Source organism: Homoserinimonas sp. OAct 916 (assembly GCF_003260275.1).
Taxonomy (GTDB): Bacteria; Actinomycetota; Actinomycetes; order Actinomycetales; family Microbacteriaceae; genus OACT-916.
On record NZ_QJHB01000014.1, the window covers coordinates 1 to 57,671 of the forward strand.

At 64.6% G+C, this 57,671-nt stretch carries 47 protein-coding genes and 1 pseudogene (1 of these 48 running past the window's edge); 23 read left to right on the plus strand and 25 right to left on the minus strand.

Going from position 1 to position 57,671, the window contains the following annotated elements:
- A pseudogene (locus DL891_RS15095) lies at positions 1-1,273 on the minus strand (hypothetical protein); the annotation flags it as partial.
- Positions 1,274-1,514: 241 nt separating this feature from the next.
- Here DL891_RS15095 and DL891_RS15100 point away from each other — a divergent pair.
- A complete protein-coding gene (locus DL891_RS15100) occupies positions 1,515-2,222 on the plus strand; it encodes a CDP-alcohol phosphatidyltransferase family protein (protein WP_111721290.1) in 708 nt (235 codons plus the stop codon).
- A gap of 32 nt (positions 2,223-2,254) precedes the next feature.
- Here the strand turns inward: DL891_RS15100 and DL891_RS15105 are convergent, their stop codons facing one another.
- The 3 genes from DL891_RS15105 to DL891_RS15115 are packed head-to-tail and all read right to left on the minus strand — an operon-like array spanning position 2,255 to position 5,512.
- Positions 2,255-3,196, minus strand: coding sequence for an NAD-dependent epimerase/dehydratase family protein (locus DL891_RS15105; RefSeq protein ID WP_157962544.1), 942 nt, complete (start codon positions 3,194-3,196; stop codon positions 2,255-2,257).
- Positions 3,189-4,181: an NAD(P)-dependent oxidoreductase gene (locus DL891_RS15110; protein ID WP_111721292.1), complete on the minus strand. Its 993-nt coding sequence runs from the start codon at positions 4,179-4,181 to the stop codon at positions 3,189-3,191. Before DL891_RS15110 ends, DL891_RS15105 begins: the two co-directional genes overlap by 8 nt.
- On the minus strand, positions 4,178-5,512 hold the full coding sequence (locus DL891_RS15115) for a nucleotide sugar dehydrogenase (protein WP_111721293.1): 1,335 nt from the start codon (positions 5,510-5,512) through the stop codon (positions 4,178-4,180). The genes DL891_RS15110 and DL891_RS15115 overlap by 4 nt, the downstream gene beginning before the upstream one ends.
- Before the next feature lie 322 nt (positions 5,513-5,834).
- On the opposite strand from DL891_RS15115, the gene DL891_RS15120 reads away from it, so the two are divergent.
- On the plus strand, positions 5,835-7,043 hold the full coding sequence (locus tag DL891_RS15120) for a glycosyltransferase family 4 protein (protein ID WP_198668944.1): 1,209 nt from the start codon (positions 5,835-5,837) through the stop codon (positions 7,041-7,043).
- Position 7,044: 1 nt separating this feature from the next.
- Here DL891_RS15120 and DL891_RS15125 read toward each other — a convergent pair whose 3' ends face one another.
- Both DL891_RS15125 and DL891_RS15130 read right to left on the minus strand, forming a co-directional pair.
- Positions 7,045-7,749, minus strand: coding sequence for a DapH/DapD/GlmU-related protein (locus tag DL891_RS15125; RefSeq protein ID WP_111721294.1), 705 nt, complete (start codon positions 7,747-7,749; stop codon positions 7,045-7,047).
- Positions 7,746-8,987, minus strand: a complete 1,242-nt coding sequence (locus tag DL891_RS15130; protein WP_157962545.1) for a lipopolysaccharide biosynthesis protein — start codon at positions 8,985-8,987, stop codon at positions 7,746-7,748. The genes DL891_RS15125 and DL891_RS15130 overlap by 4 nt, the downstream gene beginning before the upstream one ends.
- Positions 8,988-9,178: 191 nt before the next feature.
- Between DL891_RS15130 and DL891_RS15135 the strand changes: the two genes are divergently transcribed.
- Together DL891_RS15135 and DL891_RS15140 are read left to right on the plus strand one after the other, a co-directional pair.
- Positions 9,179-9,802 (plus strand): putative colanic acid biosynthesis acetyltransferase, encoded by a 624-nt coding sequence (locus DL891_RS15135; protein ID WP_111721296.1) that lies wholly within the window; start codon positions 9,179-9,181, stop codon positions 9,800-9,802.
- Positions 9,803-10,906 (plus strand): glycosyltransferase, encoded by a 1,104-nt coding sequence (locus tag DL891_RS15140; protein WP_111721297.1) that lies wholly within the window; start codon positions 9,803-9,805, stop codon positions 10,904-10,906.
- Here the strand turns inward: DL891_RS15140 and DL891_RS15145 are convergent.
- Together DL891_RS15145 and DL891_RS15150 are read right to left on the minus strand one after the other, a co-directional pair.
- Entirely contained in the window at positions 10,842-12,401 is a 1,560-nt protein-coding gene (locus DL891_RS15145; RefSeq protein WP_111721298.1) for a hypothetical protein, read from the minus strand. The two genes, DL891_RS15140 and DL891_RS15145, sit on opposite strands and share 65 nt — an antisense overlap.
- A gap of 3 nt (positions 12,402-12,404) precedes the next feature.
- A complete protein-coding gene (locus DL891_RS15150; protein WP_157962546.1) occupies positions 12,405-13,076 on the minus strand; it encodes an SGNH/GDSL hydrolase family protein in 672 nt (223 codons plus the stop codon).
- Between the two features lie 160 nt (positions 13,077-13,236).
- Between DL891_RS15150 and DL891_RS15155 the strand changes: the two genes are divergently transcribed.
- Positions 13,237-14,649, plus strand: coding sequence for a polysaccharide biosynthesis tyrosine autokinase (locus DL891_RS15155; RefSeq protein ID WP_111721300.1), 1,413 nt, complete (start codon positions 13,237-13,239; stop codon positions 14,647-14,649).
- Positions 14,650-14,692: 43 nt separating this feature from the next.
- Positions 14,693-15,343, plus strand: a complete 651-nt coding sequence (locus DL891_RS15160; protein WP_157962547.1) for a hypothetical protein — start codon at positions 14,693-14,695, stop codon at positions 15,341-15,343.
- Here the strand turns inward: DL891_RS15160 and DL891_RS15165 are convergent.
- Both DL891_RS15165 and DL891_RS15170 read right to left on the minus strand, forming a co-directional pair.
- Positions 15,316-16,638 (minus strand): glycoside hydrolase family 71 protein, encoded by a 1,323-nt coding sequence (locus DL891_RS15165; protein ID WP_157962548.1) that lies wholly within the window; start codon positions 16,636-16,638, stop codon positions 15,316-15,318. The two genes, DL891_RS15160 and DL891_RS15165, sit on opposite strands and share 28 nt — an antisense overlap.
- Before the next feature lie 288 nt (positions 16,639-16,926).
- The gene (locus DL891_RS15170) at positions 16,927-19,317 is read right to left on the minus strand and encodes an endo-1,3-alpha-glucanase family glycosylhydrolase (protein WP_111721303.1); all 2,391 of its coding nucleotides are present in this window, start codon (positions 19,315-19,317) and stop codon (positions 16,927-16,929) included.
- 638 nt (positions 19,318-19,955) lie between these two features.
- On the opposite strand from DL891_RS15170, the gene DL891_RS15175 reads away from it, so the two are divergent.
- Both DL891_RS15175 and DL891_RS15180 read left to right on the plus strand, forming a co-directional pair.
- Positions 19,956-20,402, plus strand: a complete 447-nt coding sequence (locus DL891_RS15175; RefSeq protein ID WP_111721304.1) for an adenylyltransferase/cytidyltransferase family protein — start codon at positions 19,956-19,958, stop codon at positions 20,400-20,402.
- A gap of 39 nt (positions 20,403-20,441) precedes the next feature.
- Positions 20,442-21,503: an LCP family protein gene (locus DL891_RS15180; protein WP_111721305.1), complete on the plus strand. Its 1,062-nt coding sequence runs from the start codon at positions 20,442-20,444 to the stop codon at positions 21,501-21,503.
- Here the strand turns inward: DL891_RS15180 and DL891_RS15185 are convergent.
- The 3 genes from DL891_RS15185 to DL891_RS15195 all read right to left on the minus strand — a co-directional run bounded on the left by DL891_RS15185 (position 21,475) and on the right by DL891_RS15195 (position 23,877).
- Positions 21,475-22,422, minus strand: coding sequence for an amidohydrolase family protein (locus DL891_RS15185; protein ID WP_111721306.1), 948 nt, complete (start codon positions 22,420-22,422; stop codon positions 21,475-21,477). The genes DL891_RS15180 and DL891_RS15185 overlap by 29 nt on opposite strands.
- 223 nt (positions 22,423-22,645) lie before the next feature.
- Positions 22,646-23,500 carry a tryptophan 2,3-dioxygenase gene (locus DL891_RS15190; protein WP_111721307.1) on the minus strand — a complete coding sequence of 285 codons (855 nt, stop codon included), beginning with the start codon at positions 23,498-23,500 and terminating at the stop codon, positions 22,646-22,648.
- A gap of 2 nt (positions 23,501-23,502) precedes the next feature.
- A complete protein-coding gene (locus DL891_RS15195; RefSeq protein ID WP_198668945.1) occupies positions 23,503-23,877 on the minus strand; it encodes a DUF3467 domain-containing protein in 375 nt (124 codons plus the stop codon).
- A 112-nt stretch (positions 23,878-23,989) separates the two neighbouring features.
- On the opposite strand from DL891_RS15195, the gene DL891_RS15200 reads away from it, so the two are divergent.
- Both DL891_RS15200 and DL891_RS15205 read left to right on the plus strand, forming a co-directional pair.
- Positions 23,990-24,256, plus strand: a complete 267-nt coding sequence (locus tag DL891_RS15200; protein WP_157962549.1) for a hypothetical protein — start codon at positions 23,990-23,992, stop codon at positions 24,254-24,256.
- Positions 24,256-24,675 carry a type II toxin-antitoxin system VapC family toxin gene (locus DL891_RS15205; protein ID WP_111721309.1) on the plus strand — a complete coding sequence of 140 codons (420 nt, stop codon included), beginning with the start codon at positions 24,256-24,258 and terminating at the stop codon, positions 24,673-24,675. The genes DL891_RS15200 and DL891_RS15205 overlap by 1 nt, the downstream gene beginning before the upstream one ends.
- Before the next feature lie 13 nt (positions 24,676-24,688).
- On the opposite strand, the gene DL891_RS17710 is transcribed toward DL891_RS15205, so the two are convergent.
- Together DL891_RS17710 and DL891_RS15210 are read right to left on the minus strand one after the other, a co-directional pair.
- Positions 24,689-24,814, minus strand: a complete 126-nt coding sequence (locus tag DL891_RS17710; protein WP_255563106.1) for a hypothetical protein — start codon at positions 24,812-24,814, stop codon at positions 24,689-24,691.
- A gap of 133 nt (positions 24,815-24,947) precedes the next feature.
- Positions 24,948-25,589, minus strand: a complete 642-nt coding sequence (locus DL891_RS15210) for a YitT family protein (RefSeq protein WP_198668946.1) — start codon at positions 25,587-25,589, stop codon at positions 24,948-24,950.
- A 295-nt stretch (positions 25,590-25,884) separates the two neighbouring features.
- On the opposite strand from DL891_RS15210, the gene DL891_RS15215 reads away from it, so the two are divergent.
- Positions 25,885-29,232, plus strand: a complete 3,348-nt coding sequence (locus DL891_RS15215; protein WP_111721310.1) for an efflux RND transporter permease subunit — start codon at positions 25,885-25,887, stop codon at positions 29,230-29,232.
- Between the two features lie 17 nt (positions 29,233-29,249).
- On the opposite strand, the gene hutI is transcribed toward DL891_RS15215, so the two are convergent.
- The 3 genes from hutI to hutH (DL891_RS15230) all read right to left on the minus strand — a co-directional run bounded on the left by hutI (position 29,250) and on the right by hutH (DL891_RS15230) (position 33,878).
- Positions 29,250-30,434: an imidazolonepropionase gene (gene hutI, locus DL891_RS15220; RefSeq protein ID WP_111721311.1), complete on the minus strand. Its 1,185-nt coding sequence runs from the start codon at positions 30,432-30,434 to the stop codon at positions 29,250-29,252.
- Positions 30,434-32,095 (minus strand): urocanate hydratase, encoded by a 1,662-nt coding sequence (gene hutU / locus DL891_RS15225; protein ID WP_111721352.1) that lies wholly within the window; start codon positions 32,093-32,095, stop codon positions 30,434-30,436. The genes hutI and hutU overlap by 1 nt, the downstream gene beginning before the upstream one ends.
- Positions 32,096-32,306: 211 nt before the next feature.
- Entirely contained in the window at positions 32,307-33,878 is a 1,572-nt protein-coding gene (hutH, locus tag DL891_RS15230; RefSeq protein WP_111721312.1) for a histidine ammonia-lyase, read from the minus strand.
- Between the two features lie 137 nt (positions 33,879-34,015).
- On the opposite strand from hutH (DL891_RS15230), the gene DL891_RS15235 reads away from it, so the two are divergent.
- On the plus strand, positions 34,016-34,834 hold the full coding sequence (locus DL891_RS15235; protein WP_111721313.1) for an IclR family transcriptional regulator: 819 nt from the start codon (positions 34,016-34,018) through the stop codon (positions 34,832-34,834).
- On the opposite strand, the gene DL891_RS15240 is transcribed toward DL891_RS15235, so the two are convergent.
- On the minus strand, positions 34,774-36,789 hold the full coding sequence (locus DL891_RS15240; protein WP_111721314.1) for an MDR family MFS transporter: 2,016 nt from the start codon (positions 36,787-36,789) through the stop codon (positions 34,774-34,776). The two genes, DL891_RS15235 and DL891_RS15240, sit on opposite strands and share 61 nt — an antisense overlap.
- 172 nt (positions 36,790-36,961) lie before the next feature.
- Here DL891_RS15240 and DL891_RS15245 point away from each other — a divergent pair, with 172 nt between their 5' ends.
- On the plus strand, positions 36,962-38,143 hold the full coding sequence (locus DL891_RS15245) for an acyl-CoA dehydrogenase (RefSeq protein ID WP_111721315.1): 1,182 nt from the start codon (positions 36,962-36,964) through the stop codon (positions 38,141-38,143).
- Between the two features lie 40 nt (positions 38,144-38,183).
- Here the strand turns inward: DL891_RS15245 and DL891_RS15250 are convergent, their stop codons facing one another.
- Positions 38,184-39,386: a cysteine desulfurase-like protein gene (locus DL891_RS15250; RefSeq protein ID WP_111721316.1), complete on the minus strand. Its 1,203-nt coding sequence runs from the start codon at positions 39,384-39,386 to the stop codon at positions 38,184-38,186.
- A gap of 182 nt (positions 39,387-39,568) precedes the next feature.
- Here DL891_RS15250 and DL891_RS15255 point away from each other — a divergent pair, with 182 nt between their 5' ends.
- Together DL891_RS15255 and DL891_RS15260 are read left to right on the plus strand one after the other, a co-directional pair.
- Positions 39,569-40,147 (plus strand): dienelactone hydrolase family protein, encoded by a 579-nt coding sequence (locus tag DL891_RS15255; RefSeq protein ID WP_111721317.1) that lies wholly within the window; start codon positions 39,569-39,571, stop codon positions 40,145-40,147.
- Positions 40,148-40,237: 90 nt separating this feature from the next.
- Positions 40,238-40,711 (plus strand): NUDIX hydrolase, encoded by a 474-nt coding sequence (locus DL891_RS15260; protein WP_111721318.1) that lies wholly within the window; start codon positions 40,238-40,240, stop codon positions 40,709-40,711.
- A 122-nt stretch (positions 40,712-40,833) separates the two neighbouring features.
- Here the strand turns inward: DL891_RS15260 and DL891_RS15265 are convergent, their stop codons facing one another.
- Complete coding sequence (locus tag DL891_RS15265) at positions 40,834-42,087, minus strand: cytochrome P450 (RefSeq protein ID WP_111721319.1); 1,254 nt, start codon at positions 42,085-42,087, stop codon at positions 40,834-40,836.
- A gap of 131 nt (positions 42,088-42,218) precedes the next feature.
- On the opposite strand from DL891_RS15265, the gene DL891_RS15270 reads away from it, so the two are divergent.
- From DL891_RS15270 to DL891_RS15285, 4 genes are all read left to right on the plus strand, one after another.
- Complete coding sequence (locus DL891_RS15270; RefSeq protein WP_111721320.1) at positions 42,219-43,100, plus strand: IclR family transcriptional regulator; 882 nt, start codon at positions 42,219-42,221, stop codon at positions 43,098-43,100.
- A gap of 19 nt (positions 43,101-43,119) precedes the next feature.
- The gene (hutH, locus tag DL891_RS15275; RefSeq protein ID WP_111721321.1) at positions 43,120-44,823 is read left to right on the plus strand and encodes a histidine ammonia-lyase; all 1,704 of its coding nucleotides are present in this window, start codon (positions 43,120-43,122) and stop codon (positions 44,821-44,823) included.
- The gene (locus tag DL891_RS15280) at positions 44,820-45,785 is read left to right on the plus strand and encodes a PDR/VanB family oxidoreductase (protein WP_111721322.1); all 966 of its coding nucleotides are present in this window, start codon (positions 44,820-44,822) and stop codon (positions 45,783-45,785) included. The genes hutH (DL891_RS15275) and DL891_RS15280 overlap by 4 nt, the downstream gene beginning before the upstream one ends.
- Positions 45,786-46,336: 551 nt before the next feature.
- Entirely contained in the window at positions 46,337-48,853 is a 2,517-nt protein-coding gene (locus tag DL891_RS15285; RefSeq protein WP_111721323.1) for a DEAD/DEAH box helicase, read from the plus strand.
- Positions 48,854-49,542: 689 nt separating this feature from the next.
- Here DL891_RS15285 and DL891_RS15290 read toward each other — a convergent pair.
- From DL891_RS15290 to DL891_RS15300, 3 genes are all read right to left on the minus strand, one after another.
- Positions 49,543-50,193: a copper resistance CopC family protein gene (locus DL891_RS15290; RefSeq protein ID WP_232819212.1), complete on the minus strand. Its 651-nt coding sequence runs from the start codon at positions 50,191-50,193 to the stop codon at positions 49,543-49,545.
- Positions 50,190-51,083, minus strand: coding sequence for a YcnI family protein (locus tag DL891_RS15295; protein WP_232819213.1), 894 nt, complete (start codon positions 51,081-51,083; stop codon positions 50,190-50,192). Before DL891_RS15295 ends, DL891_RS15290 begins: the two co-directional genes overlap by 4 nt.
- Positions 51,084-51,267: 184 nt before the next feature.
- Positions 51,268-51,912 carry a hypothetical protein gene (locus DL891_RS15300; protein ID WP_111721325.1) on the minus strand — a complete coding sequence of 215 codons (645 nt, stop codon included), beginning with the start codon at positions 51,910-51,912 and terminating at the stop codon, positions 51,268-51,270.
- Positions 51,913-52,140: 228 nt separating this feature from the next.
- Here DL891_RS15300 and recQ point away from each other — a divergent pair, with 228 nt between their 5' ends.
- On the plus strand, positions 52,141-53,958 hold the full coding sequence (recQ, locus tag DL891_RS15305) for a DNA helicase RecQ (RefSeq protein ID WP_111721326.1): 1,818 nt from the start codon (positions 52,141-52,143) through the stop codon (positions 53,956-53,958).
- Between the two features lie 4 nt (positions 53,959-53,962).
- On the opposite strand, the gene DL891_RS15310 is transcribed toward recQ, so the two are convergent.
- Positions 53,963-54,481, minus strand: coding sequence for a DUF1697 domain-containing protein (locus DL891_RS15310; RefSeq protein WP_111721328.1), 519 nt, complete (start codon positions 54,479-54,481; stop codon positions 53,963-53,965).
- A 141-nt stretch (positions 54,482-54,622) separates the two neighbouring features.
- Here DL891_RS15310 and DL891_RS15315 point away from each other — a divergent pair, with 141 nt between their 5' ends.
- The 3 genes in view from DL891_RS15315 to DL891_RS15325 are tightly spaced (at most 7 nt apart) and all read left to right on the plus strand, a layout consistent with a single transcriptional unit that may run on beyond the window.
- Positions 54,623-55,477, plus strand: coding sequence for an ABC transporter ATP-binding protein (locus DL891_RS15315; protein ID WP_111721330.1), 855 nt, complete (start codon positions 54,623-54,625; stop codon positions 55,475-55,477).
- The gene (locus tag DL891_RS15320) at positions 55,459-57,030 is read left to right on the plus strand and encodes a transporter (protein WP_111721332.1); all 1,572 of its coding nucleotides are present in this window, start codon (positions 55,459-55,461) and stop codon (positions 57,028-57,030) included. Before DL891_RS15315 ends, DL891_RS15320 begins: the two co-directional genes overlap by 19 nt.
- Before the next feature lie 7 nt (positions 57,031-57,037).
- On the plus strand, positions 57,038-57,671 hold the 5' portion of the coding sequence (locus DL891_RS15325; protein ID WP_198668947.1) for a DMT family transporter. It continues 254 nt past the right edge of the window; 634 of the gene's 888 nt are visible here — the first part of the coding sequence; its start codon is at positions 57,038-57,040; the stop codon falls past the right edge of the window.

Here is a 57,671-nt window from a genome sequence, read left to right on the forward strand (position 1 = left end):
TCGACATGGCCTCGGCCGCCGGCAGAACCGTGGGCGGCAACCCGGTGTCGTCGGGTCCGAAGCGGGTCAGGCTCTGCTGCGACTTGCCATTCACAAGCGTGTACTCGCCACCAACCCACAGATAGTCCTTGCCCGTCGTCCTGCCGGTGGAGACGACGAGGGCACGCGGTCCGATGTGCTCGCCGACCCCGTCATTGAGCGTGGGGAACCAACCATACATCTGCGAATCTGCAGGATTATTGGCCGAGAGGTAAATCCGCTTGCCGTCTGGGAACTCGTTCTGTGAGTTGCAGTCGTGGTGATGGTGTGCCTCGTACAGTGTTCCTTTGTAAGGCAGGATCACCTGGGTCGCCCCGAGACAGTTGTCCCGCCACACCTGGTCCAGGGTGTTCCAGTCCACCTTGAAGCTGCCGTCGAACACCCCGCCGCCCGTGCCCTCATTGCCCACATAGAATGCCGATTGATCAGTGGAAATCACCTTCGTGATGGAAGTTCTCGTGATGAACCCGAGCGGGTAGTTTCTGATGTTGTTACCTGTGACGGCGTCAACAACGGCAATGGAGTGCGAGTCCTGGCCGTTGACATAGAAGAAATCGCCACCGATGGCCACTTTCGTCCGGTCGGGCGAGGCCTGGACCGCCCAACCGGTCGCGTCCGCATCGGCAACCCACGGAAGCAGGTCGCCCGTTGTCGCATTGACCGCGGCAAAACGCTGCCGCTGCTGCCCGTCCACCGACGTGAACGAGCCGGACATGTAGACCGTGTTCTCCGTGACGGACAGTCCGTAGACAAACGACGAGATGTTCTTGGGCCTGAACGGCTTCACCGTGCAGGTCACCGGGTCGATGGCTGCGGCCCTCAGCGCCACGACGCCATTGACGTGGCTGAAATTGCCCCCGATGTAAACGGTGTTGCCGTCTGGTGACGTGACGGCCGTGCGGATTGTGGGGGTTCCCCCGACCATGGCCAGCGACATCTGGCACGAGGAGGGCGCCCCCGTGTCGGCGTCGAGGATCACCAGCCCGTTCAGGTTGAGCGGGGTGCCTGAACCGCCGTTCGGCGGCAGGACCTGCGAGAAGGTGCCACCGGCGACCACCTTGCCATGGGCCTGACCGAGCGCCCAGACGGTGCCGTTGGTGCGCCACGTGGGAAGGTCATCGGCACTGAAATGCACCCCCTCCGAGATAGCCGAAGCGGCTTGCACTGTCGGGACGGCGAGGACGAGGCCGGAAACCATTGCTGCGGTCGCCAAAACCACCATTGTTTTGCGCATGCGATCTATCTCTCGGGTATGCAGCCTCTCCAAAGTGAGGAGAACAACGACTGCGAGCGAAATGCGGTCATCGACCACGGCTTGGCAGCGCAGAACGGGAATTCCGGACTACCAAATACTATGGATCAGAACGAACGATACTGAGTTGCCCGCCCGCGCACAAGCCCCCCGAAAGAGTTACAAGAAATTCTCAACTATCGTTGATGATGGAGCGACCACGGGCTGAGATGGGGAAGCGCAGATGAGTGTATTCACGCAGGCATTGAAGGATCTGGAGTCGTCACAGAAGCCGCAACGCGGCGTCTCCCTGTATTCACGCTACGTGAACCGCCCGCTCGGCAGATTTCTGGCCGCCGCATGCCACACAGTCGGGATGTCGCCCAATCAGGTGACCGCGGCTTCAGCCATAGTAACTCTGCTCGGGTTGGCCCTTTTGGTGACTGGGCCGCCCTCCGTGGCACGTTCTGCCGGTGTTGTGCTCCTGCTTGTGCTCGGGTTCGCCCTGGACTCCGCCGACGGCCAAGTGGCACGCCTCACGAAGAGCGGATCACCGGCCGGCGAATGGCTCGATCACGTGGTGGATGCCGGTAAACACGTTTCGGTGCACGCCTGCGTGTTGGTGGCGCTGTTCCTGTATGTCGACACCTCGCCGTGGTGGTACCTGGCACCTCTGCTGTTCCAAGTGGTCGCAACGGTGATCTTCGCCGGCGGCCTCCTCGTCGACCTGCTCAAAAGGGCCCAGCCCACAGTTGCATCACCGGAACCCCGCCCGCCATCAATTGTTCGGGCCATCGCGTTGCTGCCAGCCGATTACGGCATCCTCGCAGTGAGCTTCCTGCTCTTTGCCTGGCCGCCTGTCTACCTACCTGTTTACACTTTGCTGCTCGTGGCGAATATCGGGATCATGATTCTCCTCCTGCGCAAGTGGTTCCACGAATTGCGCGGGTGACCGGAAACCTGTTCGCTCTGTGAGTGCGCGCATCACTGCTTCTGGGACCGGATGAACCAGCTCACTGTTTCCGGAATCCCTTCGCTCAATGGCACCGCAGCTTCAAAACCGAGACCGTCTCGGGCACGCGTCACGTCCAGATACCGCCTCGGCTGACCCTCGGGCTTTGAGTGGTCCCAGCTGACCTCCCCGGTATAGCCGACCGCGTCCTGCACATGCTGCGCGATCTGCGCCACTGAAGTTTCGACGCCGGTACCGATATTCATGGGTTGCGGGCCGACGTCGGCAGTGCAGGCGAGGACTATCGCGCGTGCAGCATCCGTCACGTGCAAGAACTCACGCGTGGCGCGCCCAGTCCCCCAGTTGGTCACCGCGGAGCCCTCGCCGTTTGCCGACACGTAACGTTTGATGAGCGCCGGAATCACGTGACTCGAGTCATCGTCGAAGTTGTCCTCGGGCCCATAGAGGTTTGCCAGCATCAGCACTACGCTGCTGAAACCGTACTGGGCTTGATAGGTGGCGCACGCCTCGTGCAACAACCGCTTGGCCATTCCGTACGGCCCTGTCGCCCCAACGGGCGCCCCCAGCCACACGTCGTCCTCGCTCAGCGGCAGCGGCGCGTCCCGAGGATACGCGCACGTGGTGGAGACAAGCACGAACCGATCGACGCCGTGCAGGCGAGCCTCTTCGAGGACCATGAGCCCCATCAGCGCATTGGCATACAGGAAGTAGCCGGGGTTGGCCACGTTTGCGCCGATCCCTCCCACCGCCGCCGCCGCATGGACCACGATCGACGGATTCACCTCGCAAAACATCCGACGAACCTCACTCTGCTCCGTCAAATCGTAGTCACCACTGCCGATCGCAACCACTATTGCACCGGCGGCCTCGAGTTGCTGGCACACGTGCCGACCCAGGAAACCGCGCCCACCGGTCACAAGAACGGTGCGACCGGACAGACCGGGTTCAGTCACGATGCGCCACTTCGGCGATATTGCTGCCGAGGAAGTCGTCTGCGTACCACTTCGCAGTCTGGCCGACGCCATCCTCCAGGCTCACGCCGGGCTCGAAGCCGAGGCCGCGCAATTTGGTTATGTCTGGGCACCGCCGAGAAGTTCCACCAGGGGGCTTCACCCCCGGAACCAGAGTCACTGTGACTCCCAGGCTCTCGCCGATCAGCCGTACAAGGTCCGCGATCTTGACCTCATGATCGGTACCAACGTGATAGATCTCGCCACTGGCGCCTCGGTCTCCGGCAATCAGTGCTCCGCGCGATCCATCGGAGATGAAACAGAACGAGCGGGTGTCGGAACCATCGCCCTGAATGGGAAGGTCAACCGCTCGGAGTTTCAAACCATCGCTCATTTCCACGATGCGTCGAGTTATCTCCGGGATGACGTGTTCCACGCCCATGTCAGGGCCATAGAAATTGTGCGGCCTGAAGATCACTGTTTCCAGACCTCGTTTGGCCGCTAGATGAAGCGTCAGCAATTCGCTCGTGATCTTGCCTCCGCCGTAGCTGAACCGAGGGTTGGTGACGTCAGGAATCTTCAACATCTCGGACTCGTCCGTGGGCACCTTCGACGGTTCCACATATGTTTCGCTGGTCGAAGCGAGGACGTACCGACGAACCCCTTCAGAAAGCGCGGCGTCGATCGTGTTCAAAGCACCTTTGATGCCGACCTCAAGCACCTCATCCGGTCGCTCATAGAAGAACCGGGTTCCGTTGATGTAGGCCAGGTGCCAGACCACCTCGCAGCCCCTCGTGGCGGCGCGAACCTGGTCAGCATCGCGAACATCACCTTGGATGAACTCGATTCCGTCGCCCAGACCGGCCAGCCTCCGTGCGTGACCGCGCGAATTGTTGTCAAATGCCACAACATGGTGGCCCTGCTGCACAAGGTCAGCGCACAGGGCGGCGCCGACGAATCCGCTTCCGCCGGTCACCAGAACCTTCATTTCGCGATCTCCTCGGTCAGTCGGCCGGCCTGGTAGAAGATCTGGTCGACCTCGCCCACATTCCAGAGATCCGCGACCCACGTATCCGGAGATCTTTTGCCCAGTGAGATCAAAGCCTCGCGGTATCCGTCGTGGTTGGTGGCCACGAAGACGATGTCGACATCATCGAGCGCGTCGTCGACGCTCCAATTACGAGGGGATCCGACACTCGGTTCCGGAATCGGGTCGGGAACATGGCGTTCAGAGATTCGGATCTCCAACGGCAACTGCCGATGAATATATCGCCAGAGCTTGGGCGCAAGACTGTCGCGCAGGTCATCGGTGCCCGCCTTGAAAGTGAACCCGAGCACTGCAACCCGCTTGTCATGCAACGACGTTCTCTTCAACAGGTTCTCAACCAGGAACGCCGGCATGAACTCGTTCAGCTTCCACGCGGACAAGAGCATGTCCGGGTAGGCGCTCCACTCATTGATCATGCCGAAGTCTTTTCGCAGACAGGTCCCGGCGGTGAATCCGGGAGACGCCAGAAAAGAACGTGGGTACTTGTAGTTCGCAAGTCGTTGCGCCTCATAAATATTGGCACCGAAGTCGTCAGCAATCATGGTGAATTGATTGGCGAGCGCAAAATGAACGTAGCGAAGGATGTTGTTGAAGAGCTTTACGAGTTCTGCCGTAACGAAGTCGGTCGGCAGAACCTCCTCGGTCAATCGCCCAAACAGCGCCATAGCCCGCATTCCGCTCTCGTCGTCGGTGAAGCCGACGATCTGCGGCAGGCTGTGCAACTCTTTGTACGCCTTCCCCTCGGCGATTCGTTCCGGGCAGAAGGCCAGATACAGATCGACTCCGATACGGAACTCGGTGTGGCGCTCGAGCCATTTGCGCACGAACTCGGTCGTCCCCGGCGCCACGGTGCTACGCAGACACACCAGTTGGCCGGCGCGCAGATGCGGGGCTATCTGCCCCAGCACCCGTTCGATCTGAGAAAGGTCGGTTTCGATGTGATTGTGCAATGGGGTCCCCACAGTGATGATCACCGCGGAGGACCGAGAGACTGTTGAGGGATCGCCCAGCACCTGGAAGTCGCGCCTGGCAACCAACTCGTCGTATCCCGGTTCAGAGAATGGCATCCGGCCCTGATTCACCTCTTCGCGCAACTGCTCGTCAACGTCAATGCCGACTGATCGGAGGCCAGCGCCGAGAAAGGACAGTCCCAGAGGAAGGCCGACCCGTCCTGTCCCGATGATGCACACGTCGAAGTCGAACGCCTTCTTCAGGGGTCTGGCTTCGATCGACTCCGGGTTGGCTTGGACAAAATCAGTTTCAATCGACATCGGGAAAAGTCTCCTCCTGCTGCGATCCCTGCCGGTCGGGTACTGACAAGGACTGGACGCCCCTGAGCCCGTTCAGGCCACCAAAATGAGCATTCTCGCAGTTCGCCCCACAGTCTATAAGCATGAATGAGCTCTGAATCAGACCATTTTTGGGGGATGGGTCTTTCTCCCCGAGGGTTGTAGACTCCGGTGGGACCGCCGAGATCGAGCGTTGAATACGGCCTTTCCAGGACATGACAAACGGTCACGGGGGGTTTGTGCGCCCGCCTGGGTCCACTCCCGCCTGGCGCGGAATCACGGAGCGACCGAGAGCGAGACCAGAGTGAAGATCACTTTCATCGGCATCAACTATGCCCCAGAACCCACGGGGATTGCCCCCTATACCGCCGGAATGGCGGAGGGGTTGGTGCGCACTGGCGACCATGTACGAGTGATCACTGGGTTTCCCCACTACCCCCAGTGGCGTATCAGTCCGGGGTACTCGGGATCATCTATCACGGAGAACCTGGCTGGAGTCCGCATTCGGCGGGTTCGCCATTATGTTCCGGCACGGCCCGGACTCGCGAATCGCCTGCTCATGGAACTCGTTTTCGGAATGCGCGCCATCGTGTCCCGCTGGGGACGCGCAGATGTCGTGGTGATGGTGAGCCCGGCTTTGTTCTCGACTGCTTTGGCCGCGCTCAAAGCACGAATTCTCCGCGTCCGAGGGTTCATCTGGGTGCAGGACATCTACAGTCTCGGTGTGTCCGAGTCAGGAACCGGCGGCAAAGCTGCTGGGCGTATCTTACGCCTGATCGAAGGCACCACTCTGCGCTCGGCATCTGGCGTCATTGTGATCCATGAACGATTCAAGCGATACCTCGTCGATGAACTCGGGATCGATGCGAGCAAGGTTCACGTGGTACGCAACTGGTCACACATCTCGGACCCGAACGGAGAAAATCGCTCAGAGGTGCGCGACTCGCACGGCTGGACGCCACACGAGACTGTAGTGCTGCATGCGGGCAACATGGGAGCGAAGCAGGGTCTGGAAAATGTGGTGCATGCGTCTCGGCTGGCCGCGGAAGTTGAATCCCCCATTCGCTTTGTCCTGCTCGGTGACGGTAATCGACGACGCGCGCTACAGGACATGGGAGCGAACTCCCGGCTTCAATTCATCGATCCCCTGCCTGACGGCGAGTTCGAGGAGACGCTCGCGGCCGCCGACATCCTGTTGGTGAACGAGCGGCCGGGCCTCACCGAAATGTGTGTGCCGAGCAAATTGACTTCCTACTTCAATACGGGGCTGCCGGTCATCGTGGCCACGGACAGGTCGAGCATCACCGCTGAAGAGTTGGAAAGGGCGGCAGCCGGGGTAAGGGTGGATGCGGCGCAACCACAAGACCTTCTGGATGCGGCCACAGCGCTTGCCCGTAATAGCGATTTGAGCCGTTCCTACGGACAAGCCGGTCGATTGTTCAAGGAACAATACCTGTCAGAAGATGAAGCGGTGAATACATTCCGCTCGATCATCAAACCCGCGGATGACTGAGTCAGAACGCGTCTTCCACAGTCTCACCTGTTGCCGGGATGTACACGCGGCGAGTACCGGTCACGGAGCGCGTGAACCACGACCCTTCCGTCGGCCCCCGATGCGTTGCTGGCACTCCTGCCCATAGCCCGGGGGCACGCACCTCGCGGCTTCGTGTCAGAACCGAACCAGCTCCGAGAACCGAATCCGCCGGCATTTCGGCGCCTCCCAGGAGAATACAGCTGGTGCCGAGAAAGCTGCGTTCCCCGATAGTGACCGGATATGCCGCCTGGGCGTCACGACGAAGGTCGATACTATGGGTCAAAATCGTCGTGGAGTGGCCGGCCACACTTGCGTATTCACCCACATGAACCGATCCAGAGCAGTCGAGCCGGTGCCGACTCGTCACGTATGAGTGCGCACCGAGAGTCAACCTTGCACCGCCCTGGTAGAGCCGGGCGAAAACCTGGTTTGCGGTGATCGTGTTGAAGCGTCCGATGGTCGCATCAGTTCCCAATGAGACCTCGTGAAGGTTCTTTATCGCGTTCCAACCGCCGATTCGACTTCCTGGCCCCATCGAGAACATATTGACGTTGATCACGAGACAGCTTCGTGCGATTGCGGTCGGATGAATGCGGTGCCCGACCCGGCGTAACAGCCAGTTCTTGACCTTGCTCGAAGGCAACAACCACAGCAGGGATTGGGCCCCAACTCTCAGCCTGTTCATGATTCCTCCACTTGCATCGTTGAAGATCCGGCATCTTCGCGAGTGAAGAGTCCGCTTCGCGCTAGCGAAATGATCTCGATCCCGAGCCGAACAGTCAATCCCGAGATGATCCCCGCCAATGCGCCTTCGGCACCCCAGAGCACAGCTCCCAGTGCCACCAGGGGCAGTCCCACAATGAGACCCGTGACGGTGGCGCGGGCTGCCACGTCGAGCCGACCGAGTGCAGAGAGGCACGCCTTGCTCACGGTGGACTCGATCACGACCATGCCGGTGATGGCCGACATGAGCGCCAATGCCAACGGGCTCGGATGGATTTGTCCGCTGCCCAGCCATCCGATCAGCTCCGGCGCGACAATGAACATTCCGACACTCAGAATCACGCCGAACACGACGGAGAAGGAGATCGCCTGTCGAACGCGCACCGGCAATCGTCCGCGAGGTGCTCGGGGAACCCAACCCTGGATCACTGCGGTGAGCGGGCTGAGGCCCACATTGACCTGACGTTGCACCTTGTCGAGCACTGCGTAGATCGGTTGCACTCCGGGCGCGAAAATTGTCACAATGGCAATCGGGGCGGCCCCGTAGGTTGCGGTCGTGATACTCGTTGCCAGGCCGTTCCGCTGTGCCCAGAAGACTGCAGAAATCGGTCGGCGGCGAACCGCCCGGAGCGCGTGCATCCGCCACGGTCTGACGATCCAACAGAAACTCACGACAAATGCGGCGAGCATTCCGGCCAGCTGCCATAAAACCCCGATCAGTGCGCTCGAGCCCGCGAGCATGAAAACAATTCCCACAGCGGTTCCGGTAACCCGCGGGAGGGTTTCACACAGGAGAAGCGCGAATGGTCGGGCACGCCCGACAAAGAACCAACTCGATGTGAGACCGATGCTCGCCGTCGAGAGCGCGCCGACCCCGGCGAAGAGAGCAAGATCTCGACCGATGAGCCACGCCAATCCGAAAGCCACCCCAGCGATCGGCAGACAGAGGATGAGCTTGCAGATGACCGACTCGACATACTCGCGGAGCCTTCCTTCTGCGTCAGCTCTGGCGATCACCGCTGGCCCGGACAATTCCCAGCCGTAAGCGATACCTACCGCCGCGATACTACCGATCGCTTGACCGGCGGCAATCATTCCCCATGCAGCCGGTCCGCTGGCTGCCACCATCGCCGGAATCGTCGCAAGCGATGCGACCGCCAGAAAGAGCATCGAAAGCCCGAATCCGAAGACTTTGCCCAAGCCTGCACCTGCACGCCGGAGCGGGATTCGGCGAAGTACTCGTGGAACGCTCAGCATCGATACCATCCGCTTCTGGGTGACGGTGCTGCCGACATGGCGTTCATGCGAACAACCTAGCATTCGCGGGCACGAACTCGACGGGGCTGCCCATTCGCTCACGACCCAGAGCGCGAATGCGTACACTGACGTGTATGGGAGTCCCCGGTCCTGAAGCCACGCCCGCACCTGAGACGACCGCTTCTGCCCAACTGCCGCTAGACAAACCGTTCCTGCGTCGCGATCTGACGGGATTTAGCGGAGCTGGGTATGACCGCGGCCGAAACGCGTTGTGGCAGGTCGCCTGGCAGTTGATCTCCGGGCTCGTCGTCGTTCGATGGTGGTGTCCACCCGGGGTGAGGGCAACCATCCTGCGATTCTTCGGCGCCGAGATCGGCAAGAATGTGGTGATCCGACAGCGGGTTCGAATCCATTGGCCGTGGAAGCTCCGTATTGGCGACGGGACATGGATTGGTGACGGAGCGTGGATTCTCAACCTGGAGCCGGTCACGATCGGCAGTGACGTCTGCATCTCCCAGGAGGTGCTGCTCTGCACAGGAAGCCATGATCGTCACTCGCCCACTTTTGAATTCGACAATGGGCCGATAATCGTCGAGGATGGCGCGTGGATCGCCGCTCGGGCCACCGTATTGCGTGGCTCCACCGTCGGTCACGACAGTGTGATCGGAGCGTGCACGCTGGTGGCTGGAATCATTCCCCCGGGAACAGTGATGCACGCCCCCCGTCCGAGTTCCAGGCCGCCGCGAACGGAGCGGTGAGTGCGCATCCTTTCGATCGTGACCCTGGTCAGTCCCTTGGGGGAATATGGTGGGCCGGTGCGTGTGGCCGTCAATCAGGCCATCGAGCTTCGCCGGCTCGGCCACGAAGTGTTGCTCGCCGGCTCCGCCCGTGGATACGAAGCTGGGCGACCAACCGAGCTCGAAGGAGTTCCGGCAGCACTGTATCCGGCGCGAACGCTGCTGCCGGGCATCGGTTTCGCCGGCTTGGCCGCACCCGGACTTCATCGACGACTCGCTCGGCTCACGCGCAACGTCGATGTGGTGCATATCCACGCCGCTCGCGACCTCGTCACATTGCCGGCTGCTGATTGGGTGCGCCGCAGAGGAATCCCCTACGTGGTGCAGACACACGGGATGATCACCCCGACGGAAAGGATGCTGGCTCGCCCCCTGGACGCGTGGCTCACTCGGCGTGTCCTCCGTGACGCGAAGAGGATCTTCTACCTGACTGAACGAGAAAAGAATGAATTGCCCCAGGTCGGCGGTTCGGCGCTGAAGCTTGAACAACTCGGCAACGGAGTGCCCGTCCCCCGGGTGTACCCAACCCCACCGGGGGTCGAGGTCCTGTATTTGGCCCGACTTGCGGAGCGAAAGAGACCGATTGAGTTCGTCGAGATGGCGAAACGTGTTGGTCCTGAGTTTCCCGACGTGCGCTTTCGACTTGTCGGCCCCGACGAAGGCCAGGGTTCACGAGTCGCCGAAGCGATCCGCGACTCCGACGGAGTCGATATCGAGTGGGAGGGCGCGATCAGTCCCGATGCCGCGGTGGAGCGAATTTCCCGTGCGACGATCTACGTTCTGCCCTCGGTGGACGAGCCATTCCCGATGTCAGTACTGGAAGCCATGTCATTGGGCGTCCCCGTGGTGATAACAGACAGCTGTGGTCTGGCGCCCTTGGTCGACGACGAGAAGTGCGGCGTTGTTGTGGACGATTCGCTCAGCTCCCTCGTCGCCGCCGTGACCTCACTGCTCCGCGACCCTGATCGTGCCCGAGAATTGGGCGCCACCGGAGCACGGGTCACTCGTCAGCGTCTTGGGATGACGGCCGTTGGCCATCAGCTGGAGCGGGCCTATTCGCGCTGATCGGGTCAGGCGGGGCAATCGGTCGGGCCCGCTGCCTGACAATCAGCAGGCAGAAGATGGTCACGGCAACGGCACCCGTCGCCTGCAGTAGTGAGCCTCGCAAAAGGATAGTCATGTAGACGGGGAAGATCGCCCCGACGATTGCCCAGTGCCCAGCCCGCTGGATCGCGGGCAGCAGTTTGGAGTCCATGACCCGCAGAAAGTACCCCACCAGAATGAACCCCAGGGCAAGGACGATCGGGCCGCCATTCACCAGGAACTCTGCCCAGAGCGGCGCCGAAAGATTGTCAAAAGAGTATCCACGGTACTGTGCCAGAAGAATGCCGGTGTCCACGGGCTTGTCGGGCCAGATCCCTCGCGGCACCCAGAACAGGATGACGCCCAGTGCCTGGCGCCCCGGCTCGACCAGGCCATCAAGCACGTAGGAATAGGCATTCGCGATCTGCCAGAACGCGTCATAGTCAGGGTTGCCCTTGTACTCACCGAAGAAGCTGTCTCGGCCCAATTGGACTGTGGTTCCTCGAAATGCGTCAGCGATCGGAAAAAGGAATACGAAAGCGACGACGACGGCCGCAAGCGTTATTCGAACCCTTCCAGGCGAGACGACCGCCCCGGCGTAGACGACCAGGGCGAAGAGCACGGTGCCTAGGCTGTAACGCGCACTGCTCAGCGGGTTCACCACAATCAACAACAGAGCCGTCGCCGCCATCATCAGCACGAGATACCATCGTGAGACAGAACGGCTGGCCTTCTTGCGCAATTGTGACAGGGACCCGATGCCGACAAGCAGCGGGTAGATGGCGAGGGAATAGATCACGGATCTGGTGGCGGGGTCTGGCCAGAGAGCCGCTCGCGTTGCCTGGGCCAGCTCACGGGAGCCGAAGAGTGCGCTGAAGCCCATTCGAGAGACGAAGAAGGCGCTTGCCGCCACTCCCGCGACGATCAGGAGCGTGGTTCTTACTGCACTGACCGCCGTGACGGGATCGGAGTGCTTCGGTTGGGCCGCGGCGGGGAACCGTTCGGCCTGGGCGGGTCGACGACGACGACGTTCACGGGCTATCGCCAAGATCCGCCCGATCTCGTAGCAGATCACTCCGACCCACACCAGCACGGCTGTCGACAGATCAAGGGCCTCATCGATACCGGGAGTTGTTCGCGAGATCAGCCCGCTGCGCAGCTGCACAGTCGGAGCCAGACCCATGAATATATAAGTGAAGAGCCAGAAGAAAAAGTCGAAGAGGAGCGCCCGCCCAGAGACGATCGCTACAGACAACCGCACTCCCGCCCACGCCGTGAGGGCGAGCGTCAACAGCCACGCACTGCTGCGGCCGACGTCTTCCACCTGCGCAACCAGCATTGCAGGCACCACAGCAGCCAGAAGTACGGCAATGGCCAGAACTCCGAGCAGTTGAGGAACACGACCTGTCGGGGTGTCTGCCGCACGCGCCGCATCGCCCCGGGGGATCCGAGGCGGCCGGCTTCCGATGGCCGTCACGACCTACTTCAGGTTCTCGGTGACCCGCGCGGCGATCGCCAGGTGTCCCTCGTCGCCGACATGGGCGCCGTCAGTGAGGAACATGCTCTTGGACAGGACCGGCGGATCAAGCAGGCTGATGTACGTCGCCTTCACTGCGGCGGCGGCCTTTCGCACTTCACTGTCGATAGCGGTGATGTCGTCGCCCGCAACGGGAGCGCTCGGACCGACGGCGATGATCTTCACGTTCGGGAGTTCCTGTCGAATCGTTCGGAAGGTGGATTCGATCGCCGATCGAACGTCATTCAGATCCATTCCCACATCGTTCTGGCCGCCGGCGACGACCACGATGTCCGGGTTGTTTCTGACGACTGCGGCGACGACATCTTGGTAATTGGGGCAGAAGGCCTTACCGCAACCCGCCTCCTTCGCCGTGCGCAGATATCCGGTACCTCCGTTGGCCAGGTTTATCTCTTCCCAATCCTCTTCCGCAGAGACGACTGAGGTCCATCGCTTGCTCTGCTCGGATGCCCCGACCCCCGCGGAATAGGAGTCCCCGACGAAGACGGCCAGCGGGCGCGTCGTGGCTGGACGGATGGTGGGCCAGGCCTGCTCCGGCTGGGCGGACTGAGGCGACGAGGCGAGGGCGAATGCCGCGATCGCCACGCTGGAGGCTGCAAGAAGTCCAAGTCCCACGTACTTCCACGCACTGGATCTCGAAATTCTCCGATAGAATGCCATCTGAATATGATGACACACCGGGAAGCGCCGCTGGCGGTTCGTGGGTTGCATGGGCGCAACAACGATCCGTGACCTGCCCAGTGACCGGTGATGACATGAGTCAAGGGGGCAGGCGATGGAGCAACGCCAGTTCTGGGCGCTCCTCCATCGTCGATGGATGACCGTCGTCGCGTTCGGTCTGCTGGGTGTTCTGATCGGCTCCGCCTACGTACTGACTGCGACCCCGGAGTACACCGCTGATGCAGAGCTGTTCGTTTCGGCCGTCGGCGCGGACAACACCAGTGATCTTGTTCAGGGAAGCAACTTCTCCCAACAGCAGGCCCGAAACTATGCCGTGGTGGCGACCCGGGAAATCGTCCTCGACCCGGTGATCGAGGCTTTGGGGCTGGAGACCACCTCGAAAGCACTTGCGCGCCGAGTTTCCGCATCTGTTCCGCTCAACACCTCGCTCATCTCGATCTCCGTCACCGACACCTCCCCCGCCAGGGCAGCAGCAACGGCCAACGCCATCGCGACCAGCCTGACCAATACGATTCCCGACCTCGTTTCCAAGCGCAGCGACGGCTCCTCTCCGGTACGGCTGGGAACAATTCAGACCGCAACGCCACCGACCATCCCGACTGCCCCGAAGCCGAGAATGGTGATCGCGCTCGCGCTCATCCTCGGGTTGGCATTCGGAGTCGGATTCATAGTGGTCCGAGAGATGGTCGGGGCGAAGGTGCGAACACCCGACCAGATCAAACAGCTCATGGGACTGACCGTCCTCGGCTCCGTTGCGTTCGATCGTGCGACGCCGAATCGCCCGCTGATCTCTCACTCCAGCGGCCCGTCGGTGCGAGCTGAAGAGTTTCGCGAGATACGCACGAACCTACGTTTTCTGCACGCGGGACAGTCCCACAAAGTTTTTGTCGTGACGTCGTCGATTCCGGGCGAAGGCAAAAGCACCACGTCAGCCAATCTTGCGGCGGCTCTTGCAGCGACGGGAACATCGGTGTGTCTGGTGGAGGCCGACCTTCGCAAGCCCAGCCTGGGCACCTATCTTGACCTTGAGGGCGGTATCGGCCTTACCACGGTGCTCGCAAAGGATGCATCACTCGATGACTGCCTGCAACCGTGGGGGCCTGACAACCTTCGGGTTCTGCTCAGCGGCCAGATTCCGCCCAACCCGAGCGAGTTACTGGGCTCACCGCAGTTGAAGAAACTCTTCAACACACTTCGCAATCGCTTCGACGTGCTCATAATCGACTGTCCGCCGCTGATCCCCGTGACTGACGCGGCGATCGTCGCCAGCATTTTTGGCGGCGCCATTCTCGTCGTCGGCTGTGGAAAGGTCGAGTTGCGAGAACTCAGGCGTTCGGTGGATGCCCTATCCGTCAGCGGTTCCCCGGTGCTCGGTGTTATCGCGAATATGGCACCGGTCACCATGAAGGGGCGGTACCAGAGGATCTATGCGCAGGCCGACGAAGGCCGAAGAGGACCGAAGCGGCCAAGCAAGAAATCACTCGCCAAAGAAGGGGCCACCCGATAGAATCACTGAAAGTCTGGCTCGACACCCGATAGGAGGCAGACCTTTGGTATTTGACGCTCTCCCTGAGCCTTCTGATGACGCGTGCGTGCTTTTCGTGTGCACCGGCAACATCTGTCGTTCGCCGTATGCCGAATACTCGCTGCGAGAGAACCTCCGCCTCAAGCATGCCTCGGGAATCCGCGTTTTGTCGGCCGGAACCAGGGCAGTCGTCGACCGAGGCGCCGCGGAAGACGTCCTCGCACTACTCGCAGAGCACGGCATCAACGGTGCGGACTTTCGAGCACAGGCGCTGAATCCCGACATGATCGAAACTGCCGATCTGGTTCTCACCGCGTCCGCGAATCATCGCTCAGCTGTCGTGCAGATGGTGCCACGAGCTCATTCGCGAACCTTCACGATTCGGCAGTTCGCGCGTCTCGCCCTGGTGGCCCAGCCTGCAACATCCGACGACGATTCTCCGCGTACTCGAGTGCAAGAACTTGTCCGTGCGTGCGCGGCGGTTCGCGGCGTTGCGGGGCCTTCCATCGGCTCGGCCGATGACGTCGAGGACCCATGGGGCGGTCCTGCTGCCGGCTATCGCCGCATGGCGGAGACTCTACGTGACCCGTTGCGGACGATCACCACTGCACTCGTCACGGTCGGGCAGGCCACCACCCTGAGCCCAAGTCACCGGGCCACACCGTCGACTGCATAGTACTGAAGGTCCTGCACTTTGGGGGTGGCGACAATCGCGTAGGGCGAATCGAGTTTCAATACGGTGGTTCCGTCGCGGACAATCTCGACCGTCACGCTTCCGATCGGCAGGGGAAACAGAGTGACAGTCTCGCCGGCCGGCAATTGCATCGTGTGCAATTCAGTTCCAAGTTTGACTGTGGCGGTTGCGGGTGCCGTCAGCATGGCCAAAACCTCCACCTGGTCTCGAGGAGGGGTGGTCGCTCCCCCGAGAGTCGGGCTCATGGGCAACGTCGCGGCGTCGCCGTTGGCGGAGAACGGCTGAATACGGTGCGTGATGAATACCGCGTCTCGGTTCACGACGGGGTATTCACCGGTCTTGAACTGAACCAGGAAGTACGCGTTCAGCTTGAGAAAAGTCCAGCCATGCGCCATCGACGGAGCGAATGAAGTCGACTCGCTGTAATCGTTCCACGTGATCAGTTGCACCATGTCGGCCTTGTCGGTGACTGCGCGGTCCCAGGAGGCTCGGAGGGTTTCAGTGTTGTCTGCCTCGGCATAGAGTCCGTTGCGCGGTCGAGTATCCTGAATCGCCACCGGGGCCATCCATTTCTTTCCTAACTCGTGCGCCTGAGCAGCGTAATCCGGTGCGCTCAGGATGCCGTCGACGGTGCGCAGGCCCCAGTTGCCAAACGCATAGCTGATGGGTGCAAACTGCTCCATGTTCTGCTCGCTTGCGTTCAGGAACACTGCGATGAGCGCCACTGTGACCCCGTGCTTCTCCGCGAGTATCTGTTGAATCTCCTGCCACCAAGTCGCTGGCTGCCCCTCGGCTTTGAAAGAGGACAGGAGATACTCCCCTGAGGGAAGGCGGTACGCGGCCGAACTTGAATACAGTTCTGCGAGGCGAGAAGCGATCAGCGCCGGATCTGCCCGGCCTGCACTGGCCGTGGTATCGAGATTGGGTACGACGACGAATTTCTCTCCTGAAACCACTGCGGCTTTCATCAGCAGCAGCGTGCGATCCCAATTGGAGCCGTCCAGGCTCAAGATGTCGACGGTGAACCCGTCGATTCCCATACTCGCTGCCTGATGAATCTCGGTGACCATGTCTGCCAGTTGCCAGTCACCCGGCAGAGGCGATCGCGCTGCCGGCCGATCTCGGAGAAGGCCGCCGTATTCACTGTGCTGGCCGCTCTCCCCGTCCGGATGAAGATAGTTCCGCTCGTAATAGTCCGACTTTGGATCTTCGTTGTCGATCGAAATCGGATACGGCGGAAAATAATGCGCAAAGACCAGAGGTTGCTCGGAAGCCATCGGTGGAAGATCGAACGGCAGTTCATCCGACGAAACAATTTCTGCCCGGTGCTCGGAAGCGATTTCACCCTTCGAAGAGGTGCACCCGGAAATCCCGGCGAATATCATCAACCCAACGATGACAGCGGTGAGTCTCACCAGGGTCGCGGCCTTACTCGGCTGCGTGGATCTATTCACGAGTGCCCTTCGCCGGAGAGGGCTCTAACACTACGCCCACAAACTTCGCCGGGCGACAAGTACGGCACCCCCAAACAGAGTGGGGGTGCCGCACTTCACTACTGGTCTGGCCTAGCCTTCGCGGCTGCTCGCGGCGAAGTACTGCAGGTCGAGGACCGTGGGGTTCGACACCACCTTGTGCGGCGATTTCACACTGGCAATCTTCACACCGCTGCGAATGACGTCTGCCGCCACGGTTCCCGTTGCGAGCGGGAAGGTCACCGTGGAGATTCCTGCCGGCGCGTTGGCCGTGTACGACTTACCGCCTATGACAGCAGACACCGTCGCTGGCGCGGTCAACATCGTCATGACTTCCACCGTGTCACGAGGCGACGTTGACGTCCCGCTCAATGTCGGCTTCATGACTTGGTTTCCGTGGGAAGGGCGTGCAGCGTGCGGGTGCGTGCGGTGGGACACATAGACAACGTCTCCAGTGATCTTGGTCGCGTTGCCGGTTTTGTATTGTGCCGCGTAGAACGCGTTCATGTCCAGAAATGCTCCACCGTGCGCCTCGGATGGGGCGAATGATGTCGACTCGCTGTAGTCGTTCCAGGTCACCATCTGCACGAAGTCAGCATTCTTGGAAATGGCACTCTTCCACATCTCACGCAACGTCTCCGTATTGTTGGACTCGGCGTACATGCTGTTGCGCGGACGCGCATCCTGAACCGCAACCGGTTCCATCCACTTCTTCCCGTATGCCGCGGCTTTCGCCACATAGTTCGGAGTGGAACGGACGGTCGTCGGGGTGCGCACGCCCCAGTTGCTGAATGCATAGCTGATCGGGGCGAAGCTCTTCATGTTCGCGTCGCTGGCATTCAGGAAAACCGCAATGAACTTCGTCTTGACCTTATACGTCGAGGAGAGTGTGTTGATGACGCTCGACCACCAGGCCACGGTCTGGCCCTCTGCCTTGAACGAAGACAGGAGGTACTCACCCGTCGGCAACTTATGTGCGGACGAGTACTTGTACAACTCGGCGAGCTTCTTGGCCACCTCTGCGGGAGTGGCTTTGCCCGCACTCGCGGTCACATCGATGTTCGGCACGACGGTGAAGTTCCGGCCGGATTTGGCGGCAGCGTCCATCAGACCCACGGTCGCCTCCCAGTTCATGCCCGTGAGGCTCATGATGTCCACAGTGAACCCGTCGATTCCTGCGTCCGCGGCCTGCTGAACCTCTTTCTTGAGGTTCAGTGCCTTCCAATCACCGGAGACCGGCGCTTGCTTGACTGGGCGATCCCGGAGCAACCCTCCGTATGCGGCGTGGATCCCCTTCTCGCCATTCGGATTGAGGTAGTTGACCGTGTAGTAGTCGCTGTCTGGTTGCTTGTTGTCCATCGAGATGGGGTAGGGAGGGAAGTAATGGGCGAAGACCTTCTTCGACGACGTGTTCGGCCCGGGTACGGCGAACGGACGCTCTTTGGAATTGGGCCGAGTTGACTGCGCCGGTGGCGCGACTACAGGCGGCTCAGTGGCCGGTGGCGCCGGCTTCGTGGTTCCCGGATTCGCCGGTGAGCACGAGGTGAGTTTTGCAACTCCGGATCCCAGTGCACCGGTGCCGCCCAAGAGCGTCACGCTTGAACCGGAGATATCTGCCTTCGTCCCGGCCGGCACACAGTTGGTGGGCACGACATATAGGGGCTTGGACTTGGCGCCAGCAATGGCCGCTCCGGCGAGGGCGTCAGGGAATGCGGTTCCTGTCGCCAGGTAGGCGTGTGAGGCCTTCTTAGCAGTGCTCTTGTTGAGCTTCTCACTGGTCTGGTAGCGGTCCGACCCGGACTGGCGGGACACGCCATAAGGCGTCAGCGATTCCTGAACTCCAGCGCTGACCACACCGGTCCCGCCAGCAATGATGGTCGTCTTGACCCCGAGCTTCTTCAGCAACGCTGTTGTTGCCGAACCCGCCGAGCCACTCTTACCATCAACCAGCACGACGGGCGCGCTGGCCGAGCCGGCCGCGCCGGAGGCCGAGAGTGCATCGGGATAGTCCCTGCCGGTGGCGATGTATGCGGTAGTCGATGACGGGAAGGCGTGCGAGGTAATCCTGCGCGAGGTGTCGTAACGGTCGGTGCCGCCGATTCGCTTGGTTGTCGCCAACTTGCCCAGCTGCGCCTCGACGGCGGCGGAGATCACACCCGTGCCACCAACGACCACAATGGACTTCGGCTTCAGACGAGCGATCTCGTTCTTGACTGCCGCCGGCAACGATTTCGTCTGCGTCAGGAGGAGGGGGCCGTTCTGCTTCGCCGCTGCCGGGGCAGCGGACAACGCGTCGGGAAAGCTCTCCCCCGTGGCCACGTACACGACTGGGGCCGTCGTGAAGGCTGATTTGGAAATGGCGACGGCTGTCGCGTAGCGGTCCGGCCCTGCGATGCGTTCAACGCTGGGGGCGGCCGATGCGGCGGTGACGGGGACCACCAATCCGGCGGTTGCAACAACTGCTGCCACGGCAATTGCGATCATGCGTGGGGTCGAACGACGGGGGCGAGGCTCCGCCTGGCTCTCCCGTTTCGCCTCACGGCGCTCAAAAGTATTCTGATCGTACTGAAGCAAAAAATCTCCACTCGAAGCTTCGATGTTCGAGCCCACACGGTGAGGTGTGTCGGGAAGTGGCCCTCATATCACGGACAAAGAAACGCTTCGGGTGGCGCCGCGCTGCAAGTTGCCCCCCACTTAGGGGGTCACCTCGCGAGCGTCGGAAGCCAGTATAGGCATACCCAACGAACACATAACAAGGGAAAAGCCTCACCTGTGCCCTCTATTGGGTGTCCGCCAACGGGGGGCACCCCACATGGGTTGCGGCGAACGGGAGAGCGACAAGCGTTCATTTCATGCGGTTCATCAGGGCTTCGGGGAGGACTGTAGTGCCGGCACAATGGCAGTCACCCACCCAAACCGGTTAAAGTGCTGAGTGTTGCTGAAAGGTGCGTCATAGCCCTAGAACGCTCGTATACCCAAACCGGCTGGAGGATGAGGTGTTCGACTGCAGAAAAAGGACACTAGGGCATCCGTGCCGGTTTCTGTAGACTGATTCTCAGTAACTCATACCCGATCGCTGCGACCCGAATGCTTCACGCAGCCAGAGTGAAAAGTGCAGTGTTTTGACCCGAAAAATTGGCTATGCCGCTGGTGCCTTCGACTTGTTCCACGTCGGACATCTGAATATTTTGCGCCACGCGAAGAGTCAGTGTGACCATCTGATAGCGGGCGTCGTCTCCGACGAGATGCTCATCCGGTCGAAGGGCAGCGCCCCCGTGGTTCCCCTGGCCGAGCGGCTGGAGATCGTCGGGCACATCTCCTACGTGGATGAAGCTGTCGCTGAAGTGCTCCCCGACAAGCTTGACACGTGGCGCTCGCTGCACTTCGACGTCTTCTTCAAGGGAGACGACTGGCGCGGCACGGACAAGGGCCGTCGCCTGGAGAGAGAGTTTGCAGCCGTCGGAGTCGAAGTGGTCTATTTCCCCTACACCGTTCACACGTCGAGCACCAAGCTGAGGCAGGCCCTGGACCTACTTTCGGCAACCGGCAACAGCCGCGTGGAGGCCTGAGCACCACGAAAAGCGAACACCGACACGGGAGGGGGCCTGATGTCTCATGAGCAACTGGGTGCGCCGGAGCCAACAAAAAAGAAGCACCGCCGATCGCTCAAGTTGCTGATCATCGTCGGGGTGGTTCTACTTCTGGCGGGGGGCACCGTCGGCGGTTATGCGTGGAATCTGACCCACAAGTTTGATGACCAGACGGTGAAGATTGCCGACCCCTTTCCGAGCGACAGCGTTCGTCCGACCGCGCCGCCACCCGCCACAGGTCCCAGCCAGGCGCCAGCGGCGAAGACCACTGCTCAGAACATCCTCTTGCTCGGCTCCGACACCCGCGGGTCGATCGGTGGGTCGATCACCGACATCTCCGGCCAGCGTTCCGACACCATGATGATCGTGCACATCCCCGCTGACCGAAAGCACGTCTATGTGATGTCGATCATGCGCGACAGTTGGCTGCAAATCCCCGGCCACGGTGAGGCAAAGGTGAACGCAGCCCTTTCGTGGGGAGGCGTGCCACTCGCAGTGCAGACCGTCGAACAACTGCTCGACACCCGCATCGACCACGTCGCGATCGTCGACTTCGCGAGCTTCAAGGAAGTAACAGATGCTTTGGGCGGCGTAGAAGTCAACAATCCCATCGCATTCGATTCTTCCAGTCAACCTGGCCGCGTTTTTCCCGCTGGGGCACAGCACCTGAACGGCACCGACGCACTGGCGTTCACCCGCGAACGGTATGCGTTCACCGACGGCGACTTTCAACGAGTGCGCAACCAGCAATTGGTGATCAAGGCGATAATGGCGAAGGTGATGAGCAAGGCGATGCTCGCCGACCCGTTCAAGGCCACTTCCCTGATCGACACAGTCACGCCCTATCTGGCAGTGGACGAGGGTCTGAACTCTGGCTACCTGACATCGCTCGCCTGGGAGTTGCGCGACCTCCGCACGAATGACGTCACCTTCTTCACCATGCCCACCGCGGGCGTGGGAACGTCTGACGACGGCCAGTCGATCGTGAACGTCGACTGGGACAAACTCGCGGAGCTGAAGAAAGCATTGGCCACCGACTCGATGCAGAACTTCACACCTGAGGTGCAAACGATCCGCTGAGTTCGGTGAGCGGCGACGCCTGGGTCAGCCAGCGAACAAACTCGGCGGGGTCGTTCGGTCGGGATGCGAGGATCATCATAGGTCTTCTCGCGGCGTTCGTGGCGAAGGATGAGCGGGCCACGTCATCGGCGGCAAGTCCAATGTCTGTGAGGGCCAACAGTTCTCGCTCGTTCACGCCGACCGGCAAGGGGCCGTTGCCTAGGTCGGTGCCGTAGCGCAGCCGGCCACCGGCGGCGACAAAACGGCGGGCATTCGAGGCCGCACGCCCGAAGTCATCATCGCGCTGACCCCAACCGTGGATATCGAGGGTCGAGACCCAGCTCATTCGACCGGCCATCGCCCCGAGCACGTCATCGGGGAGTTCTGTGGTCCACGGCGTGTGCGCCAGCTCATCTACTCCGGCGGCGAGCGCCTTTTCGGGCTCGCCGGCACCCTGGGCATGAGCGACCACGGTCACACCGGCAGCGTGCGCGGCCACGGCGATCGCGCGCACAGTCTCCAGATCGGGCGTTGGTCCGGCATCTGAGTTGAGCATCACCTTGATCACGGATGCCCCGACTACCACCTGCTCGGCGACACACCGTGCGGCGTGCTCCGGGCCGTTGACGAGGCGAATTGACGCTGCGGGCGCCCAGACGCGGTCAGAGGGGTAACCGTCGGCGCAGGTGAGGTAGGAGCCTGCGAAGTGGACGGACGGCCAGGTGGGCGCGTCGGCTGCACTCCAGGCTGCGATCTGGTGCGGGTCGCCGCCGAGGTCACGCACCCAGGAAACGCCCCGGCCAAGCAGCACCGCTGGGTCGATGAGACCGAGGTGTACGTGGGCGTCCGCGATGCCGGGGAAGACCGCTCCGTGGAGCCGACGGTCCGCGCGCGTGGAGGCGGTGGCTGGTTCGGCCGATTCGATACGAGCGCCCGCCATATGGAGCAGGCTCGGCCCTCGCCAGGCCCCGTCCCAATAGTCGTCGACGAGGATTGTGTGCAGGGAGTCGTGGCGAGGCGCGGCAGGGCGCCCGTCGAGACGATCGCTCCGCGATCTCTCAGGGAGCGGAACCTCCCGACCGCTTCGCGATCCCTCAGGGAACGGGACCTCCTGATCGCTTCGCGCTCCTTCGGGGAGCGAAGGGCGCGGGATTGGCGGCGTGTCAGCGGCCAATGATCGTCCGCACGGCGAAGAGCTCGGGGAAGAAGGTGAGCTCGAGCGCCTTCTGCAGGAATGCGGCACCGCTGGAGCCGCCGGTGCCGCGCTTCATGCCGATGATGCGCGTCACCGTCTTCAGGTGTCGGAAGCGCCACAGCTGAAAGTTGTCCTCCAGGTCGACCAGTTCCTCGCAGGCCTCATACACCTGCCAGTTCGTGTCGGCGTTCTCGTAGACCTCTTTGAACACGAGTACCAGGTCCTCGTCGAGGGTCCATGACGTGCTGACATCTCGCTCGAAGATGCGCTCGGGAATGGCGAACCCCTGCCGTGCCATGAAGCGCAAGAACTCCTCGTAGATGCTCGTCTGGTTCAGGATCGTCTCGAGCATCTCGTGCGCCTCGGGGTTGCTGGCGAACACCGGCAGCATGCCTGCGTTCTTGTTGCCGAGCATGAACTCGACGGCGCGGTACTGGTACGACTGGAACCCAGATGCATTTCCGAGCGAATCACGAAACTGCGAATACTCCGTCGGAGTGAGCGTGGCCAACACCGACCACTGCTCGGTCAGCGACTTCTGGATGTGCTTGACCCGGGCTATGCCCTTGAGCGCGAAGCCGAGGTCATCACGCATGAGCGATTCGCGTACCGTGCGCAATTCGTGCAGCACCAGCTTCAACCACAGTTCGCTGGTCTGGTGCTGAATGATGAACAGCATCTCGTCGTGGTGCACGGGCTGGCTGATCGTGACCTGCGCCGACAACAGCTCGTCAAGGTGCAGGTAGGAGCCGTAGCTCATCTTCTTGGAGAAGTCGGTGACCACATCCGACTCGATGGTGCGGGTATTCGCCTCGATGGTCATGGTCAGCTTTCCGTCGGGTCGGTGGGGTCGTTCATGTCCTTGTTGGCGTTGTGGTGGGCGTCGAGCCAGTTGGTCGGTTCGGTGGAGCGACCGGTCTCCTGCAGCCACATGTTGCCCTGCGCCTGCAACGCCTGGATCAGAGGGAAGACCTGCTCGGGCGGGATGCGAACCCGCGACGACACGACGGCATCGACGCGGGCCGTGCGTTGACCGGTCTCCTCATTGACTTCAGTCTGCGGTGGTTTCTTCAGCACGATGAAGTCCATCAGGAAAGCGTTGGGGGTGTGCCAGACGCTGACGAAATCAGCCGGCGTACCCACCTCGACTTCAGAGGGGACAGAGATGTTCATGCTGCGTTGCGTTTGATCCTGTGACATGAGGGCTCCTTCACTTCGAGACTACGCGACCGGGGTATGCGCACGTCAGGGCCGCGTCTCGATACCTCATTCAACCCTCTCGGCGCAAACATGTGCATGCTATAGTATGTGCATGGCCATCTTGGATAGGCGCGTACAGGTCTTGTTCGACCCGGCGATCTACGCCGCATTGGAGGTTGAGGCCGCGGCGGAACGGGTCAGCGTGGCGGCGCTCATCCGCGAATCGGTGAACGACCGCCTCAACCGGCGCAAGGTGGGCAAGCAGGAAGCGCTTGAGCGCCTGTTCGCCCGAGCCGACTCCCACCCCGATGCCGGCCCCATCGACTGGGAGAGCGAGAAGAGGTCATTCGAACGCGAGACCACGTCGGATCTTCCGTGATGGAATCAGCCGTTCTGCTCGACAGCGCGATTGTGGCCTATGCCCTCGGCTCGCCGAGCACGCTCCAACGCGAATGCCGAGCGTTATTGGGGCTCGTCGCTGAAGATCGGATTCGCGCCTACGCCAGCGTCGAAATGATCCAAGAAGTGGTGCACCATCGACTGAGACGTACCGGTGACCGCCAGGGAGCGGTCGCCGATGCCCGAGATGCGAGTACGTTTCTCACCCTCCTGAACTTCGATCGAGAGGTTCTCGACATGGCGCTCCATCTGATCGAGCGGGGGCCGGAAATTCGCGGCCGTGAAGCTGTGCACGCTGCAACAGCAGTTGTCTACGGTATTCCGACGATCGTTTCGACCGACCGGTCTTTCGATGGCGTGCCCGGGTTGACCAGGCTGCAACCATCAGCACTGCTGTAATGCTGCGCTGCGGTCAGGCGACCTCGGAAACGATCTGGCCTGCGCGCAGGGCGCACTCGGCCGCGAACCCGCTCATCAGCGCTGCGAGCGCCGCCGGGTCAGCATCCGAGTCTTCGGGATGCCATTGAACTCCCACCACACAGCCGTCGCCGGCGCCTCGGCACGGCCGCGCGCCATCCGGAACACATCGCCCCTGCTCGAACAGCGGCTAAGCGTTCCCAATGGCGCGAACCCGGCTTGTGGCATGAGCGGGCTCTGGCAGGGCACCCTGATTACCGGGCCGGGGAGTCGATCGTGGCGATGGGCTCGGTGTCGCCCGTGGGCACCCGCGCATCGGCTGGCAGTGGGATGTGCAACCTCGGCATGAAGAAGTTGCACGATGGGCCGATCAGCATGGCGAACAACAACGTGCCGACGCCGACATCGCCGCCGAGCAGCCAGCCGATGCCGAGCACGACGAGTTCGATGCCGCTGCGCACGATCCAGATACGCCAGCCGGTGCGGCGACTGAGGCCGGTCATCAGACCGTCTCGAGGACCGGTGCCGAAGCGAGCACCTATATATAAGCCGGTGGCGAGCCCCATCAGAACGATCCCACCCGCGAACAGCAGGATCCGCACCCACAGGTCGAGACCCGGAGGAATGAGGAACAGCCCGAGCGAGGCAGCAGGGCCGACCAGGAGCACGTTCAGCACCGTGCCGATGCCGGGCTTCTCCCGCAACGGAATCCACAACAGTAACACGACCGCGCCGATCAAGACGGTGATCAGACCGAAATCGAGGTTGGTCTTGAACGAGATGCCCTGGGCGAGGACGTCCCACGGCGCGATACCGATCTCGCCGCGCACGATCATCGCGATCGCGATCCCATATGCGAGCAGCCCACTGAGCAATTGAGTGTAACGACGAAACACGATGTCCTGATGATCTGTGGGTGAGCGGATGAGGCGTGCGACGGTGACGCGGTGCCCGGAGACGGTACTTCCAATCTACTGCCTCGCGCCCGTTGCCGATCTCGCACCCGTGGTCTGCCGGGCTGCCGGGACTCGAGGCGAATACCGGTGAGCGCACGTGCCCGAAGAAGGTCGACCACAAGCAAATACGCAGGTAGGCGTGGGTGGGATCTGGGATACTGGCCGAGGCACCGGCCCGACCGTGAGACGAACGGCCCCGCCCTGACATTCGACCGTCATCAACTGAGGACAACCCGTGCACCTATTCGCCGTGCTGAGCATGAAGAACAAGGCGCTGATCGCCCTCATCACCATCGTCGTCGGCATCTTCGGTTCGCTCGCACTCACCGGTTTGCAGCAGGAGCTCGCGCCGTCGATCCAGTTTCCCAGGCTCGCGGTGCTCACCAACTACCCCGGGGCCTCTCCCGATGTGGTGAACATCGACGTGAGCACGCCGATCGAGACGGCCATTCAGGGCGTGCCCGGGGTGGAGTCGACCCAGGCGACCTCGAGCACCAACCTGTCGCTGATCTCGGTCACCTTCGTCTACGGAACCAACCTCGGCACCGCCGAGCAGAAGATCGATCAGGCGATCAACCGCATCAAGCAGGTCTTGCCCGACACGGTCGACCCGCAGGTGGTGAGCGGATCGATCGACGACCTTCCGGTGCTGCAACTGGCCGTGACCGGTGATGCCGCCCAGAACGAGCTGGCCGCCCAGCTGCGGCAGTCGACCCTGGGCGAGATCGAGCATGTCGCCGGTGTGCGGGAGGCCGCCCTGATCGGCGCGGTCGGCAGCCGCGTCACCATCACCCCCGACCCCAAGAAGCTGACGGCGGCTGGGCTCTCGACCACCGACATCCGCACCGCCCTGGGCTCCAACGGCGCCCTCACCCCGGCAGGCACGATCACCGAAGACGAAAAGACCTTGTCTGTTCAAGCCGGAACCCGTCTGGGTTCGGTCGCCGACGTGGCCGCGCTTCCGCTGATCCCATCGATGCCGCAGGTCGACCTTGAGGGGCTACCCGTGGCATCCGCCCCCCTGACCATCGGGGACGTCGGCACTGTCGCGCTCACCGACGACCCGCAGACGAGCATCTCTCGGGTCAACGGAGAGCCGGCTCTGACGATCGCGATCACGAAGCTTCCGGCGGCGAACACCGTCGAGGTCTCCCAGGCGGTGCTGGAGATCCTGCCCGCACTTCAGGCTGAACTCGGCCACGGCGCCGTGTTCACCACGGTCTTCGACCAGGCCCCCTATATTCAACAGTCGATCGCGGCCCTCACCGAGGAGGGCCTGCTCGGCCTGCTGTTCGCGGTGATCGTGATCCTGATCTTCCTGATGTCGGTGCGGTCAACGCTCGTCACCGCCATCTCGATACCGACCTCGGTGCTGATCACCTTCATCGGGTTGCAGGCGTTCGGCTACTCATTGAACATCATCACCCTCGGTGCGCTCACGATCGCCATCGGCCGCGTCGTCGACGACTCGATCGTAGTCATCGAGAACATCAAACGCCACCTGGGCCAGAACCCGCCGCGCCTGTCCGACTCGGTCAAACAGCGTGCAGACACTCGGGCGAGCGTGATCGTCGAAGCCGTGCGTGAGGTGGCCGGCGCCATCACGGCTTCCACCATCACCACGGTCGCGGTGTTCCTGCCGATCTCGTTCGTGCAGGGAACCACGGGCGAACTGTTCCGCCCGTTCGCGCTGACGGTGACCGTGGCGCTGCTCGCGTCGCTGGTGGTGTCGCTGACCATCGTTCCGGTGCTCGCCTACTGGTTTCTCACCGAGCGCCGAAAGCAGCGCCTCGCACGACTCGCGGCGAGCCGACCTGCTGACGAGAGCCCCGCGGTTCTCGTCGCGGCGACAGCGAACGTTTCTGCTCAGGGAGCCAGCGCTTCGGGGCCGGAGCACGAACAGCCGCTGCCGGCGCGCAGGCAGCGCCGGGCGGCATCCGCCGTCGACGACGAAGGTCTCGCTCACCCGACCCGACTGCAGCGGGGATACCTGCCCATCATCACGTGGACGCTCAAGCACGGCGTGACCACGATCATCCTCGCGGTGCTCGTGCTCGGCGGAACCATCGCGCTGGTGCCCAGCATGAAGACCAACTTCCTCGGCTCCACGGGCCAGAACACGTTCACCGTCACACAGACCCTGGCGGCCGCCTCCAGCCTCGACGCGCTCGACACGGCGGCCAGAGCCGTCGAGTCGGAGTTGCGCGCGGTGGCCGGGGTGGAGACCGTGCAGCTGTCGATCGGCTCTTCGGGCAGCTCGCTGCGCGATGCGTTCGGCGGCGGCGGCCAGGGAACGATCACGTACTCCATCACCACCGACGAATCCGCCGACCAGGATGCGCTGCAGGCCGACGTGCGCGAGCGCCTGGCCGCGCTGCCCGACGCGGGCGAGATCGAAGTGGGTGTCTCGAGTGGTTTCGGGGCCTCGTCCGACATCGAGATCGACGTGCGGGCCGCCAACCAGGCCGATCTGAAGAAGGCGTCGGATGCGGTGCTCGCATCAGTCTCGAAGCTCGACTCGATCACGCAGGCCACCAGTAACCTGTCCGAATCCCGGCCGTACCTGGCAGTGTCCGTGGATCGCCAGAAGGCGGCGGATGCCGGACTCAGCGAGGTCGCGGTCAGCAACATCGTCGCGCAGGCGATGCAGCCGACGCAGGTGGGCCAGGTGGTGATCGACGAACGCACCACCAAGATCTACCTGGCCACCAAGAACCCACCGGCGACCGAGGCGGAGTTGACCGGCCTCACGGTGCCGACGCGCACCGGCCCGGTCGCGCTGGACACCGTCGCCACGGTGAAGACGGTCGACGGCCCCTCCACAATCACGACGGTGCGCGGGCAGCGCAGCGCGACTGTTGCAGTGACTCCGATGAGCGACGATCTGGGAACGGCCAGCAGCGAGGTGCAGTCGGCCGTGGATTCGGCTGCACTGCCGTCGGGGGCCACCGCCTCCCTCGGTGGGGTGACCGCCGACCAGGACGACGCGTTCCAACAATTGGGAATCGCCCTGTTGATCGCCATCCTGATCGTGTACATCGTGATGGTGGCCACGTTCAAGAGCCTGCTGCAGCCACTGCTGCTGCTGGTCTCGGTGCCGTTCGCGGCCACGGGCGCCATCGGGTTGCAGGTCATCTCCGGCATCCCGCTCGGTGTTCCGTCGCTGATCGGTGTGCTCATGCTGATCGGCATCGTGGTGACCAACGCCATCGTGCTGGTCGACCTGGTGAACCAGTACCGGGCACGCGGGATGCGCGTTCACGAGGCCCTCGTGCTCGGAGCTTCCCGGCGCCTTCGCCCCATCCTCATGACGGCCCTGGCCACGATCTTCGCGCTGGTGCCGATGGCGGTCGGCTGGACAGGGCAGGGCGGCTTCATCTCGCAGCCGCTCGCACTGGTGGTGATCGGCGGGCTGGTCTCGTCGACCGCACTCACCCTCGTCGTGCTGCCGGTGCTGTACCTGCTGGTGGAGGGCGCCCGTGAGCGCCGCCACGACCGTAACGAGGAGCGCGACCTGGCCGCGCGCACCGCGGCCGAACGCGCAGATGCGGCGCCGGCGGAAGCCACCGTTCAGGGGTCGTGAACGGGGGCGCCCGGTGCTCAACCGCTGACGAGCACGCCACCTTTCCAGACCCGGTCGACCAGCGGCACGCCGGGCCGGTAGGCCAGATGCACATACGAAGGCGCCTTCAGCAGAACCAGGTCGGCGCGCGCACCCACGACGATGCGGCCGACGTCGGTGCGCCGCAGTGCGCGAGCGCCACCAGCGGTCGATGACCAGAGCGCCTCGGCCGGGGTCATCCCCATGTCGCGCACGGCAACCGCGATGCAGAACGGCATCGACGAGGTGAACGAAGAGCCCGGGTTGCAGTCGGAGGCGAGCGCCACGGTTGCCCCGGCCTCGAGCAGACGTCGGGCATCCGGATACGGCTGCTTGGTCGAGAACTCCACACCGGGCAACAGGGTCGCCACCGTGTCAAAAGCGCCGAGCGCGGTCACGTCGTCGTCGGTCAGGAAGGTGCAGTGGTCAACCGCCGCAGCACCCAGCTCGATGGCGAGTTGCACCCCGACCCCCGGGCCGAGCTGGCTGGCGTGCACTCGCACCCCGAGCCCACGGGCGGCACCGGCTTCGAGCACCCGCCTGCTCTGTTCCGGCGTGAACGCACCGGTCTCGCAGAACACATCGACCCATTTTGCGTGCGGGGCACAGGCGTCGAGCATGTCGCCGACCACCAGGTCGACGTAGTCGTCGCCGCGGCCGGCGAACTCGGCAGGAACCACGTGCGCACCGAGGAACGTGACCTCGTCGGTCACCTCGGCGGCCAGGCGCAGCATTCGCGCCTCGTCGTCGACTGTCAGCCCGTAGCCGCTCTTGACCTCGATCGTCGTCGAGCCCTGCGCGTACAACTCGGTCAAGAAACCGGCCAACCGGGTTCGTAACTCGTCGTCACTGGCGGCCCGCGTTGCCGCAACCGTGCTGCGTATTCCGCCAGCGGAATATGCCTGCCCCGACATTCGAGCCTCGAACTCGGCGGACCGGTCTCCGCCGAACACGATGTGGGTGTGGCTGTCGACGAAGCCGGGGATCAGCGCGGCGCCGCCCACATCGGTGACGGAGTCGGCCTCTGGTGCATCGGCCGCCGGCCCCACCCAGTCGATCAGCCCGTCGACCACCAGCACCGCGGCGTCGTGAAGCAGACCCAACCGCTCCACCCCGGCGGCGGCATCGTGCTCGAGATCGTTGGTGACCAGCTGGCCGATACCGGTGATCAGGTGGGAGCTCATCATTTCTCCCACATGGGCACCCGCAGGCCACGCTCGCGCGCCACTTCCTCGGCGCGCTCGTAGCCGGCGTCGACGTGGCGCATGACTCCGGTGCCCGGGTCATTGGTGAGCACGCGTTCGATCTTCTCGGCGGCCAGGGGGGTGCCGTCGGCAACAATCACCTGCCCGGCGTGGATGGAGCGACCGATGCCGACCCCGCCGCCGTGGTGAATCGACACCCAGGTCGCCCCAGACGCCGTGTTCAGCAGCGCGTTCAAGAGAGGCCAGTCGGCGATCGCGTCTGATCCGTCTTTCATGGACTCGGTCTCGCGGTACGGGGATGCGACTGAACCGGAGTCGAGGTGGTCACGGCCGATGACGACGGGAGCCGAGAGTTCACCGGAGGCGACCATCTCGTTGAACTTCAGGCCGGCTAGGTGACGTTCCTTGTAGCCGAGCCAGCAGATGCGCGCGGGCAGGCCTTCGAATTGGATCTGCTCGCCGGCCTTGGTGATCCACCGGTGCAGTGGGGCATCATCCGGAAACAGCTCGAGGATTGCCTTGTCGGTGGCCGCGATGTCGGCGGGGTCTCCGGAGAGTGCGGCCCAGCGGAACGGGCCCTTGCCCTCGGCGAACAGGGGGCGGATGTAGGCGGGTACGAAGCCGGGAAACTCGAACGCGCGGTCGTAGCCGCCGAGAACCGCCTCGGCGCGGATCGAGTTGCCGTAGTCGAACACTTCCGCACCGGCATCCTGAAACTCCACCATTGCCTTGACGTGCTTGGCCATCGACGCCCGCGCCCTCGTGGTGAAACCTTCGGGGTCGGATTCTGCGAGCGCATGCCATTCCGAGACCGACACGCCCTCGGGCAGATAGCTGAGCGGGTCGTGCGCGGCGGTCTGGTCTGTGACGATGTCAACCGGCACCTTGCGGGCCAGAAGGTCGGGCAGGATGGTCGCGGCGTTGCCTTCCACGCCGACAGAGAGCGCGCGGCCTTCTTCCTTCGCGGCCAGGACGCGGGCGATACCATCGTCCAGATCGGTGGCGACCTCGTCGAGGTACCCCTTCTCGGCACGGCGGTCGAGCCGGGTCTTGTCGACGTCGATGATCAGCACGACGCCCTCGTTCATGGTGACGGCCAACGGCTGGGCTCCGCCCATGCCGCCGCAGCCGGCGGTCACGGTGAGGGTGCCGGCCAGGGAGTCGCGCCCGAGCTTCTTCGCGATTGCCGCGAAGGTCTCGTAGGTGCCCTGCAGAATGCCTTGGGTGCCGATGTAGATCCAGCTGCCGGCCGTCATCTGGCCGTACATCATCAGGCCCTGCTGCTCCAGCTTGCGAAATTCGGGCCACGTCGCCCAGTCGCCGACCAAGTTCGAGTTGGCGATCAGCACGCGCGGCGCCCACTCGTGGGTGCGAAAGACGCCGACCGGCTTGCCCGACTGCACGAGCAGGGTCTCGTCCTTCTCCAGGGTGGTCAGCGTGCGCACGATTGCGTCGTAGCAATCCCAGTTGCGGGCCGCCTTGCCGGTGCCACCGTAGACGACAAGGTCGTCGGGGTGTTCGGCGACCTCCGGGTCGAGGTTGTTCATCAGCATGCGCAGCGGGCCCTCGGTCTGCCAGCTCTTCGCAGTGAGCGTGGAGCCACGAGGGGCGCGAATGTTGTGGTGCGGGTACTCAGTCATGGTGTGTTCCTTCGGTTCGGTGTGTTCAGGCTGTTCAAGTCGTTCATTCGCATGGGGTTTCGAGACGATTCCTCGTTCCTCGGAATCCCTCAACCCGCGGGACTCCATGCCACGGTTTCGAGACGATTCCTGGTTCCTCGGAATCCCTCAACCCGCGAATCTTTACGTTGGTCGAGGGGTCGCGAAGCGACCGTCTCGAGACCCCCGGCAGTCACCGGAGCCCCCCGACAACTCCGGAGGCGGCAGCGGCCACCGCGCCGGAGGCGACCAGCTGCCGGGTGGCCTCGATCTCGGGGGCCAGGAAACGGTCGGGGCCGGGGCCGGCCACCTGTTCGCGCAGCGCTCCGATCACCGCACCCGTCGCCCGGCTCGGCGCGAGCGGAGCACGCAGGTCGATTCCGCGGGCCGCGGTCATGACCTCGATGGCGAGCACACGGGTGAGCCCGTCGACCGATCGGCGCAGCTTGCGCGCCGCCGACCAACCCATCGACACGTGGTCCTCCTGCATCGCCGACGACGGGATCGAGTCGACCGATGCGGGCACGGCCAACCTTTTCAGCTCGCTCACGATGCCGGCAGCGGTGTACTGGGCGATCATCAGGCCGGAGTCGACCCCGGCGTTGTGCGCGAGGAACGGCGGCAGGCCGTGGTTGCGGGCCGGGTCGAGAAACCGATCGGTGCGACGCTCAGACATGCTGGCCACATCGGCAGCGATGATCGCGAGAAAGTCGAGCACGTATCCGATCGGGGCACCGTGGAAGTTGCCGTTCGACTCCACGCGGCCATCGAGGGTGACCACCGGGTTGTCCACCGCAGAGGCCAGTTCGAACTCGGCCACGCGGCGGGCGTGCGCGACGGTGTCACGGGCCGCCCCGTGCACGATCGGTGCACAACGCAGCGAGTAGGCATCCTGCACCCCACCGGGGTGCGGAGCCCTGTGGCTCGCGACAATCGGTGAGTCTTCGAGCAAGCGCCGCAGGTTCTCGGCCGAGACACCTTGCCCCGGCTGGGGGCGCAGCGCGTGCAGGTCAGCGGCGAAGACGGCATCGGTGCCGAGCAGGCCCTCCACGCTCATCGCAGCGGCAATGTCGGCCGTCGCCATCAGGGTTTCGAGGTCGGTGAGCGCAAGGGCGAGCATCCCCAGCATCCCGTCGGTGCTGTTGATCATCGCGAGGCCCTCTTTCTCGGCGAGGGCCAGCGGTTCGATGCCGGCATCGGCGAGCGCGGATGCCGCATCCACGAGGTTGCCGGCGCCATCACGCACCTCGCCCTCCCCCATGGCGGCGAGAGTGCAGTGCGACAGCGGCGCGAGGTCGCCGGAGCAGCCCAGTGAGCCGTACTCGTGCACGACAGGCGTGATTCCTGCGTTCAACATGGCGGCGAAGGATTCGGCAGTGATGCGGCGCACACCGGTGCGCGCCGTCATCAGCGTTGACAGGCGCAGAAGCATCAGCGCACGGGTGACTTCACGTTCGACCTCGGGGCCGCTGCCGGCGGCATGGGAGCGCACGATGTTGAGCTGCAACTGCGCCCGCAGGTCTTTGTCGATGAAGGTGGTCGCTAGCGCACCGAAGCCGGTGGAGATCCCGTAGTGCGGGTTCGGGTCGTCGGCGAGGGCCTCAACCACGGTGCGGGTGTCGTCGACGGAGGCAAGCGCGTCGGCGTCGAGTTCGACCCGGGCATCATGGCGGGCGACGGCCACCACGTCGGCGATGCTGAGGGGGCCGACCCCCACGGTCACTGATTCGCGGGCGATACCGGTTTGCTCTGCAAATATGCTCATGCTTTGATTGCACACGTTCGTCGGCGGTGAAACAACGTGATTACACTCGATACTGTCTGGAGTCCCAGACAGCCCCTGAACCCGCTCGTCACCTTCGGCGGCCGGTTCAGCCAAAGGATCGCACCGGAGAGTCACCCATGTCGTCACGAGTACCGGCCGCAGAGAATACCCTGCGCATTCTGAGCCACCTGGCGTCGGCGCGCGGCCCGGTGGCCGCGGCCACCATCGCCGCCGTTCTGGAATTGCCGCGTTCGACGGTGTATCACCTGCTCACGGTGCTCGAACGCCGCGGCTTCGTGCTGCACTTTCCGGAGGCCAGGCGGTATGGGCTCGGTGTGGCCTCGTTCGAGCTCAGTTCTGGCTTCTCCCGGCAGCAGCCGCTCAGCCTCCTCGGGCGCCCGCTGCTCGCCGGGCTGGTCGAACGGGTCGGCGAGAGCGCGCATCTGGCGGTGCTGCACGGGCGGGATGTGGTCTACATCGTCGAAGAACGCGCCCCGCGTCGGCCGTCGCTGGTCACCGAGGTCGGGGTGCGGCTGCCGGCGCATCTGACGGCCAGCGGGCGGGCACAGCTGTCTACCTTGCCCAAGGCCCAACTTCGGGCGTTGTTCCCGAATGCGGCGGCATTCACCGAACGCTCGGGTGCCGGCCCGCGGTCGTATGCGCAACTGCGCACCGTGCTCGAGCAGGTGCACCGGGTCGGTTTCGCCGTCGAAGACGGAGAGGTCACCGAGGGCCTCGCCTCGGTCGCGGTGGCCGTGCGCGATCACGTCGGTTGGCCGGCAGCCGGCATCGCCGTCACCTTTCCGAAAGAGAACATCGCCGAGGACCAATGGCCTGTGCTGGCCGCGGAGATCACCCGCACCGCCGCAGAGCTGTCTCGCCGAATTCGCGGGCGTCAGTTGCCGGAGGAGCCGATGATCCCTTCGACCCCGGATGCCCCTCGTCGCAGGCCGTGAGGCGGTGCGGCGGTCACGTGGCGGCCGTGCGTCGGCGCTGCTGAAGGCGGGGGCTCGACCGGCCGGGACGTGGTCGAGCCAGAGTGCGAGGCGTGTTTGGCCGATCCACCCGCCGCGGATCCGGGAACCGCGGATCCGGGCGCCGCGGAATCAGGCGCAGCGGATCCAGACACAGTATGCGGCCCCAGTCGCTCCACGTGGGCCGCATCGCGACCGGGGGCAGTACCCGGAGCAAAAGAGGCGTGCCTGCCCCGGTTTGCGGAATCGCTGTTGGCTTTCTGCACGTTGTCGTTCACGGTCTGCCCTTCTGCGAAACCAGCCCTCTCGGCCGAGACGAGCACGGGTGAGGGCTCTGCGTCCACACGTGTGCCGTCACCATCCGCGCCCTCCCGTGCTGGGCCCACATTGGTCGACAGCGGCATCTCCTTGATGAAGATCGCCATCAGCAGCCCAGCGGCCACGATTGGCAGGCCCAGCAGAAACACCGGCGGCAGGGCGTAGGCGAATGCCTGCCCGATCAGCGTCTGCACGTCGGGCGGCAGTAGTTTCAGCGCGGCCGGGCTGAGGGAGTTGATGGTCTGTCCGCCCAGATGGGCAGCGGCTGGCCCGAGCGAGGCGATGTGATCGTCGAGGCGGCTGAGGAAGATCGAACCGAAAAGTGCGATCCCGAAGGATGCCCCGATCTGGCGAAAGTAGTTGTTCGCCGAGGTCGCCGTACCCAGTTGCCGCCAGGGCACACTGTTCTGAACGATCACGACCATGTTCTGCATGACCGCACCGATGCCCAGCCCCATTGCGAGCATCCCGAGTGCGCTGAACCAGTACGGGCTGGTGGCGGTTATCTGCGACAGCAGCACAAGTCCCACGAGGATGGTGATGGTCCCGAGGATCGGGTAGATCTTGTACCGCCCGGTCTTGGAGATCAGCTGGCCGGTGCCGATCACTGTGATCAGCATTCCAGCAGTGATCGGCAGCAGCATCAGCCCGGAGGCGGTGGCAGAAGCACCGTTGGCGATCTGCAGAAATGTCGGCAGGTAGGAGATGGTGGCGAACATCGCGATTCCGACAGTCATTCCGACCCCGGCTGTGAGCACGAAGTTGCGAATCCGGAACAGGGACAGGGGAATGATCGGCTCCACGGCATGCTTCTCGGCGAACACGAAGGCAACCCCGGCGAGCACCGTGACGATGCCGAGGCCGATGATCATCGGGCTGCCCCAGGCGTAGGTGTTGCCACCCCAGCTGCTCAACAACACGATCGCCGCGCTGGTGATGGCCAACAGTGTTGCACCCAGGTAGTCGAGCTTGGGCCGCGGGCCGGTCGGCTTGTGCAGGTGCAGGAAGAGGCCCACCGTCGTGAGCGCCAGGATGCCGATCGGGATGTTGATGTAGAAGACCCAGCGCCAACTCCAGTTGTCGGTGATGATGCCGCCGAGCAGGGGGCCGCTGATCGAGGCGACCCCGAAGACCGCCCCGATCAATCCCATGTAGCGCCCACGTTCACGGGGCGAGACGATCTCACCGATGATGGCCTGCACACCGATCATCAGGCCGCCGCCGCCGATTCCCTGCAGGGCACGGAAAGCGATCAGCTGCGTCATGTCCTGGGCTGCCCCGGAGAGCACCGATCCGACAAGGAAGACCACGATCGCGAACACGAACAGGCGTTTGCGCCCGAACAGGTCACCGGCCTTGCCGTAGATCGGCAACCCGATCGTCGCTGCGAGGATGTAGGCGGTGATCACCCAGGAGATGTGGTCGAGGCCGTGAAGGTCGCCGACGATCGTGGGCAATGCCGTAGCCACGATGGTCTGGTCCAGTGCCGCCAGGAGCATCGCCAGCATCAAACCGGCGAAGATCAGGCCGATCTGTTTGGGGGTGCGCTCCACGCGGGCGCCCAATGAGGCGTCGTCTGCGTGTGGACCAGAAGATCGGTGTACTGCCGCTGTCGTCATATGCGCTCCACAACTAACGTTACGCGCCACGATTGACTGCGCTCTCACGTGCACAACGGATGTACGGCGAATACCCAGTCACGGAGATCGGCGCGGGTTCTGGCAAACTTGGTGGCGACAGTCTTCGCCCCTCGGGGCACACCGCTCACCCACAACCGATAGGGATTCGATCATGGCAGCCAAGGCACGTTTCAATTGGGAAGATCCGCTGCTGCTTGACCAGCAGCTCAGCGACGAGGAGCGAATCATCCGCGACACCGCCGCCGGGTTCGCCCAGAGCCGGTTGGAGCCGCGGGTTCTGGAAGCCTTTCGCAACGAACACACCGACCCCGACATTTTTCGCGAGATGGGCGAGATCGGCCTGCTCGGCGCGACGATCCCCGAGGAGTACGGCGGCAGCGGCCTGAACTATGTCAGCTACGGCCTGATCGCCCGCGAGGTCGAACGGGTCGACTCCGGCTACCGGTCGATGATGAGCGTGCAGTCATCGTTGGTGATGACCCCGATCAATGAGTTCGGAACCGAGGAGACCAAACAGAAATATCTGCCGTCCCTCGCCAGTGGCGAGCTCATCGGCTGCTTCGGCCTGACCGAACCCGACCACGGCTCTGACCCCGGCTCGATGATCAGCCGCGCCCGGAAGGTCGACGGCGGCTACTCGCTCAGTGGCGCGAAGACATGGATCACGAACAGCCCGATCGCCGACGTGTTCGTGGTCTGGGCCAAGGATGACGAGGGCGAGATTCGCGGCTTCGTGCTGGAGAAGGACTGGAAGGGGCTCAGTGCACCGACGATCCACGGCAAAGTGGGGCTGCGCGCATCCATCACCGGTGAAATCGTGATGGACAATGTGTTCTGCCCCGAGGAGAACGCCTTCCCCGACGTGCGCGGCCTGAAGGGCCCGTTCACCTGCCTCAACTCTGCTCGCTACGGCATCGCGTGGGGTGCGCTCGGCGCCGCAGAGGCCTGCTGGCACACCGCCAGGCAGTACACGCTCGACCGGAACCAGTTCGGCCGGCCGCTGGCGGCCACCCAACTCGTGCAGAAGAAGCTGGCCGACATGCAGACCGAGATCACGCTGGGGCTGCAGAGCTGCCTGCGCCTCGGCCGGATGAAGGACGAGGGCACCGCGGCGGTCGAGATCACGTCGCTGCTGAAGCGCAACAGTTGTGGCAAGGCACTGGATGTCGCCCGCGCCGCACGTGACATGCTCGGCGGCAACGGCATCAGCGACGAGTACGCCGTTGCCCGGCACCTGGTCAACCTCGAGGTCGTGAACACCTACGAGGGCACCCACGACGTTCACGCCCTGATCCTCGGACGCGCGCAGACGGGGATCCAGGCGTTCTATTGAGGGCATTCGGGTATGCTGCTGGCCGCTCGTCGATCGCTAGCTAGGCGAGCAGCTCGGCGAGCCCGGCCAGCAGCCGGTCGATATCGTCTTCGCTCGAATACGGAGCCAGGCCGACGCGCACCCCACCCTCGTCACCAAGGCCGAGCGCCCGTGAGGCCTCCAAGGCATAGAAGTTGCTGGCCGGGGCATCCACGCCGCGCTTGGCGAGAAACGTGTACACGTCGACCGCGTCGTGGCCGTCAACCGTGAAGAGGATCGTCGGAGTGCGCTCAGCGGCGCGCGAATAGACCGTGACCTGCTCATGCGCGGCCAGACCCGCCTCCAAGCGGCCCAACAACATGTCTTCGTGTACGTGCAGCAATGAGAACGACTGCTCCAACCTCTGCCGCCTGGACCCGGTTGCAGTCGGATCGAGATCAGCCAGGTAGTCGACCGCGGCTGTAACCCCGGCGAGCATCTCATACGGCAGCGTGCCGAACTCGAAACGCTCCGGAACGTCGTTCGTCGATGGCAGCAACTTGTCGGGCATGAGAGTTTCGAGCAGGCTCGGTGCCGCCACCAGCGCGCCCAGGTGCGGCCCCAGGAACTTGTAGGGCGAGCAGGTGTAGAAGTCAGCGCCGATGGTCTCCACATCCGGCAATTCGTGTGCGGTGAAGTGCACGCCATCGACGTAGAGCAGGGCGCCCACCGCGTGCACGTGGCTCGCGATCTCGGCAAGGCGAGGTTTGGTTCCGATCAGGTTGGATGCGGCAGTGATCGCCACCAGCCGGGTATTCTCCGACAGCTCGGACACAACATTGCCGACTGGGAGCTCCCCGGTCGCCGGGTCGAAGTCGACCCAGCGCAGGGTCGCCCCGACGTGCTCAGCGGCCTGCACCCAGGGCCGGATGTTCGAGTCGTGGTCGAGGCGGGTGACCACCACTTCGTCGCCCGGATTCCAGGTGGCGCTCAACATGCGGGAGAAGTCGTAGGCGAGCGCGGTGGCACTGCGCCCGAAGACCACTCCGCCCGCGTCACCGCCCACGAGATCGGCGATCGCCGCCCGCGCCTCCAGAACGATCTTCTCCGCGTTGGCCTCTCCCACGGTGGTGGTGCCGCGGTTCGAGAGCGGCGCGGCGAGAGCGCCGGCGATAGCGTCGATCACCGGGCGCGGGGTCTGGGTTCCGCCGGGGCCATCGAAGTGGGCGCATCCTGCGTCAAGTGCGGGAAAGGCGGCACGGATCACTGAAACGTCATAGCTCATAGGGCACAGCATATTGGCTCGACGACTCCCGTGCCGAGGCCTGGGCTCCCCCTCGGCGCCCTGGTGCCGGGCCGGTTGCCACCTCGGGCATCTTCAGACAGCTCGCACCCGGGTCTACACTGCATTTCAAACCAGTTCATTGGTATCGAAATGACCAGACCCACGCGCCACTGAGGAGAGTCATGACCGAGATCTTTCTGTTTCACCACGCCCAGGGCCTCACCGCGGGCGTGCACGAATTCGCCGCACAGTTGCGCACTGCCGGGCACACCGTCACCGCGCCCGACCTCTATGAGGGGAAGACCTTCGCCACGCTTGACGCGGGCGTCGCCCATGCCAGCGAGGTCGGCTTCGACACACTCCTCGAGCGCGCAAGGCAGTCGGTTGCGGATGCGCCGAACGAGGTCGTCTATGCCGGCTTCTCCCTCGGCGTGGTACCCGCGCAGATGTTCGCCCAGACCAGGCCGGGGGCGAAGGGGGCAGTGTTGATGTACTCCTGCCTCCCGGTGTCGGAGTTCGGCACCGAATGGCCCCGGGGTGTTCCGGTGCAGATTCACGGGAAGGATGCCGACGAGTACTTTGCAGGTGACGGCGACATCGAAGCCGCCCGCGAACTTGTCGCCCAGACCGAGCACGCTGAACTGTTCGTCTACCCGGGAGATGAGCACCTTTTCGCGGACAGCAGCCTGTCATCCTACGATGACGCCGCGGCCACCCTTCTCATGCAGCGGGTGATCGAGTTTCTCGACACGATCGAGTAGCCCGATGCACCTCCGATGCCACCCGGGTCTCGTCGCAGGTGATGCGTGGCAGGCCGATGCCACGCTCGGCTCAGGTGCGAGGAAGATGACATGACGTCCCCACCTGCCGAACCGCGCGACGCCGCCCGCGTGCTCGTGCTCGACGAGCACGACCGGGTGTTGCTGTTGCGCGGCTGGGATCCGGCCGAGCCCGAGGCAGGCAGTTGGTGGATCACCCCTGGCGGAGGCCTCGAAAAAGGCGAGACCCCACGCGAGGCTGCCAGCCGCGAGTTACACGAAGAAACCGGCCTCAGCACCCGAGAACTGCACGGCCCGGTGCACACCGAGGTGATCGAGTACAGCCTCGTGGGCAACGCGTACCGACAACACCAGGTGTACTTCTACACCCGTGTCAGCAATTTCGAGCTGAGCCGTACCGACTGGACCCAGCAGGAGCGCGACATCATGCTCGAGGCCCGCTGGTGGTCGGTCGAGGAGGTGGCGCAGAACGGGGCCGAGCCGAAACCGGTGGAACCCGTGTATCCACGCGACCTCGCCGCGATCCTCAGGTCGATCCTTCGCTGACCGCGGTTACGCTGGCGCTGCGCCCCGGCATGCGTAACACTTCGCGCCAAGCGGAACACATCGCCCCGGTTTGAACGGGGGCAAAGCGTTCCCCTTGGCGCGCGGCCGCTACAGTTGCGCGGTCACGCGGCGATGAGGCGCACCGGCAGCGAGGAGTAGCCCTTCAGCGTGTTGTGGATGTATGGCGCCGATTCCCCCGCCGGCTCGATCCTGGCGACCCGCTTGGCGAGCGTGGTGAACAGCACGTCCATCTCGAGCCGGGAGATCGGCTGGCCGACGCACTGGTGGATGCCCATGCCGAAGGCCAGGTGCCCGCCGGCCTGCCGCTCGATCTGGTAGCTGTCAGCCTCTGGCCCCCACTGCTCTGCGTCGCGGTTCGCCGAGCCGGGAAACACGAGCACCTTCTGCCCCTCGGCGAGGTCGATCCCGTGGAAGGTCATCGCGCGGCTGGTGGTGCGGAAGAACGACTGGAACGGCGACTCGAGCCGGAGCGCCTCATCGATCGCAAACTTCGCCAGCATCGGCTTCTCACGCAACCTCTCCCACTGGTCGGGGTTGTCCACGAGGCAGCCGAGCGTGTTGCCAATCGCGAGCACGGTGCTGTCGAGCCCCGCCGAGAGCATCGCGCGTACGAGCAGCACCGCCTGGTCTGACGTGATCTCACCCGCATCGGCGTGCGCCCAGATCTGCGACCCGAGGCCATCCGGCGTCAGGTTCTCGCGCGCGCACATCGCGACCACCCACGGCCGGCTGGGCTCACCGCGCTCGAACGTCTTGTGATAGCGCTCGTTGACCGGCCCGAACGCACTGAAGTTCATCGCACCGTGCGGCAGCAGGTGCTCGGCCCGCCCCTCGCGCGGGATGCCGACGGCATCGCCGAACGCCCGCAGCGGAAACAGCTCGGCCATCTCGGGCACCGCGTCGACCTCGCCCTTCGCGATCAGCTGGTCGACCAGTTGATCGGCGTACTCCTGAAACTGGGCCCGCAGCACCCGCACGCCGCGGGGTGAGATCACGTCAGCCATTGCCTTGCGCATCGGCGTGTGGATCGGCGGGTCAGATTCGAGGATGCCCTGCGGCCGCCAGGCCGGCTCGGTGTGCAGGTTCTTCGGACCCACCCCGGCGCCGGAGATGAACCCCTCGTGGTCGACGAGGATGTCGCGCACACCCTGATGGTGGGTGAACGCCAACACGTCATAAAGACTCAGCCAGACGGCGGGGCCGGCCGCACGCATCCGCTCGAACAACGGGTACGGATTGGCCAGGTTCTCCTCGGAATACGGATCGTCGTCGATCACGGCAATCTTCTCGGGGGGCTTTGTGTTCTCGGCGAGCTGCGAGTGCTCGGAGTGCTGGATGTTCTCGGGGTGCTGCATCAGGATCCTTATCGTGGCGGGGCTGCAAACAATTCAACTTATCGATCACCGAAAATGGCAGCTAGTCTGATTCTCACTGAATGAGAACATCAGTTGTCAGCCTGGATGTCGCCGCAGGAGTATGAGCGCAGATGAAAACCACCGCACGTCCCCCGGCCGACTCCTCGCTCGAGCGCGGCCTGGCGATCCTCGAGGAGATCGCCGCCGTTAGCGACCACACTCCGGCGAGCCTGGCCCAGGCGACCGGGCTGCCGGTGAGCACCGTCTATCGCTACCTGCGCACGTTGCGCGAGCGGGGTTTCGTGCGGGAGGACCGCAGCCGCTACGAACCGGGACCCGCCCTGCTCGCCCTCACCGGCCGGCACTTCGCCCAGTCGCATCTGGCCGAGATCGGCCCGGCGGTGCTGGGCGCCATCGTCGATCTGGTCGGCGAGACCTGCGTTCTCGTCATCCGGGTCGGCACCCGCGCCCTCTGCCTGCGCCGGGTCGAACCCGACAAGGCGATCCGGTACACCTTCGGCGTGAACGAATTGTTGCCGCTGCACGCGGGAGCCGGGCAGCGCGTGCTGCTTTCTTGGGCCCCGGATGCGGTGGTCGACCGCCTGCTCGCACCCGACCACGACCTGCCCCGCTACACCGAGAAGACGCTCAGTCGCGAGCAGTTGCTGCAGAGCATCCCCATCGTTCGGCAGACCGGCTGGGCCGTGTCCCGCGGCGAGTACGATGCCGGATCAGTCTCGATCGCGGTGCCGGTGTTCTTCGGCGGCGAGGTGGTCTGCTCCCTCAACGTGGCCGGCCCCCAGTCGCGCTGCGGCTCTCGTGACTGGGCGAAGCGCGTGGTGAGGATTCTGCTCGAGGCGGCCGCCGACCTGTCTGACGCGCTCGAGACCTGGGCCGCGACCGCGCCCGCGCAGCCCCATTCGCTCGTACCACCGAGCCACACACCGCAGACTCACACACCGCAGACTCACACGCCGCAGACCGAAACATCACCGACAGGGGAAACGCCATGACACCGACAGGGGAAACGCCATGACACCGACAGAGCCGACACTGGAGATCGGCGCCGCACCCGCCACCCTCGCAGATCTGGTCGCCGTTGCCCGGCACAGGCGACGGGTGTCCCTGGCGGCCGGAGTCGCCGAGCGCATGGCGCCCAGCCGAGACTGGATCCAGGGCACCCTCGATCGCATGGCCGACGGCGAGAAGACCCAGCCGATCTACAGCATCAACACCGGATTCGGTTCACTGGCCGGAAAGCAGGCATTCGACGACCCGGCGGATGCGGCCGAGCTCAGCCGCCGGGTCATCCTCGCCGATGCCGCCGGGGTGGGCAGGAACGTCGACGAGGAGGTCGTGCGGGCCACCATCCTCATTCGGGCGATCAGCCTGGTGCAGGGGCATTCCGGCATCCGTGTTGACCTGGTGCAGGGGCTGGTCGACATGCTCAACCACGACGTCTACCCAGCCGTGCCCGAGTACGGCTCGCTCGGCGCCAGCGGCGACCTCATCCCGCTCGCCCACATCGCCCTGGTACTCACCGGGCCGCCCACCGGCGCGGATGACCCACTCGACTCGGGCGAAGCGATCGTCGACGGCCACATCGTCTCCGGAGTTGAGGCCATGGCGCACGCGGGCCTTGCCCGCATTCCGGTCAGCGCCAAAGACGGGCTGGCCCTGCTCAACGGCACCTCGTTCTCGGCCGCCCAGGCCGCACTGGCCCTCTGGGACGCGCGGGTGCTGCTGGAGACCGCGCAGATCACGGCTGCCATGTCGATCGAGGCGTTGACCGGCTTCGGCGACGCCTTCATCGACGAATTGCACCAGGCCCGCGGCCAGAAGGGGCAGATCCAGGTTGCCGCGCGCATTCGCGAACTGCTCGCCGGCAGCACCTTCATCAACGGCGACCGCGACACCGACCCGGTCCGGCAGCCGCCGCAGGACGCCTACTCGCTGCGCTGCGTGCCGCAGGTGTTCGGCCCGGTGAGCGACACCCTCGACTTCGCGGCCGGGATCCTGGAGACAGAGATCAACGCGGCCACCGACAACCCGCTGATCTTCCCGTCCCTGCCGGGCTCGCGCACGTTGAAGGCGGTCTCCGGCGGAAACTTTCACGCCGAATACGTGGCGTTCGCCGCTGACTTCATTTCGATCGTGGTCACCGAGATCGGCAACATCACCGAGCGCCGCCTGTTCCGCCTCGACGACGGCACGCTTAACCGCGGCCTGCCCGACATGTTGGTGGCCAGCACCAAGGTGGGGCTCGATTGCGGCTACATGATGCCGCAGTACCTCGCGGCGGCGCTGGTGTCCGACTGCAAGACCCTCGCGCATCCCGACAGCGTCGATTCGATCCCCACCAGCGCCAACCAAGAAGACCACGTGTCGATGGCGAACAACGCCGGCCGGCACGCACGCCAGATCGTGACGAACATCCAGTCGGTGGTGGCCGTCGAGCTTCTCATGGCTGCGCAGGCACTCGAATTGCGAATGAACGAGCGCGGGGTGGGCAAAGACGCCCTGAGCACTGCCGGCCGCGCTGCACTGGAGCTCGTGCGCGCCACCCCGGCCAGTGACGGCCGCCCGATCGGGCACCTGGCCCAAGACACCGTGCTCTATCCGCGCATCCGCACAGCTGGTGTTCTGGTCTCCACCGGCGCGGTCGTCGAGCACGTCAACGCCGCGCTGGCGGGGACCGAGGCCACCAACAAGCCGAAGAATGAGAACCTGAAATGACCAGCACCCACCAGTTGCTTCACCTGTGCGTCATCGGCATCGAGCCGGTCGCCGAACGCGTGCGCGCCCTGACTCTCGGCCTTCCGGAAGGGGGCGACCTGCCGGATTGGCAGCCCGGCAGTCACATCGACCTGCACCTGCCCGGGGACATCCTGCGCCAATACTCGCTCTGCTCCGACCCGGGCGAGCGCTCCCGGTGGCGCATCGCCGTGTTGCACGAGCCCGACGGCCGCGGCGGCTCGGTGGCCGTGCACGAGAAGATCCAGGTGGGTGACATGGTGCAGGTCTCGCAACCGAAGGACAATTTCGGGTATCGCCCGGGCGCCTCCGACCTGCTCTTCGTAGCCGGCGGGATCGGCATCACCCCGATGCTGCCCATGGTGCACGCGGCGGCGAGGGCCGGGGTCAACTGGCACCTGGTCTACCTGGGCCGCAGCCGGGAGGCCATGAGCTTTCTGCCGGAGTTGGCCGACTATGGCAATCGGGTGACGGTGCATCCGAGCGCCACCCTCGGCTCGATGATGCTGTCGGGCGCCCTCGATGAGCTGCTCGCCACCCGCCTCGACGACCCCGAGGTCTACGCCTGCGGGCCGGAGCGGATGCTCGAAGCCCTCGCCGGTTGGTGCAGCGACGAACGCGCGCACCGACTGCACGTGGAACGGTTCACTGCAACCGCGACCGAACCGCAGGCCGGCGACACCGCGTTCACCGTGGAGACGTCCGACGGTACCGAGATCGAGGTGGCTGCCGATGAAACCATCCTGACCGCACTGGTGCGAGTCGGCATCCCGGTGCTGAACTCGTGCCAGGAGGGCATCTGCGGAACGTGCGAGACGGTCGTTCTGGAGGGCTTTCCCGATCATCGCGACCAATTGCTCAGCGACGAGGAGCGCGCCTCGAACGAGACCATGATGGTGTGTGTCTCGCGCTGCAAGGGCAAGCGCCTGGTTCTGGAGCTCTGACCCGCTCTCCGCACAGCCAGCCCCGCACAGCGCCGACCTGCCCCCACCGCAGCGGGCTTCAGCGCTGTTTCAGCTCGGTTTCAGCGCGGCTTCAGCGCGGTTTCAGCGCGGTTTCAGGGGCTCTCGGCGTCACTCACTCCTTGCGTCACCGAACCGGCGTCGTCGAACCCCGGCGTCGCCGAACCAAAGAGTTCAGGATGAGGCGGGTGCGGCCCGGCTCTACGCGTCCGAAGCGCTGACCTCCTGAATTTTCGACAGTGTGCGGCGTGACTCCACCCGGCACCCGGCAACCGAGCAACCGAGCCGAGCCTATCTATTCCGGGATCAGTGGTGTAGCGTAGGCAGGTCGGCTCTTGACACCGCGCACGTATGCGCGGATGGGTTTGTAAGTCAGTTGGGCCGGTTTCCCTTTCAGCGTTATGGACGCGCTGGCCACTGGGAATGATCACGTATGTGAACGGCCCGGCCATTGATTGCCCGGGTTTCTACAGCAATAATTCAGCGCGTTAAGCGCTGTGCTGCCATGCAATGAAAACAACCCGGAAAGCACTATGTCTGAATACAAGAAGCCGTCTCACGGCAAGAAGTCCTCCCCTCGCTCCGGCCCGGCCAAAGTCGGCGGCCACAGTCCGAGTCATCGGGGCTACCGCGCCTCCGAGGCGACCTCCGGTGCGCCCAAAAAGGCCCGCTGGAATGCCGACGAACGGGCCGCCCGCGCCAGCGGCCGACCCGGCGAGCGCCCCAACTGGGAGCCGCGAGAGAATCGGCCCACGGGTAAGGGCGCACGCCCCGCCTACGGCGACCGACCGAACCACGGTGGTGCTCGCCCCACGCGTGGCGCGTCATCCGAGCGCTCGTCCTATGGCGACCGCGCGGGCCGCAACAACGATCGCGCCCCGTATGGCGACCGGCAGGCCCGCACCGAACGCCCCGACTACAGCAGTCGCCCCAACCGCGACTCGAACCGTTCTTCATACCCAGACCAGGCGCGCCACTCCGAGCGACCCGCGTACGGTGACCGCGCCCAGCGCACCGAGCGGCCCTCCTACGGAGACCGCCCGCAACGCTCCGAGCGCCCTTCATACGGCGACCGCCCCCAACGCACCGAACGCCCCGACTACAGCAGTCGCCCCGACCGTGACTCGAACCGCCCCTCCTACGGAGACCGCCCCCAACGCACCGAACGGCCCTCCTACGGCGACCGCCCGCAGCGCACCGAACGGCCCTCCTACGGCGACCGCCCGCAGCGCACCGAACGCCCCGACTACAACAGTCGCCCCAACCGCGACTCGAACCGTCCCTCCTACGGAGACCGCCCGCAACGCTCCGAGCGCCCAGGCCACGGCGACCGGCCGAACCGCACCGACGATCGCTCGTCGTACGGCGACCGCTCGGGCCGCGGCGGCGAGCGCAGCGGCCAGGGAGAACGCCCTCGCTACTCGGCCGATCGCCCGCAGCGCGGCGAACGCCCCTCGTACGGCGACAGGGCACCGCACACCGAGCGCCCCACCTACGGCGAGCGTCCACGGCATTCGGCGGAACGGCCGCAGCGCACTGAACGGCCCTCGTACGGTGACCGCCCGTCGTACGGTGACCGCCCCGCCTACGGAGACCGGCCGTCCCACGACGACCGTCCGCGCCGTGAGGACCGCGCCTCCTACTCGGATCGCGCCGCCGCGCCAGAGCGTCCGGCCCGTCGTCGTGATTTCGACACCCGGCCGCCCAAGCGTGACTTCGATCGACCCGGCTTTCACGCCTCCGAGCGCAGCGCCTCCAAGTTCTACCCGAGCACCGAGAAGCAGGCACACTCCGAATCTAACCAGCGCGGGCACGGCCACGCGCCGGTCGAAGACGTCGTTCTGGGACGTCTCGCAGCCGAAGCGATCACCGCGGCCGAAGTTGAAGGCGTGACCTTCGCCGACCTCGGCCTCGGTGGCAACATCGTGCGCCAGCTCGCTGAGCTCGGCGCGGACAAGCCGTTCCCCATCCAGGCGGCCACCATTCCTGACGTGCTTGCCGGAAAGAATGTTCTCGGCCGCGGCAAGACCGGCAGCGGCAAGACCATTGCCTTCGGCGCCCCCCTGGTGGAGCGACTGATGGAGAACGACGGCGGCAAGAATCGCAAGCCCGGCCGCAAGCCGCGCGCGCTGATCCTCGCCCCCACCCGTGAGCTTGCGTTGCAGATCGACCGCACCGTACAGCCGATAGCCCGCAGCGTGGGACTGTTCACCACCCAGATCTACGGCGGTGTGCCCCAGTACCGGCAGGTCGGCGCTCTGCAGCGCGGAGTCGACATCGTGATCGGCACCCCGGGCCGCATGGAAGACCTGATCGAGCAGGGCCGGCTCGACCTCAGCGAGGTGACCATCACCGTGCTCGACGAAGCAGACCACATGTGCGACCTCGGTTTTCTCGAACCGGTGCAGCGCATCCTGAAGGAGACCGCAGACGACGGCCAACGGCTGTTGTTCTCGGCGACCCTCGACAAGGGTGTTGCCCAGCTGGTGAACGAGTTCCTCCCGGAGCCCGCGGTACACGAGGTCGCCGGCGAAGATCAGGCGTCGTCGACGATCGACCACAAGGTGTTCCTGATCGAGCACCGCGACAAGGCCAGGATCATCTCCCAACTCGCCCACGGCGCCGGCAAGACCCTGATCTTCTCGCGCACTCGCTCTTTTGCAGAGCAGCTCGCAGACCAGCTCGAGGACCAGGGCATCCCGGCCACCAGCCTGCACGGCGATCTCAACCAGTCGCGCCGCACACGTAATCTCTCGCAACTGACCAGCGGCCGGGTGAACGTGCTGGTGGCGACGGATGTCGCTGCGCGCGGCATCCACGTCGACGACATCTCGCTGGTGATCCAGGCGGATGCTCCCGACGAGTACAAGGCCTATCTGCACCGTGCGGGGCGCACCGGACGCGCGGGCAAGCAGGGGACTGTCGTGACGCTGATCCCTCGTGGCCGCCGCCGCCGCATGGAGGAACTGCTCGACCGGGCCGAAATCACGGCGAGCTTCCGTGAGGTTGCTCCGGGCGACACCGTATTGGACGAGTTGGCGGCACTTTAGGCAACGCGGCTGAGCCGCTCCGGCGCCGCCCACCCAGGGCAGTCGGACCGGCTCAGCCGATTGCGAACAGGCCCACTGCAGCGATCGCAACCACGAGACCCACGATCTGCACCGGAGCGATCCGTTCACGCAGGATCAGTGCGGCGAACTCAACCGTTGACGAGTTCCTGACAATATTATGAGTGTTCCTCGGTTCAACCAGTCATGTCGCCTGAAGTGGGGTATAGGAATCGCTGATGAGCCAGTGTTACCGTTGACTTATTCAAACGGGCGTGACGACTATTCGGGTTAGTCGGCTCGCGTGGGGGGAACCACCGAAAGGCGGACAAGTGGGACCGGGCGAAAGCCACGGTCCCACTTTTTTGCCCCGAGGTTTCACGTCGGGCGACGTTCGCTCGATACACGGCGTGTGGGAGTCGTACGTGGCCGTGGAACTGTGGCACAGTAGATGAAGATTTGCGACCTCGGTCGACGTCTGCCCTGGCAGAAGTCGGCCGATTCGGTCGCGAACGGGCACGCTCCCGCCAGGGAGCGCCGCCCGTTCACCAGGCCCGGCCGAGCAGCTATTCGGGTTAGCAGCTCCGCCGGCGGGCGCCGGAAGGCGCCGGAAGGGGGCCGTGGGATTCCCGCGGCCCCCTTTCTTCCGCTCCACCGCCGATCCGACGAGTTCGGGTGAGCCGCGCTATCGCCTATTCGCCGGTACCGGCATGATTCTTCGAACGCGCCAGAAACATCACCACGCCGACCCCGATCAGCGCGAGCAGTACGATCCCGCCCGCGACCGACAGGATCAACGCCGTGTTCGAACCGCTGGCTTGCTGGTCGGCATCGGTCGGAGCGAGGTTCGCCTCCTCCGGCCCAGACCCCGACCCGGCATCCGCGCTGGGGCACGGGGCCGTGGCCGAACCGGCAGCCTCGGGCACCCCGGCTGCTGGCTCGTAGGTGAACACCTGCTGGTCGGAGACCACGTGCCCATCGGCGGAGACGATCTGCCAGACGATCCGGTACTCGCCGGCGGCACCGAGCGCGATCGGAGCGGTCACCGTGCGGTCGGCGGTCGTCGGGCATGCGGTCTCGAAGTGGGCACCCTGCGCGTCTGTGACCTCGACGAACGAGGTATTGGTGACCAGGTTCAGCACCACATCGTTGAATTCCAGGGTGACGGCGCCCAACGGCTCGGTCACCACGCTCCCCGGGGCCGGGGTCGAGGTGACCAAGTAGTTGTGGGCTGATGCCGGCCCCGCTCCCAGCCCGACCATTGTGACCAACGCGACGAAGGCCAACACGACCACCATGGTGTTGCGCGACCGTGCGGGGCGCACCAAAGGTGAGCGTGTCACTTCGTCACGTCGCCTTTCGGCGTAGCACCGTTTTGCGTAGCACCGTTTTGCGTAGCACCGTTTTGCGCAGCGCCGTGCGCCACGCCGCCGTCGCGCTTATTGCGCCCGGCAAAGGCGGCGACTGCCACCACAAGGGCAATGGCACCGAGCCCGAGGCCGGCGAATGCCACCCAGAGCGATACGCCGGTGTCAGCGGACTCGGCCGACGGCACGTCGCCAGACGTTGCGCCCTCAGCTGACTCGCTGTCATCCGACCCGGGAGCCACCGGCGCAGACGGGGTCACTCTGGCCATATCATCGGAGTCGTCATGACTGTGGCCGTCGCCGGCAGGCTCGTCATTCACGTATAGTGTCGGGGCCGGATGCGCGGGTTCGGCGCCATCTGCCCCAGCAACCTCATCCCAGACGACGACGGAGCCATCCGAATAGGTCTGGTGTGCCGGCAGGATGATATGCCCTGTGTCAGGCACCGGCCCGGCCGAGATGACGAACTGCTGGAACTGGCCGGCAGTAATCGACGTGCCCTCATCGGCGGTCCAGGTGATCTTGCTGGGCGCCTCGGTGATACTGGCCCCGTGCACCTCGATCGGCTGGGGCAGTTTCGCGGTCTCGATCTGCGCGCTCCAGCCGGGCACGGGCTGGTAGCTGATCGACGTGAACGGAGTGTCGGTCGGCAGCATCACCTCGAGCCCCACGGTTCCTGCGGTCGCCGATTCATTCGGAACCTTGAAGGTGAGGGTGGTCCAGGAGCCCGCGTCTGCCTGACCCGGTGCGACCGTCACATGGGCCTGGGCGGCAAGCGGGGCGGCAAGGGCGATGAGGGCGGCGGCGGTCATGGCCGTGCCCCCGATGACGAGGGAGCGAACTGATTTTTTTGAAGCGTGTTTCATGCGCGTTGTCCTTTGAGAAGCGGGCGACGCCGGTCGAGGCGTGCCCCTGCGTGAGAGGTGTGTCGTCGAGTGTTTCGGCCGGTGCGAAGCGCGGCTGATTCGGCGAAAGGGCTGAGGTGCCCGGGCTGTTCTGGCAGGAGTTGGCCAAGGAACAGGTTCGGTCGACCGCCTGGGTCGATGCCGACTACCCAGCAGCAGCTAACGGGGGCCCGCGGTGACACATCGACGAGATCAGATGCTCACGTTTTTGTCGAAATTCGTCGTTCCACCCGCGCACCGTCCGCACCGGGGTGCCGACGACCTCGACAGGCTGCACCGCAGGCGTGAGCAGTGCCCGCAACTGCAGCCGTGTTCCCTCAACGATCCCCCAGAAAGCGCGCTCGAAGTAGCGCAGCGCGGCAATGGTCGTGACGGCCGCAAGAGCGTGTGCCGCGAGCATCCAGCCGGCGGCGACCAGCTCTGGAGACGAGGCCTGGACCCCACTCGAGAGCGCTTGGATCTGGGCCATCATGGCGGCGTGGTCGTGCGGCGCGAAAAGTCCGCCGGATCGGCCGGCCACGCCGACGGCCCCTGCCGACGGGGTGCCGAAGAGCGTGAAGAGGCCGTGGTAGATCACCTGGCTGGCGATCACCGCGATCGAGAGCCGCCAGAGCGAGAGTCGGCGACCGGTCAATGCAAGGCACACCAGCACCGAGAAGACCACCGAAAGCACAACCGCGAGCGCGCCGGGCGCCTCGGCTGCTGCCACCGAGTGTGACAGCACGGCCATGAACGTGGCGAATCCGGCCGCGAGCATCGCGCGCATCACACGCGCGTGCCGTGAGGTCATGTCTGCTCCGCTGTCTGTCCGGGTTTCGGTCTGTCCGGGGCGCTTGCCGTTCGGGGTTCTGCTGGCCGGGTTCTCCCCAGCCGACCTCCAGTTCAACCGCACCGAACTTATCACAGCGATCTGTGGGCGCCGCAGGTCACCGGCCCGTGATCGCCCGGGCCTCGGCGCGTTCTGCACGGGTCGCCGGCCCCGCACGTCGACGTCTCCGGGCTCGCCTACGCTGGGGGGATGAACCCGGCACTTTCCGTTCTCGAGCAGACCTTCGGCTACGACTCGTTCCGTGGGCAGCAGCACGAGATCATCCAGCATGTGATCGACGGCGGCGATGCCGTCGTGCTCATGCCCACCGGTGCAGGCAAAAGCCTGTGCTACCAGATCCCGTCGATCGTGCGAGACGGCACGGGCGTCGTCATCTCACCGCTGATAGCCCTGATGCAAGACCAGGTGGATGCCCTCACCGCCGTCGGGGTGCGCGCGGCATTTCTGAACTCGACCCAGGATGCCGCAGAACAGGCGCGGGTGGAGCAGGCGTATCTGGCCGGCGAGCTCGACCTGCTGTACGTGGCGCCGGAGCGGCTTTCCCAGGAGCAGACCAAGCGTTTCCTGTCGAACGGCCGGATCGCTCTGTTCGCCATCGATGAGGCGCACTGCGTGTCGCAGTGGGGCCACGACTTCCGGCCCGACTACCTCGCCCTTTCCGAACTCGCCGATCGCTGGCCCGACGTGCCCCGCATCGCCCTCACTGCTACCGCCACCGAGGCCACCCACAAAGACATCACGGCCAGACTGCAGCTGGGCCGCGCCCGCCATTTCGTTTCCGACTTCGACCGCCCCAACATCCAGTACCGCATCGTTTCCAAGAACGAACCGCGCAAGCAGCTGCTCGACTTCATCCGCGCCGAGCACGCGGGGGATGCGGGCATCGTGTATGCCCTCTCCCGCAAATCGGTGGAGCAGACGGCCGAGTTCCTGGGTAGCCACGGAGTGACCGCGCTTGCCTACCACGCGGGGATGGATTCGGCATCACGTGCCCGCACCCAGTCACGGTTTCTGCGCGAAGACGGCGTCGTCGTGGTCGCGACGATCGCGTTCGGCATGGGTATCGACAAGCCGGATGTGCGCTTCGTCGCCCACATCGACCTGCCGAAGGCCGTCGAGGGCTACTACCAGGAGACCGGGCGGGCGGGACGTGACGGGCAGCCGTCCACCGCGTGGCTCACCTACGGTCTGCAAGACGTGGTGCAACAACGGCGGATGATCGACTCGTCCCCCGGCGACCTGGCCCACCGTCGGCGCATGTCTGCCCACCTGGACGCGATGCTCGCGCTCTGCGAAACCCTCGAGTGCCGCCGTGTGAACCTTCTGGCCTACTTCGGGCAGACGAGCGCACCGTGCGGCAATTGCGACACCTGCCTCGACCCGGTCACCGGCTGGGACGGCACGGTCGCGGCTCAGAAGCTGCTGTCGACCGTTGTCCGGCTGCAGCGGGAGCGCGGGCAGCGGTTCGGGGCCGGACAGCTGATCGACATCCTGCGTGGAAAGGAAACACCGCGCACTCTGCAGCACGGGCACGAACGCCTGGCGACGTGGGGGATCGGCCAAGAGCTCGGCGAACAGCAGTGGCGCGGCGTGGTGCGGCAACTGCTGGCAAAGGGGATGCTGGCGGTGAACGACGACGGCTACGGCACGCTGGTCACGACCGAGGCAAGCGCTGCCGTGCTGGCCGGCAGCGAGAGCGTGATGTTGCGTGCAGAGCCCGAGAAGGCGACCAGATCACGAGCGACGAAGGCGGCGAAGAAGGCAGCCGCAGACCTCCCAGAGTCTGCGGCGTCACTGTTCGAGCAGTTGCGCGTCTGGCGGGCAGAGCAGGCCAGGGAGCAATCGGTGCCGGCCTACATCGTGTTCGGCGACGCGACACTGCGCGCCGTCGCGGTGGAGCGCCCGGCCTCCGAGACTGACCTCAGCACCATCACCGGGATCGGTGCCAAGAAACTGGAATCCTACGGGGCGATGCTGCTCGAAGTGGTCGCCGCGCACCCAGCGTGACCGGTCACCCGACCAGCTTCTTCAGGGTGCGCAGGTTGCGGGTGGTCGTCAGCTCCTTGATGCGGGCACGCGCGGTCGCCTTTCCGATCGCGCTCGTGAGGGTGTGCCCGCGCTCGACGGTCCAATAGATCACGCCGTCACCGGGGGCGGCCGCCTCCAGGTCGGCATCGAGGTCGACCGAAAGCAGCACGTCTCGCGGTTCGTCTCCCATCAGGAAGATCACGTATGGATGCCAGCCCTCCCGGTCGGCGTCGAACGGAAAGTCTGTGATGACTCTCTCGATCTCGGCCAGCGAGAGCACGTGCACCCGCGCCGGGTAGCCGAATGTGTCGGCGAGCGCCCGTTCGATTCGCGGTTTGGTTGCGGCCGGCCCATCCTCGGCGTCGAATATCACGTTGCCGCTGGCCAGCACTGTACTGACGTTCCCGAAGCCGATGGCGGTGAACGCGGCCCGTACGTCGGCCATCTTCAGGTTCACGCCGCCCACGTTCACCCCGCGCAACAGCGCCACATATCGAGCCATGTGATGAGGCTACTGCGCGTGGGTTCCGACTGCCGGTATCTTCGATGGACACCCGTCGTCCCGTAGGCTGTATCCCCGAGCAACGGAGTCGACCTCCACTGAACCGGAATCCATCGACGAACCCCTTCCAGGCCGGAGCGAATGTCTATTCCAGAGATCCCCACCCCCGACGATCGCACGCCGGAGAACCCCGGGTCGAAACCACCTGCTCGCGAAACGGGCGCGTGGGCCGCAGCCGACCCGAGCGCAGCGCTCTCGATTCGCGGTCTGACCAAGTGGTATGGCGACAAGGTCGCGGTCGACGCCATCGACCTCGATGTTCCGACAGGCTCCTTCTATGGTCTGGTCGGCCCTAACGGCGCCGGCAAGACGACGACTCTCTCTATGTCCACCGGGCTGCTCCGGCCGAACGCCGGGCAGGTGTTGATTCACGGCATCGACCTCTGGCGCAACCTGACAGAGGCCAAACGGCAGATCGGGGTACTTGCCGACGGGGTGAAACTCTTCGACCGACTCACGGGCGAGCAACTGGTCACATACTCGGGCCTGCTCAGCGGCATGGACCGGCAGACCGCCGGCGAGCGCGTTGCCGATCTGCTTCAACTGCTTGACCTGGAGGAGGCCGCCGGGACTCTGGTGGTCGACTACTCGGCCGGGATGACCAAGAAGGTTGCCATTGCCTGCGCCCTGGTGCATGCTCCCCGCCTGTTGGTGCTCGATGAGCCGTTCGAGTCGGTCGACCCGGTCTCGGCAGCGAACATTCGCCACCTGCTCGAGGGCTATGTCGCAAGCGGGGGCACCGTCATCGTCTCCAGTCACTCGATGGACCTGGTGCAGCGCATGTGCGACCACGTGGCGATCATCAATGCCGGCCGGGTGGTCGCTGCCGGCACCACGGATGATGTGCGCGCGGGCTCCACCCTCGAGGACCGCTTCGTCGAGCTCGTCGGCGGCCGCACCCACGGAGAGGGCCCCGCGTGGTTGCGCATCTCGTAAGACTGCGCCTGCTGCTGCTCGTCAACTCCTGGAGGCGGAGCCCCTGGCAGTTGGTCGCCGTTGTTCTCGGTGCGGCGTACGGCCTCGGCATGCTCGGCCTGATCACCGTCGGCATGGTCGCCCTGGGCGGCACCGACACGCTCTTCATCCGAACGGTACTGGTTCTGGCCGGCTCCGCCCTGGTGATCGGCTGGATGGTCGGCCCGCTGATCACCGTCGGTATCGACCAGACGCTGGATCCGGCCCGATTGGCTCCGTTCCCGCTGACGAAAAGCCAGGTGTTGGCCGGGATCACCGTGGGTGGGGTGCTCGGCATCCCCGGGATCCTCACCCTGCTGGCCACCGGAGCGATCATGGTCGCCTGGTGGCAGCATCCGGCTGCTGCCGTGGCCGCACTGGTCTGTGCCGTTGTCGGCACGCTCAGTTGTGTCATCGGCGCGCGCACGGTTGCCGCGATGACCACCGGTCTGGTCTCGGGGCGCCGCTTCCGGGAGATCAGCGGGGTGCTGCTGTTCATACCCCTGGTTCTGCTCGGCCCGATCATCATCGTTCTCGGCACCGGTGTTCGGGGTGCCGTGGATGCTCTGCCCCAGGTCGCCGCGGGGCTTGGCTGGACCCCGCTGGGAGCCGTCTGGTCTGTTCCGGCCCAGATCGCACTCGGCAATCACCCGGTGGCAGCGCTCCAGTTCGCGATCGCGCTGGCCTGGCCCGTGCTGTTGGTCCTGGTATGGCGTCGCTCCCTCGACCACGCCCTGTCCAGCCCGACCCACGGCGCTTCGAGGCGGGTGGCACGCGGGGCCCTCGGCTTCTTTCGTCTTCTTCCGGACACCGCGACGGGCGCGGTCGCCGCACGCTCACTGACCTATTGGGTGCGCGACCCGCGGTACGGCAAGCAGTTGATCCTCGTGCCGATCATCCCTGTGTTGCTGTACTTCTATGCCAGCACCGCAGACTCACCGGGCCTTGTCAACGCGGCAGGGCCGGTGATCGCCTTCCTGCTGTCACTGTCGATCTTCACCGATGTCTCCTATGACGGCACCGCATTCGCGCTGCACCTGTCAACAGGCATCCGCGGCCGGGCCGATCGTAGCGGCCGCATCCTCGCTGTCGCCCTCTTTGCCGTGCCGATCGTCATTGCTGTCACCGTCGGCTCAGCCTGGCTCTCGAACAGTTGGTTGCACCTGCCCGGCCTGCTCGGCCTGACGCTCGGAATCCTGCTCACCGGTTTCGGCGTGGCCAGCATCACCAGCGCCCGGATCGTGTTCCCGGTTCCCGCGGCCGGAGACAGCCCCTTCAAGTCGCCGCCGGGCGCGGGGCTGATCTCCTCACTGACCACATTTGCCACCTGGGGCATCCTGCTCGTGCTCATCGTGCCCGAAATGGTGCTGGCGATCATCGGTTTCACGCTCCAGAGCCAGACGTTCGGGTGGATCACGCTTGCCGTCGGCGTTGTGCTGGGTGGCGGTGTGCTTTTGGCGGGGATCCGTATCGGCGGCGCCCTACTGGAGCGTCGCGGGCCCGAGCTGCTCCAGCAACTGGCACGTCAGGGGTAGCAGCCGAGTGCCACGTCGCCTCCTTCCGCAGCATCCGGCCGCCCGTGCGGTCGTCGGCGTGCTCTGCGTGATCGGCGGTTCGATCGGCGTGCAGTATTCGGTGGCGATCGTCACCGCGTTGTTCGCGACCGTGGGCACCTACGGGGTGAACGGACTGCGAATGCTGTTCGCGGGCGTTGTGTTGTTCGCGATCGTGCGCCCGCGACTGCGCGGGCGCACAAAGCGGGCCTGGGGGCACATCCTCGCCTTCGGGCTGGCCATGGCCGCCATGAATGTGCTGTTCTATCTCACGGTCGAACGGCTGCCTCTCGGCGTGGCCGTCACCCTCGAATACCTCGGACCGTTCGCGATCGCCGTCACCGGGGTCACCCGGCGCTGGGAGATGGTCTTTCCGGTGATCGCGTTGACCGGCGTGATTCTGATCAGCAATCCGGGCGGCGAGATGGATGCCCTGGGCTTCGCGTTCGGAATCGGAACGGCCGTCATGTTCGGGCTGTACACGGTGCTCGCTGAGAGGGTCGGCCGCCACAGCACAGGTGTCGATGGCCTGGTTCTGGCCGTCGCCATCGCCGCTGTCGCATTGTTGCCGTTCTCCGCCGAAGCGGCCGGCCGGGTGCAGCCCAGCGGGTGGTTTATCCTCG

Excerpts from the sequence above, each read along its gene's own strand:
- DL891_RS15165 (WP_157962548.1), bottom strand. The coding sequence starts at position 16,638 with ATGGCTTCCGAGCAACCTCTGGTCTTTGCGCATTATTTTCCGCCGTAT.
- DL891_RS15110 (WP_111721292.1), bottom strand. The coding sequence starts at position 4,181 with ATGAAGGTTCTGGTGACCGGCGGAAGCGGATTCGTCGGCGCCGCCCTG.
- DL891_RS15125 (WP_111721294.1), bottom strand. The coding sequence starts at position 7,749 with ATGAACAGGCTGAGAGTTGGGGCCCAATCCCTGCTGTGGTTGTTGCCT.
- DL891_RS15255 (WP_111721317.1), top strand. The coding sequence starts at position 39,569 with ATGACCGAGATCTTTCTGTTTCACCACGCCCAGGGCCTCACCGCGGGC.
- DL891_RS15240 (WP_111721314.1), bottom strand. The coding sequence starts at position 36,789 with ATGACGACAGCGGCAGTACACCGATCTTCTGGTCCACACGCAGACGAC.
- recQ (WP_111721326.1), top strand. The coding sequence starts at position 52,141 with ATGAACCCGGCACTTTCCGTTCTCGAGCAGACCTTCGGCTACGACTCG.
- hutU (WP_111721352.1), bottom strand. The coding sequence starts at position 32,095 with ATGACTGAGTACCCGCACCACAACATTCGCGCCCCTCGTGGCTCCACG.
- DL891_RS15170 (WP_111721303.1), bottom strand. The coding sequence starts at position 19,317 with ATGATCGCAATTGCCGTGGCAGCAGTTGTTGCAACCGCCGGATTGGTG.
- DL891_RS15135 (WP_111721296.1), top strand. The coding sequence starts at position 9,179 with ATGGGAGTCCCCGGTCCTGAAGCCACGCCCGCACCTGAGACGACCGCT.
- DL891_RS15260 (WP_111721318.1), top strand. The coding sequence starts at position 40,238 with ATGACGTCCCCACCTGCCGAACCGCGCGACGCCGCCCGCGTGCTCGTG.
- DL891_RS15285 (WP_111721323.1), top strand. The coding sequence starts at position 46,337 with ATGTCTGAATACAAGAAGCCGTCTCACGGCAAGAAGTCCTCCCCTCGC.
- DL891_RS15115 (WP_111721293.1), bottom strand. The coding sequence starts at position 5,512 with ATGTCGATTGAAACTGATTTTGTCCAAGCCAACCCGGAGTCGATCGAA.
- hutH (WP_111721312.1), bottom strand. The coding sequence starts at position 33,878 with ATGAGCATATTTGCAGAGCAAACCGGTATCGCCCGCGAATCAGTGACC.
- DL891_RS15190 (WP_111721307.1), bottom strand. The coding sequence starts at position 23,500 with ATGACCATCGAGGCGAATACCCGCACCATCGAGTCGGATGTGGTCACC.
- DL891_RS15300 (WP_111721325.1), bottom strand. The coding sequence starts at position 51,912 with ATGACCTCACGGCACGCGCGTGTGATGCGCGCGATGCTCGCGGCCGGA.
- DL891_RS15100 (WP_111721290.1), top strand. The coding sequence starts at position 1,515 with ATGAGTGTATTCACGCAGGCATTGAAGGATCTGGAGTCGTCACAGAAG.
- DL891_RS15250 (WP_111721316.1), bottom strand. The coding sequence starts at position 39,386 with ATGAGCTATGACGTTTCAGTGATCCGTGCCGCCTTTCCCGCACTTGAC.
- DL891_RS15280 (WP_111721322.1), top strand. The coding sequence starts at position 44,820 with ATGACCAGCACCCACCAGTTGCTTCACCTGTGCGTCATCGGCATCGAG.
- DL891_RS15200 (WP_157962549.1), top strand. The coding sequence starts at position 23,990 with ATGGCCATCTTGGATAGGCGCGTACAGGTCTTGTTCGACCCGGCGATC.
- DL891_RS15195 (WP_198668945.1), bottom strand. The coding sequence starts at position 23,877 with ATGTCACAGGATCAAACGCAACGCAGCATGAACATCTCTGTCCCCTCT.
- DL891_RS15185 (WP_111721306.1), bottom strand. The coding sequence starts at position 22,422 with ATGGCGGGCGCTCGTATCGAATCGGCCGAACCAGCCACCGCCTCCACG.
- DL891_RS15265 (WP_111721319.1), bottom strand. The coding sequence starts at position 42,087 with ATGCAGCACCCCGAGAACATCCAGCACTCCGAGCACTCGCAGCTCGCC.
- DL891_RS15270 (WP_111721320.1), top strand. The coding sequence starts at position 42,219 with ATGAAAACCACCGCACGTCCCCCGGCCGACTCCTCGCTCGAGCGCGGC.
- DL891_RS15205 (WP_111721309.1), top strand. The coding sequence starts at position 24,256 with ATGGAATCAGCCGTTCTGCTCGACAGCGCGATTGTGGCCTATGCCCTC.
- DL891_RS15180 (WP_111721305.1), top strand. The coding sequence starts at position 20,442 with ATGTCTCATGAGCAACTGGGTGCGCCGGAGCCAACAAAAAAGAAGCAC.
- DL891_RS15155 (WP_111721300.1), top strand. The coding sequence starts at position 13,237 with ATGGAGCAACGCCAGTTCTGGGCGCTCCTCCATCGTCGATGGATGACC.
- DL891_RS15315 (WP_111721330.1), top strand. The coding sequence starts at position 54,623 with ATGTCTATTCCAGAGATCCCCACCCCCGACGATCGCACGCCGGAGAAC.
- hutH (WP_111721321.1), top strand. The coding sequence starts at position 43,120 with ATGACACCGACAGAGCCGACACTGGAGATCGGCGCCGCACCCGCCACC.
- DL891_RS15310 (WP_111721328.1), bottom strand. The coding sequence starts at position 54,481 with ATGGCTCGATATGTGGCGCTGTTGCGCGGGGTGAACGTGGGCGGCGTG.
- DL891_RS15295 (WP_232819213.1), bottom strand. The coding sequence starts at position 51,083 with ATGAAACACGCTTCAAAAAAATCAGTTCGCTCCCTCGTCATCGGGGGC.
- DL891_RS15245 (WP_111721315.1), top strand. The coding sequence starts at position 36,962 with ATGGCAGCCAAGGCACGTTTCAATTGGGAAGATCCGCTGCTGCTTGAC.
- DL891_RS15235 (WP_111721313.1), top strand. The coding sequence starts at position 34,016 with ATGTCGTCACGAGTACCGGCCGCAGAGAATACCCTGCGCATTCTGAGC.
- hutI (WP_111721311.1), bottom strand. The coding sequence starts at position 30,434 with ATGAGCTCCCACCTGATCACCGGTATCGGCCAGCTGGTCACCAACGAT.